This window comes from Streptomyces sp. NPDC033136, assembly GCF_055578235.1.
Genome location: NZ_JBVIPD010000028.1, coordinates 57,672 through 108,876, shown reverse-complemented (window position 1 = coordinate 108,876; position 51,205 = coordinate 57,672). Strand labels below are relative to the sequence as shown.

The following is a 51,205-nucleotide window of genomic DNA, read 5'->3' as shown; positions in this document are numbered from 1 at the left end:
AGAAAGAACAAAAAAAAACGGGGCCATCCCCCCCCCCCCCCCCCCCCCCCCCCCCCCCCTTCCCCCCCTCCCCCCCCCCCCCCCCCTCCCCCCCCCAGGACCGGCGCGTGAGGTCCGCAAGGCGCCGGTCACCGGCTCGACGGAGGGGAGCCGGTGACCGGCGCCCGGCGCCGCCGAAACGCCCTCACAGCGTGAGGTGCGGCACAACGTCACCCGGTAACACGGGGTTCACATTCGAGCAATGGCCGGGAAATCGCCTGTTGCCAGGCTGCCGGGCGACACATCGCGGCGCCTCAGTGCCGCAGCGCCGCAGCACCCGCGATACGCGCCCAGACACACCCCCGAAGGATGTGGCCCGTGACCTTCAAGGCTGAGTACATCTGGATCGACGGCACCGAGCCGACGGCCAAACTGCGTTCCAAGACCAAGATCATCGCGGGCTCCCCCGCCGGTCTCGACGCGCTGCCGATCTGGGGCTTCGACGGGTCCTCCACCAACCAGGCCGAGGGCCACTCCTCGGACTGCGTCCTCAAGCCGGTCTTCACCTGCCCGGACCCGATCCGCGGCGGCGACGACATCCTGGTGCTGTGCGAGGTCCTGAACATCGACCTCACCCCACACGCCAGCAACACCCGTGCCGCGCTGACCGAGGTCGCCGAGAAGTTCGCGGCCCAGGAGCCGGTCTTCGGCATCGAGCAGGAGTACACCTTCTTCAAGGACGGCTACCCGCTCGGCTTCCCCAAGGGCGGCTTCCCGGCCCCGCAGGGCGGCTACTACTGCGGTGTCGGCGCCGACGAGATCTTCGGCCGTGACGTCGTCGAGGCCCACCTCGACAACTGCCTGAAGGCCGGTCTGGGCCTGTCCGGCATCAACGCCGAGGTCATGCCCGGCCAGTGGGAGTTCCAGGTCGGCCCGCTGTCCCCGCTGGAGGTCTCCGACCAGCTGTGGGTGGCCCGCTGGCTGCTCTACCGCACCGCCGAGGACTTCGACGTCGCCGCCACCCTCGACCCCAAGCCGGTCAAGGGCGACTGGAACGGCGCCGGCGCGCACACCAACTTCTCCACCAAGGCGATGCGCGAGGGCTACGACGCGATCATCACCGCGTGCGAGTCCCTCGGCGAGGGCTCCAAGCCGCTCGACCACGTCAAGAACTACGGCGCCGGCATCGACGACCGCCTGACCGGTCTGCACGAGACCGCCCCGTGGAACGAGTACTCCTACGGCGTCTCCAACCGCGGCGCCTCGGTCCGTATCCCGTGGCAGGTCGAGAAGGACGGCAAGGGCTACATCGAGGACCGCCGTCCCAACGCCAACGTCGACCCGTACGTGGTGACCCGCCTGATCGTCGACACCTGCTGCACGGCGCTGGAGAAGGCCGGCCAGGTCTGACCGACGCCACACGGCTCGACGGCTTGACGGCTCGACGGCTTACAGCTCTCGAGGGGCGCCCATCCGCACGGTGGGCGCCCTTCGCGTTGCCCGGTGCTGCCTGGTGCACCGACGGCTTACCCGAGGCCCCTTCCCTCCCCTCCCCCTGCCTTTCCCTCCCCCGGCCGGTCCGTCTGCTGACAGCAGATCACCGTTCCGGCCCCTCGCCCCGCCGGGCAGAGTCTGCGGCATGAGGCTTCTGATGCTGGGCGGGACGGAGTTCGTGGGGCGGGCCGTCGTGGAGGCGGCGCTGGGGCGGGACTGGGAGGTGACCGTCTTCCACCGGGGGCGGCACGCGGCGCCGCCGGGCGTGCGGTCGCTGCTCGGCGACCGCACCGCGCCCGGGGGGCTCGCCGCCCTCGCCGGGGACGCGGGCGAGTGGGACGTCGTCGTCGACACCTGGTCGGCGGCGCCCCGCGCGGTGCGGGACGCGGCGCGGCTGCTGCGGGGCCGCGCCCGCCGGTACGTGTACGTGTCGAGCTGCTCGGTGTACGCGTGGGCGCCGCCCGCCGGGTACACCGAGGACGCGCCCCTGGTGGAGGGCGCGTCCCCCGACGCGGACGGGACCGACTACCCGCGCGACAAACGCGGCGGTGAACTGGCCGTCCTGAACGCCTTCGGCGAGGACCGGTCGGTGCTCGTGCGGTCCGGGCTGATCCTCGGCCCGTACGAGAACGTCGGCCGCCTCCCGTGGTGGCTGACCCGGATGGCGCGCGGTGGCCCGGTCCTGGCTCCGGGGCCGCGGGACCTCCCCCTGCAGTACGTCGACGTCCGGGACCTGGCCCAATGGATCCTCGGCGCGGTGGAGCAGGGGCTGAGCGGCCCGTACAACCTGATGGGTCCCCAGGGCCACGCCACGATGGGGACGTTCCTCGAGGCGTGCGCGCGGGTCACGGGCGACGTTCCCGAGCTGCGGTGGACCGAGCCCGAGGTGATCCTGGGCGCGGGTATCGAACCGTGGGTCCAGTTGCCGGTGTGGGTGCCGCCGGGCAGCGACCTGCACGACGCACTGCACAGCGCCGACGTCTCAGGGGCGCTCGCGACCGGCCTGCGCTGCCGACCCGTCGAGGAGACCGTGGCCGACACCTGGGACTGGCTGCGCGGCATCGGCGGTGTCGCACCCCAGCGGACGGACCGGACGCGGAAGGGCCTCGACCCGGAGGTGGAGGCGAAGGTGCTCGCAGCCGGCACGGACGCGTGAGTCACCGCACGCTGCCCCGGAGGTGTACCCAGCACCACCCTCCGACCGGGTGTCCCGGCCCCGTGACCGGGCACTCCCGCTCGGCGAGACTGACGCCATGACCATCGACACGCAGAACAGCGACGGGCGGACGACGGGGCGGCGCATCGGGGTCGCCGCGGTGCGGGGGCTGGCGCTGGCCCTCGTCTCCCTGCCGGGGGCGGTGCTGTGCTTCTGCCTGGCCCTGGTCTCCCTCGCGCTCATCCCGATCGGGGTCGGGCTCGTCACGACGCCGTACGTGCTGGCGGGGGTGCGGACATTCGCGAACCGGCGGCGGGTGCTCGCGGCGGAGTGGGGCGGGGTGCGGATTCCGCCGGCGTACCGGCCGCTGCCGGAGGACGCCGCCCCGTGGACGTGCACCGTCGCGATGCTGCGCGACCCGGCGACCTGGCGGGACCTGCGCTGGCTGCCGGTCGACATGACCGCCGGGTTCGTCACGGCGCTGCTCCCGGCCGTGCTGTTCCTCTATCCGCTGGAGGGGTTCGCGATCGCGGCCGGGCTGTGGCGCGTCCTCGACGGGGGAGGCGGGTACTGGTACGGGTTCGTGCGGGTCCATGACCAGGCGTCCGCGCTCGGCGCCGGAGTCCTCGCCGTCATCCTGCTGTTCTTCGCGCACTTCCTCACCCCGCGCCTGCTGGACGTCCACTTCCGGCTCACCCGGGCCGTGCTCGGCGGCAGCCAGGAGGAACTGGCCGAGCGGGTGCGGGTCCTGACCGAGACGCGGCGCGACGCGGTCGACGCCTCCGCCGCCGAACTGCGGCGCATCGAGCGGGATCTGCACGACGGGGCCCAGGCCCGGCTGGTCGCCGTCGGCATGGACCTGGGCACCATCGAGGCACTCCTCGACAAGGACCCGGCCCAGGCCAAGGAGCTGATCGCGCAGACCCGCAGGTCCTCGGTCGAGGCGCTGTCCGAACTGCGCGAGCTGGTGCGGGGCATCCACCCGCCGGTCCTCGCCGAGCGCGGACTGGGCGACGCCGTACGGGCGCTGGCGCTGCGGCTGCCGGTGACCACCGAGGTGAGCGTGGACCTGCCCGGGCGGGCGGAGGCGCCCGTGGAGTCGGCCGCCTACTTCGCGGTGAGCGAGGTGCTCACGAACGCCGTGAAGCACTCCGGCGCCGACCGGATCTGGATCGACCTGCACCACACCGACGGCTGTCTGCGGGCGACCGTCACCGACAACGGCAAGGGCGGCGCGGTGATCGGGGCCGGTTCGGGACTGGCGGGGGTCGAGCGGCGACTCGGTACATTCGACGGCGTCCTGGCCGTCAGCAGCCCCGCGGGCGGTCCCACCATGGTCACCGTGGAGATCCCTTGCGCGTAGTGCTGGCCGAAGACCTCTTCCTGCTGCGCGACGGCCTCGTCCGCCTGTTGCGGGCGCACGGCTTCGACGTCGCGGCGGCCGTCGAGTCCGGGCCCGAACTGGCCGCCGCGCTGGCCGAGCTGGACCCGGACGTCGCCGTGGTCGACGTACGCCTGCCGCCGACGCACACCGACGAGGGCCTGCAGTGCGCGCTCGACGCCCGCCGGAAGCGGCCCGGCCTGCCGGTGCTGGTGCTCTCCCAGCACGTGGAGCAGCTGTACGCGCGTGAGCTGCTCGCCGACGGCGCCGGCGGGGTCGGATATCTGCTCAAGGACCGGGTGTTCGACGCCGAGCAGTTCGTGGACGCCGTACGGCGGGTCGCCGCCGGGGGTACGGCGATGGATCCGCAGGTCATCCAGCAGCTGCTGGCGCGGCAGTCGGGCGAGGACCAACCGCTGGCGCGGCTGACGCCCCGGGAGCGGGAGGTGCTGGAGCTGATGGCGCAGGGCCGGTCCAACGGGGCGATCGCCGGGAAACTCGTCGTGACGGAACGGGCGATCGCCAAGCACACGGCGAACATCTTCGCCAAACTGGGACTCGAGGTCTCGGACGACGACAACCGGCGCGTGCTGGCGGTTCTCGCGCATCTCGACCACGGCAGGTGAAACCGGACTCGTCTCCTCACCCACCGTGGGTGATCAACAACTCCCGGTGCTCCAGGGGCTGTTGAGGACACAGAGTCCACACGAATCTCGCATCAGTTTCCGGGACCTCTGAACACCCGTGGGACGCCCTGCGTATGAAAGGGCGCCGCTTCACTCCTGTCGGGCGCCTCGATGCCCCCGAAAAAGGAAGTCAGAGGAGTTCCATGGGACGCAACACAAGAAAACGCCGTACGCCGCTGGCCACCAAGGCCGTAGCCGCATCGGCGGCCCTAGCGCTCGGTGGGGGCGGGCTGATCTGGGCAAACTTCTACGCCTCGGCGCACGAGGAGAACTCGGCGAACCAGACTAAGTCCGCGGGCGCTCAGATCGCCACGATCCAGTGCCCGGACGTCGGACAGAAGCTGTCCGACGTGCCGGACGGTGCTCGCCAGGGGGTGGACAAGGAGCTGGCGAACCTCGACAAGCAGATCACCGAGGCCTACACCCGTCTCGCCTCCACCCGTCAGGCGCAGGCCGGTGACCCGGGATTCGTCAACAACGCGATCCTCGGCCCGCTGAAGTCGAAGCGGGTCGCCGTCATCGACCGGATCGGGATCAACATCCGGCGCGTGGGCGGCCAGGCTCCGCAGGGGCTCGACCAGCTCGCCGATTGCAAGGGCATGGCCGCCGACCAGCCGGAGGTCAACGACGGCAACGGCCAGGGCGGCGACCAGAACGACGGTGGTCAGGACCAGGGCCAGAACGACGGCGGTCAGGACCAGGGCCAGGACAACGGCCAGGACCAGGGCGGCGGCCAGGTCGGCGACAACGGCAACGGGGCCGCGGGCCCGGTGGCCGCCGACTTCGTCGACATCAACCAGGTCCAGCCGAACTCCCGGGACCTGCCGAACGGGCTGGCCGCCAACGGCGACTCCGGTTCCACCGGCACCTTCACCGCGAAGTGCGGTGTCAACGAGAACAACCTGTTCAACAGCGACAACCTGATCGTCGCCCCGGGTGTCGACAACGGCGCGCACCACACGCACGACTACGTCGGCAACCAGGACAACGACGCCTTCTCCAGCGACGAGGACCTGGCCAACGCCGCCACCTCGTGCCAGAACCAGGCCGACAAGTCCACGTACTACTGGCCCGTGCTGCGTCTCCAGGACGGCACCCAGGAGTTCGACGCGGGCGACCTGGGCGGTGGCGCCGAGGGCAACGTCGGCAAGATCCTCAAGGCAAGCCAGGCGGAGCTCAAGTTCGTCGGCAACAAGAAGAGCGACGTCGTCGCGATGCCGAAGTTCCTGCGCATCATCACCGGTGACGCCAAGGCCTTCACCAACGGCCTCGCCAACGCCAACACCTCGTTCAGCTGCACCGGCTTCGAGGACCGGCAGGTGACGGACAAGTACGTGATCTGCCCCGAGGGCAGCCAGGTGGTGCGGACGTCCAACTTCCAGAGCTGCTGGGACGGACAGAACATCGACAGCGCCAACCACCGTGACCACGTGGCGTTCGTCCAGGCCGACGGCAGCTGCCCGAACGGCTTCCAGGCGATCCCGCAGCTGCAGGCCCGCCTGGTGTACGACGTGCCGGCCCCGACCATCGAGAACGGTCAGGTCCAGAACCCGTACGCCGTGGACGGCTTCCCGGAGCAGCTGCACAAGCCGATCACCGACCACAACGACTTCATCAACGTCATGGACGAGAACCTGATGAACAAGGTGGTCCAGTGCATCAACAGCGGCAAGGACTGCGAGTGACGAACCGCTAGAGAAAAGCCGGCGGTGGGTTCTCCCACCGCCGGCTTTCGCGTGTCCGCCGAAGCGACGCGGTCAGTTGTCGTGGTGACCGGAGTGCGCCGGCTCGTCGCTCTTGCCGCCGCCGGGGGCGTGACTCGCGTGGTTGAGCCCCACCTCCACGGTGCCGCCGAGCGTGCCGCGCAGCGTCCGCAGCACGTCCTCATGGCCGACGGCCACCCACTTGCGCCCGACCAGGTAGTAACCGCCGTAGTCCTTGGCCGTGTTGATCCACTCGCGCTGGCCGCGGTCGGTCGCGAAGGTGGCGAGGACGTACTTCTCCTTGCCCTTCTTGCACAGGGCCTGGCGGATGGTGTCCGCGTCGGTCTGCATGTTCGGCTCGCACTCGGCCTCGGCCGCGATGTGCTCCAGGCTGCCGGTCACCGTCTCCGGAACGGCCGCCTCGTCCTTGCCGCCGGATCCGCAGCCGGCCAGCGCCAGTATCGCCACCGCCCCGCTCAGCGCGAGCATCGGTCGGGTCACCCTCATCTGTTCCTCCGGTCCTAGTGACGGCACGGTCCCTGCCACGGCACGGTCCGGACACATGCCGCACGGAGCCCCGGCACGAGGCTCTCGCCATCGATACGGCCGCGGCGCCCGAAGCGCTCACGTTCTCCTGAAACCGTGGGCACTCCCGTGCGAGGGTGTCCCGGTGAACAAGGACTGGGAAGACCGCGTGGCCGCCCTGTGGGACCGGTACGACGACTACGCCGAAACCGGGGCGGACGAGGCCCGCTTCCGTGCCGACGTCGACGCCCTCGTCGCCGAACTGCCCGAGGGCAGCCCGCACGGACCGTTCGAGCGGGCCTGCGCCTGGGACTCCACGGGCCATTCGGACAAGGCGGTCCCGCTGTACCGGGAGGCGCTGGAACTCGGCCTCGCCGACGTCAGCCCCTACAAGGCCCGCCGCACGAAGATCCAGCTGGCCAGCTCGCTGCGGAACATCGGGCAGGCCGAGGAGGGCGTCAAGCTGCTGGAAGCCGAACTGGACGCCCCGTCCGACGAGCTGGACGACGCCGTGCGCGCCTGTCTCGCCCTGTGTCTGTCCGGCCTGGGCCGTGACCGCGAGGCACTGTCGCTGGCCCTGGGCGCCCTGGCCCCGCATCTGCCGCGCTACCAGCGGTCGATGGCGGACTACGCCCGGCTGCTCGTGGAGCCCGAGGCGCGGCCGGGGGCTTAGGGGGCAGGTGACCATCCAACGATTCGCTCGTTCTGCTGAACGTGCAGTCACAGGATGTCGCCCAGCGCCCCGCACCCCCCTCCTCCGCCGCCGGCCCGGTCGTCGACGTCGAGCAGGCCGAGGCCGCTCTCGTCGAGCACTACCCGCGGCTGGTCCGCCTGGCCTACCTGGTGCTGCCGCCGGGCCTGGGCCGCAGCAGGCGCGTCCTGACCGCACACGCCCTCACCCAGCGCGCACTCCCCCGCAACCGCACCCCGGCCCCGGTGATCCCGGCGCAGTCGACCGGCCGGGACGGTGACCCGGGCTACGCACTGATCCGTCTGCAGGTGCTGCGTACGGCGCTGGAGGCGGGGCTGCCGCTGAGGCTCAGGGCGTGGCCGAGGAGGTCCCAGCTGCCGCCGCTGCTGCCGCAGGTGTGGGGGCTGAAGCTGTTCCCGCGCTCCGGCGGCGCCGACGAGCTCGCCCTCGACCAGCGGCTGTCCACCCTGTCCGGCCCGGCCCGGGCCGCGTACGCCCTGCGCGGCCTGGAGCGGCTCACGGACGACGGCGTGTGCGAGGTGCTCGCGGCCGCGGGCGTCGCCGACCCGGAGGGTGCGCTGCTGGAGTCCGGCGGGGTGCCCGCGCAGTACGGACTGCTCGACTCCCCCGAGTTCGACCCCTGCTCGCTCCAGGCCCGCCCCACCGACCTGATGCGCCGCCGCCAGCACCTGAAGGCCGCGCTGGCCGCCGGGGCGGCCCTGCTGGTGTGCGGGGCGCTGCTCGGACTGCCCGGCGAGGGCTGGGGACCCGACGGCGCCGCCGCGCCCCCGTACGCGCGCAACCCGGCCGCCCAGGCCGCCCTGAACCCGGCGAAACTGACCAGGGTCCCTCCCCTGGCGTGGCGCGGCTCGGCCCGCACCGACTTCTCCGTGTGGCCGGCCCGCGGCGATCTCACCGGCGACAACGCCCTGCTGCGCCGCGCCCTCGCGGTCTGGGCCCGCCCCGGCGAGACGGTGCAGGTCTCCGTGACACCCGGCACCCCGTCCGGCGGCCCGGCCGGACCGCCCCAGCTGCTGTACGCGGGGACGGTCGACGCGGCCCGCGTGGTGATCCTCCACGACGGTCTGCGCATCGCCCGGTACGCCGAACCCAAGGACGGCACGCAGGGCGCCGCCCTCGACTTCGCCCGGGTCGACGGCGCCGGGCGGGCCGAGGCCGGTGCCGTGGTCCTGGGCCGGGCCGACGGCAACGTCCGCTATCTGACGGCCCCCTGGGTGGCGAGGGCGGGCGAGCGGGACCTGATGAAGCCGGGATCCGGCGCGATGGACCTCACCCTCACCGACGGGGTGACCGCGCCGCTGGCCAGCCCGGCCCTGCGGTCCGGCCCGTGCACCTCGTGGAACGTGCTGCAGCTGACCGACGGCACCCGGACCCGGCTGCTGACCGACCTCGGCGAACTCGTCCCGGCCCGGCTGACCGCCGGACGGCCCGGGTCGCCGGGCGAGGCGTCCGGGGCGGCGGCGCTGCGCACCTGGGAGCCGTTCGCCTGCTCGCTGGGCACGGTGCGCTCCGCGGGGGTGCGGACCGTCAACGCCTGGGCGTTCAACAAGCAGCCACTGCCCGACGCGAGCGGCTCCGCCGCGTGGGTGTGCACCCGGGCCGAGACCTGGCGGGGCGGCGGGGCGCGGGTGCTGGCGCAGTTCCACACGCCGGGCGGGACGTACGGAGCGGTCGCGGCGAAGGCCGAGAACGTCCCGGCGTGCGGGCCGCGCGACCCGCACGTCCTGGCCGGGGTGCTGTGGAAGTCGAAGGCGGGCGACTGGTACATGCTGGCCGCCGGCAGCCGGGAGACCGCCTCGATCCGGGCGACGGGCGGAGTCGACGGGGCCGCGCGGAGCAGCCTGCTGACCGTGCCGGCCGAGCAGGGGGCACGGGCCGAGCTGAAGGGCACGCTCAAGGACGGGCGTTCCCTCGGCGGGCTGAGCTGACCGGCTGAGCTGACGGGCGGTTCCCAAAGCCGCCCGGTGGACTCGCGTGCTCCTTGGCGATCGATCCGGCCCGTTCGAGGCTGGAATCGATCGGTAAGGTGTTCGTATGACTACCGGGGTACGCCGCAGAATGGGAGTCGAGGAGCGGCGGCAGCAGTTGATCGGCGTCGCCCTCGAACTGTTCAGCCGCCGCTCGCCCGACGAGGTCTCCATCGACGAGATAGCGTCGGCCGCGGGCATCTCACGCCCGTTGGTCTACCACTACTTTCCCGGCAAACTCAGCCTGTACGAGGCCGCGTTGAAGCGGGCCTCGGACGATCTCGCGGCCCGATTCGTGGAACCGCGCGAAGGCCCGCTGGGGACGCGGCTGCTGCGCGTGATGCACCGCTACTTCGACTTCGTGGACGAGCACGGGCCTGGTTTCTCCGCCCTCATGCGCGGCGGCCCGGCCGTCGGCTCGTCGACCACCAACGCGCTCATCGACTCCGTACGGCAGGCCGCGTATGTCCAGATCCTTTCGCACCTGGGCGTGACAGATCCGCCCGCGCGTCTCGAACTGGTCGTGCGGTCGTGGATCTCGCTCGCCGAGTCGACGGCGCTGATCTGGCTGGACGGCCGCCGCATCCCGCGTGAGGAGCTGGAGCCCCAGCTCGTCAACGACTTCGCCGCGCTCGCCGCGGTCAGCGCCGCCTACGACGAGGAGATGGCCGCGCTGCTGCGCGGCATCGTCGAGGACGAGCCGGCCGACGGCCCGTTCGCGGACCTGGCCGGCCGGCTGCTGGCCCTGGCGGGCTGAGGCCCCTCAGCTCCCGTACGTCCGGTACGAGGTCTCTCAGCTCTCGTACTTCCGGTACGAGGCGTCCAGGTCACGGACTTCGGCGGAGGCGTGCAGCGCCCGTCCCCCGGTGGGCTTCAGGTGCTGGCGCAGCAGCTCCAGCGCGGCCTCGGTGAGCCGGGCCTTGGTCTCGCCGGTGCGGCCGGCGAGCAGCGCGATGTGGATGTGCACATGGGCGTGCCCCTCGGCCTCGGCACCCACCACGATGTCCTCGGTCGGGCGGAACCGCGTCTTGCACGCCGGCGGCTTGGCGGCCGCGATCTCGACCGTCGCCTCGTGCAGCGCCTTCGCGAACCCGGGCCGGTCGAAATCGTCCGCGAGGTCGGCGGAATAGTCGACGGTGATCTGCGGCATCAGCACTCCTGTTCCAGGTCGATGGGTTCACCCTAGCCGCAGGTGGGGCGGGCCGCCGGTCGCGGTCCGCCCCACCTGATCCGGTGCGTTATCCGGCGGCCCGGGTGAAGACGGCGACCGTGCGCGCCGGAACGGCGAACGTGCCCGACTCCGCCGCGTAGGACGACGACTTGACGGTGGCGTCAGCTCCCGCCGCCTGCACCGGGTGGAGGCGGTAGCCGGTCCCGGCGAGTGCGGGGACGCGCTGCTCCTGCCGCTGGGGGGTGGCGTTGAAGACGACGACGAGGTCACCGAGCCGCATGGTGATCACTCCGGGCGTCTCGTCCGTGCCGGACAGCGGGAAGGACAGCCGGGCCTGCACCCGCTCGGCCGTGCCGAGGGAGAAGTCCCGCTCGCTCGTCCGGATCCGCAGCAGGTCGCGGTAGGCCGCCGAGGCGCCCTCGATCTGCTCGCAGCCCACCTTGACCTTGGTCAGCAGCGGCCGGGTGTACGGCCACTTGCCGGCGTTGTCGGCCGCCAGAGGCAGTCCGCGGCCGAAGCCGTTGCCGTCCTCGCACCTCCAGTGGACGGCGTTGAACCAGTCGCCGCTGTCGTAGGAGTTGCGGTCCAGGGACTTGGATCGCAGCAGGTCGGTGCCCGCCTGGGAGAGGGCCGGGCCCTGCGAGAGGGCGGCCGTCGCCATGGCCAGGACCTGCATCCGGGCCCGGTCGGACGCGCTCGTCGTGGAAGGCAGCTTGAAGGCGAGGGCGTCGAACAGGGACTCGTTGTCGTGCGCGTCGGCGTAGGCGAGGGCGTCGCCCGGGGCGTCTGCGTATCCGGCGGGGGCGCCGTTGTAGTCGACCTCGGAGCCCTTGACCTCCTTGCCGTCGGTGCCGGTGAACCGGTAGCCGGCGAGGTTGCCGGAGAGCCCGACCTTGATGAGGTCCTGGTAGTGCAGCAGACGGGCCTTCTGCTCGGCCGGGGTGCCGTTGTTCTTCGACGAGTTGGGTTCGGTGTACAGGCCGGAGGCGAAGCCCTGGACGCCGGGGTCCTCGTCGAAGGGGCCGCCGCCGCGCACGGCGTCGCGGGCCCGGTCGGAGAAGGTGGCGATGCCGGTACCGGCCATGTTCTTCTGCGTGGCCTGGACGAAGCGGGCGTCGTCGGCGACCTCGCCGAAGTTCCAGCCCTCGCCGTAGAGAATGATCTTCTTCCCGTCGACGCCGTCCTTCTCCGGTGTGAGGGCGTCGAGGGCCTTCCTGACCGCCAGGAGGTTGGCCTTGGGGTGGTGGCCCATGAGGTCGAAGCGGAAGCCGTCGACCTTGTACTCCCTGGCCCAGGTGACGACCGAGTCGACGACCAGCTTGCCCATCATGGCGTTCTCGGGGGCGGTGCCCGCGCAGCAGGTGCTGTTCGCGACCGAGCCGTCGGCGAGGAGCCGCTGGTAGTAGCCGGGCACGATCCGGTCGAGGACGCTCGTCCTGTCCTGGCCGCTCGCCGCGGTGTGGTTGTAGACGACGTCCATGACGACCCGCAGGCCGTCGTCGTTGAGGGCCTTGACCATCTTGCGGAACTCGACGGTGCGGGCCGTGCCGTCCGGGTCGGTGGCGTAGGAGCCCTCCGGGACCGTGTAGTGGTACGGGTCGTAGCCCCAGTTGTAGGCGTCCTTCGCGGCGATCTTCCCTACGCACTCCTGCTGCCGGTCCGAGTCGGGCGGGTAGGAGGCGAGGTCGCAGTCGGTCTTCGCCTGATCGGCCTCGCGCTCCGGGATGGTGGCGATGTCGAAGGCGGGCAGGAGATGGACGTACGAGGTGCCCGCCTTCGCCAGTTCGCGCAGGTGCCGGGAGCCGTCGCTCGCCTTGTCGGTGAAGGCCAGGTAGGTGCCGGGGTGCTTGGCCGTCCGGTCCTCGACGGAGAAGTCCCGGATGTGCAGCTCCTGGATCTGGGCGTCCCGCAGCGGTACGGCCTCGGGCTTGGTGTACGTCGACCAGCCGGCGGGCTTGAGCGCCTTGTCGTCCGGGTCGGCGACGAGGCTGCGCTCGGAGTCGGCGGTGAGGGCGAGGGCGTAGGGGTCGGTGACCTTGTTGACGACGACCTCGCGGACGCTGGGCGCCCAGACCTTGACGACGTACCGGTAGGGCTTGCCCTTCCAGGACTTCGGGCCGGTGACGGACCAGACGCCGGTGGTGCTGTCGCGGCGCATGGGGACGGTCCTGCCGCCGAGTTCCAGGGCGACGGACTGCGCTGTGGGCGCCCACACGGACAGGGTGGGGCGGCCCCGGGAGAACGTCGGCCCCAGGTCGGCCCGCGTGGCGTCGTACAGGTCGTCGAGGACACCGGCGATCTGGACGCCGGTGGCCGCGAGCACGGCGCCGTTCGCGGCGCGCTGCGTGGCGACGACCTGGCCGCGCAGGGCCTCGCGGACCCGGTCGCGGTCGCGTGGGTCGACGCTGAAGGCGTCGTACTCCTTCAAGTGCGGGAAGGCGGCCTTCTGGGCGTCGCTGAACTCGGTCCTCGACAGCCGCAGCCACTTCGCGTCCCCGGTCAGGGTGCCGTCCTTCACTTCGATCGAGCCGTCGCGGGAGTACAGCAACTGGGTGGAGGCGGCGGCCTCGGAGCCGTTCCAGGCGACGGTGTTCCGGTCGATCCAGACGGCCTTGGACGTGGTCAGGTCGAGGGCGGCGGCACTGACCGCGGGCTGCGGGAGCAGGTGCTTGTGCTGGCCGCTCAACAGCCACACCTCGTGGCCGTCCGCCCCGAGGTCGAGGGAGCGGTCGGTGGGCAGGTCCTTCTCGTCGCCCTTGTGGACGATGTAGCTGAGGCTGGTGGCACCCTCGGTGAGCGGCACCTCGAAAACCGCGCCATAGGAGTCAGTCTTCACCGGCTTCAGGGGGGTCGACCAGTCGGTGGGGTTCGCGGCGCCGGTCCAGACGTGAAGTCCCCAGCCGTCGTAGTTCCCTCCCCCAGAGCCGAAAGCCTGGGAGGTACCCCCAGCCCGGTGGTAGTGCAGGACGGCCTTGCTCTTGTCGGGCGCCGGATAGGCGGGGCGCTCGGTGGTGACGGTCTCCTTGCCCTGCTCGATCCAGACCTCGCCGGTCCGGGTGACGTCGATCGTGCGGTCGGTGGAGACGTCCTTGTCGCCGTCCTTGTCGACGACGAGGAAGTTGACGTTCGAGGCGCCGGGCCTGAGCTTGACGTAGGCGAAGGCTCCGTAGGCGTCCCGGCCGGTGAAGGGGTGGCTGTCGGGCCATGGTGTGGCCTCGCCCTCGGCGAGGTCGCCCCAGGCGTACAGTCCCCAGTCGGCGTAGTCCCCGTCCGTGCGCTTGTAGTGGACGATCGCGTAGTCGCGGGAGGACGCCGTGGGCGGCTCGTCGACGGGCGGGGTGCCGGTGGTGGAGGCGGCCAGGGCGCTCGCGGTGCGGCCGGCCGAGTCGACCACGACGGCCTTGTAGCGCAGGGCCGTGCCGGCCGCCACGTCCTTGCCGATGGTGTGGGTGACCTTGTACGGGGCGTGGTCGGCGGAGCCGAGGGGCTGCCACCTGCCGTTGCCGGTCCGGGCGGCGAAGACCACACGGTTGAGCTGTCCGCCGTCGACGTCCGCGGCGAGTTCGACGGTGCCGGTGGCGCCGGCGGCCGGGGCCTCCAGGGTGATCGTCGGCGCGGTGACGGGCTTGGCGAGCCTTCCGGCCGCCTTGAGGACGATCGCCGAACCGGCCGGGACGGTGACCGTGAGCTTCTTGTCCCCGTCGCTCCTCAGGGCGGCGTCGGTGCCGTAGATGCCCTTGAAGGCCATGCGGGTGGAGCCGGTCGGGAAGGTCACCGTCTTCGCCTCGGCCCCGTTGTTGAAGGCGACGACGTACTCGGTGCGCTGCTTCGCGTCCGTGCGGGAGAAGGCGTACACGCCCGGCCCGTCGGCCGCGTACCGCTGCTGCTGGACGCCGTCGGTGAGAGCGGGGTTGGCCTTGCGGAGCTCGGCGAGAGCGCTGATGTGGCGGTAGAGCGGTGCTCTCGTGTCGTAGGCGTCCTCGGCGTGGGTGCGGTCGGTGCCGATCCGGTCGTCGTCGAGGTAGTCGGGGGTACGTGAGGCGAACATGGTCTGCCGGGCGTCCTTGTCGCCGCCCGCGCCGGCGAAGCCCTGCTCGTCGCCGTAGTAGACGACGGGGTTGCCGCGGCTGAGGAACATCAGCTCGTTGGCGAGCCGGTCCTTGGCGAGGATCTGGGCGTCGGTGGCCTTGGGGTCGTCCTGCTTGAGGAAGGTCCCGATCCGGCCCATGTCGTGGTTGCCGAGGAAGGTGACCTGCTCGTACGCGTTGGCCCTGCCGGTCGTGTACTTGTAGTCGTCGCCGAAGACCTTCGCGAGCTTCTGGGCGCTGCCGCCCTGCGAGACGTACTGGCGGGCCGCCTCCTGGAAGGGGAAGTCGAGCGTGGCGTCGAGCCGGCCCTGGGTGACGTAGGGGGCGGTGACGGAGGTGTCGGCCGAGTAGACCTCGCCGAACATGAAGAAGTCGTCCCGGCCCCGCTTGGCGGCGTACGCGTCGAGGGCGGTCGCCCACTGCGTCCAGAACTCCATGTTGACGTGCTTCACGGTGTCGATCCGGAACCCGTCGATGTCGAAGTCCCGCACCCAGCGCTGGTAGATCCGCTGCATGCCGCGCACGACCTCGGGCCGCTCGGTCCACAGGTCGTCGAGCCCGGAGAAGTCGCCGTGGGCCGAGCTCTCACCGGCGAAGGTGGAGTCGCCGCGGTTGTGGTACATCGTCGGGTCGTTGAGCCACGACGGGACCTTGTTGTTCCTGGTCACGTTGGGCGTGCGCGGGAAGGAGCCGCGGTCGGCCGGGGGGAAGTCCCGGCGCCCGTCCGCGTAGTCGGCGTCGTCGAAGGGCACGCCGTCCTTCGTCAGGTACGGGAACGCCCCTTTGGAGAGGTAGGCGTAGGACTTCTCCTCGTAGTCGACGACGTCCGCCGTGTGGTTGGTGATGACGTCGAAGTAGACCTTCATGCCCTTGTCGTGAGCCTTGTCGATGAGGGTCTCGAGGTCCTTGTTGGTGCCGAAGTGCGGGTCGACCTGGGTGAAGTCGGTGATCCAGTACCCGTGGTAGCCGGCGGAGGCTCCCCCAGTGCCGAACGCCTGGGAGGTACCCCCAGCGCCGGTGCCCTGCACGGGCTGGTTCTTGAAGATCGGGGCCATCCACAGGGCGGTGGTGCCGAGGCCCCTGATGTAGTCGAGCTTTCGGGTCAGGCCCTTGAGGTCGCCGCCCTGGTAGAAGCCCTTGTCGGTGGGGTCGTAGCCGGTGGCGAGGCGGGAGCCGCTCAGGCCGCCCTCGTCGTTGCGGCGGTCGCCGTTGGCGAAACGGTCCGGCAGGACGAAGTAGAACTGCTCACGGGTGGCGTCGTGGCGGGCGGGCTCGGCGGCCAGCCTGGCGTCGGACGGGGGCGCCGGCGAGGTGGCGGCCCCGGCGGCGAGCGGCTGGACGAGTGCTGCGGCCAGCGCGGTGGCGGTGACCGCGGCGACCCGCCCGGCACGGGAGGTTCGGCGCCTGGACGGCACCGGCCATCTCGGTATCACTGACGTGAACTCCTTGCGATTGCGGCTCTCTCGGGTCCGACCCCGCGCGACCGTATCGCCGCCGAAACGCTTACAGCAAGAGTCCTGAAACCATGAGAAAGAATTTTCAACGACCCTCGGGGGACCGGGAGTCGCCCCTCGGGGTGCCCGAGGGGCGGCTGTTCGGCGCGCTCGCGTTCAGCAGGTCGACTTGCCCGCGTGCAGGGCGAGAGCCGTGTGCGCGCCGAGCGTCGCGGTGAACTGCCCGCCGGAGTCGACGGTCACCGGGGTGTTGCTCTGCACGTCGCAGTACGCCCCCGCCGGCAGCGACGTCCGGTAGGTCCGGCTCAGCGAGCCCGACTCGTGGTTGATGGCCACGAAGCCCTTGCCGCCCCGGCCGAAGGCGATGTGGTCGCCGCCGTTGTCCCACCAGTCGGTGACCGGCTGGCCCCGCGTGGCGTTGCGGAAGCCGACCATGGACTTGATCTCCGGCCAGTTGTGCTGGCACTTCCAGCCGTCCTGCCAGCAGGCGTTCACCCGGCCGCCGTTCGGCGGACCGGCGTCGTGGTCGGTGAACTCGTAGCCGGAGTTGAGGTCCGGGGCGCCGTAGGGCCAGGCCAGCATGAAGACGTTGGCCAGGGTGTAGGTGGCGCCGTCCTTGTAGCTGAGGGTGGAGCCGTTGCGCTCGGTGTCGTGGTTGTCGACGAAGACGCCGGAGACGCCGCTGCTCATGTACCCCCAGCCCTCGCCGTAGTTCTTCAGGTAGGCGAGGTTCTCGTGGGTGAAGACCCGCTTGAGGTCGTAGGCGTAGCGGAACTCCTGGACGTCGCCGTTACCGGTGTACTCGGCGGGCTGGACGGCCTCGCCGGCGCCCTGGATGACCTCCTGCTTCCAGTACACCGACGGATCGCTCAGCCGGGACTTGATGTTCGCGAGGTCGGCGGCGTCCATGTGCTTGGCCGCGTCGATGCGGAAGCCGTCGACGCCGAGGGAGAGCAGGTCGTTCATGTAGCCGGCGATGGCCCTGCGGACATGATCCTCGCCGGTGTCGAGGTCGGCGAGGCCGAGTAGTTCGCAGCGCTGGACGTTCCAGCGGTCCTGGTAGTCGCTGATCCGGGAGGAGCAGTCGTCGAAGTCGTACGACGAGTACAGGCCGGGGTAGGTGTACTTCGTGTACGACGAGCCGCCGGTGCCGGTGCCACTGCCCGCCGACATGTGGTTCACGACCGTGTCGACGACGACCTTCACACCGGCCGCGTGGCAGGTGTTCACCATGCTCCGGAAGGCCGCGCGATCACCGAGCCGGCCGGCGATCTTGTAGCTGACCGGCTGGTACGAGGTCCACCACTGCGGGCCCTGTATGTGCTCGGCGGGCGGGGAGACCTGGACGTAGCCGTATCCGGCGGGGCCGAGGGTGCTGGTGCACTCCCGGGAGACGGAGGCGAACGTCCACTCGAAGAGGACGGCGGTGACGTCCTTGGTGCCCGGTGGGGAGGCCTGGGCACTAGTCGGGTTCATGACAACCACAGCCGCGGCGAGCGCGACGGCGGCGGAGAGGTGTCTGCGTACCATGTGGGGTTCCCTTCGTCTTTGAAGGTTTTTGCTGCAAGGTTCAGAAACCTTGCGGTGACGCAGATGTTAAAGGCCCGCTGCCCGAAAGGGCAGCGGGCCGTGCGAAATTCAACGGAAAGTCAGGCGGTGACCGCGGTGGTCCACCACACCGTGGTGTCGGCCGGCACCTTGGCCTCGTCATCGACCTGGATGATCTCCCCGCTCGCGACCAGCACCCGGCCGTACGCCGGCATGGCCACGGACTCGCCGGTGGTGTTCGCGACGCACACGAACTCCCCGCGCCGGAAGGCGAGCACGCCCTCGGGCGCCCGCAGCCACTCCACGGACGCGCCGGCGCCGAGGTCGGGCTGCTCACGGCGCACGGCGAGCGCGGCCCGGTACAGCTCCAGCGTCGAGCCGGGCACACCGGTCTGCGCCTCGACGCTCAGCTCGCCCCACCCCTCCGGCTGCGGCAGCCAGCTCCCCCCGTCGCCGAAGCCGTACGACGATCCCGTCCTGGTCCACGGGATCGGCACCCGGCACCCGTCGCGGAAGCCGTCCTGGCCCGCGCCCCGGAAGTAGGCCGGGTCCTGGCGCACCTCGTCGGGCAGGCCGACGACGTCGGGCAGGCCGAGCTCCTCGCCCTGGTAGACGTAGGCCGAGCCGGGCAGCGCCAGCATCAGCAGGCTCGCGGCCCGGGCCCTGCGCAGCCCCAGTTCCCGGTCGCCGGCCAGGCGGATCTGGGTGCCGAGGCCGGGTGGGTTGGCGAACCGGGTGGCGTGCCGGGTGACGTCGTGGTTGGACAGCACCCAGGTGGCGGGGGCGCCCACCGGGCGCATGGCTTCCAGGGTGCGGTCGATGACCTCGCGCATCTCCCCGGCGTCCCAGTGGGTGCTGAGGTACTGGAAGTTGAAGGCCTGGTGCAGCTCGTCCGGGCGGACGTAGTGGGCGGTGCGCTCGATGGTCGGCGTCCACGCCTCGGCGACGAAGATCCGCCCGCCCGTCTCCCGCCACCGCCCTTCTGACGAAGGCCCTTCGGGCCCCTTCCTTTCCGCGTACTCGTCGAGGACCAGCCGCCACTGCCGGTAGATCTCGTGCACGCCCTCCTGGTCGAAGAACGGCATGACATCGTTGCCCAGCAGCTTCACCTGGTCGTGGGATCCAAGGTCGGGCAGCCCCTCCGCCTTCACCAGGCCGTGGGCGACGTCGATCCGGAAGCCGTCGACGCCGATGTCCAGCCAGAAGCGCAGGATGGAGCGGAACTCGTCGCCGACGGCCGGGTGCTCCCAGTTGAAGTCGGGCTGCTCGGGGGCGAACAGGTGCAGGTACCACGCGCCGGGCGTGCCGTCGGGTTCGGTGACCCGGGTCCAGGCCGGGCCGCCGAAGATCGACTCCCAGTCGTTGGGCGGCAGTTCGCCGTTCTCGCCCTTGCCGGGGCGGAAGTGGTAGCGGTCCCGCAGGGGGGAGCCCGGGCCCTCGGCGACGGCCCGCTTGAACCACTCGTGCTGGTCGGAGGAGTGGTTGGGCACGAGGTCGACGATGATCCGCAGGCCCAGGCCGTGGGCGTCGCGGATCAGCGCGTCGGCGTCCAGGAGGTTGCCGAACATGGGGTCGACGGCCCGGTAGTCGGCGACGTCGTAGCCGGCGTCGGCCTGCGGCGAGGCGTAGAAGGGGCTGAGCCACACGGCGTCCACGCCGAGGTCGCGCAGGTATGGCAGGCGGGTGCGGACACCTTCCAGGTCACCCATGCCGTCGCCGTTGCTGTCGGCGAAGCTGCGCGGGTACACCTGGTAGATCACCGCGTCCCGCCACCAGTCGCGCCGCTTGGCGACGGCCACTGCGGACGTGGGGGTGGAGGTGGGGGCAGGTGCAGCTGAGTGCTGGCTCATGTCGTCCTTGATGCGTCACAGGATGTCGGTCATGGGAAGCGTGGGTGGGGTTCGGGCTGCCGCGGCACAGCGGGGTCGGATGGGCGCCGCGGCCGCCCCCACGCACCCCGGCAGGGGCGCGTGGAACTGCGCGACCGGCCACGACGGCGCCGCGGCCGGCCTTCGAACAGGGTCACCCCTTGGTGCCACCGGCGGTGAGCCCGGTGACCAGGTTCTTCTGCACGAGGTAGAAGAACAGGGCAGCCGGTATCGCGATCAGCACAGCCGTCGCGGCCATCAGATTGCGCTGGGCGTCGTGCTCGCTGACGAACGTCTGCAGACCGACGGCGAAGGTGTACTTGTCGTCGCTCAGCAGGAACGTCGAGGCGAACGCGACCTCACCGAAGGCCGTGAGGAAACTGTAGAACGCCGCGACCGCGAGTCCCGGCTTGGCGAGCGGCAGGATCAGCCGCGCGAACGTGCCGAAGGGGGTCAGCCCGTCGACGCGCCCGGCCTCGTCGATCTCGAACGGGATGGTGTCGAAATAGCCCTTCATCAGCCAGGCGCAGTACGGCACGATCGTGGTGCAGTTGACAAGGATGAGACCAAGGTAGCTGTCGATGAGCTGCAGATCCGACAGAATCTGGTACATCGGCACGATGAGTACCGCGATCGGGAACATCTGGGTGACGAGCAGCACCCACATCAGCTTCCGGTAGCCCGGGAAGCGCATGCGGGAGACCGCGTAGCCGGTGGACGCGGCGACGACGACGCCGATGAGCGTCGTGCCCAGCCCCACGATCAGGGTGCTCTTCAGCCAGTGGAAGAAGTTGGTGTCCTGAAGGACGAAGGCGTAGTTGTCGAGCGCCATCTTGCCCCAGATGCGCCCGGGGTGGAGGTAGTCGTCCTTGTCCGGTCCAAGGGACAGGAAGACCAGCCAGGCGATCGGGAAGAGCGCGGTCAGGCTCGCGCCGATCAGCACGGCGTGTGCGGCGAGGGAAGCCGCGCGGCCGCGCTCGCCGCGGCGGCGGACCTTGCCGGGGGCGTGCGCGGGGCGCCGCTCGGCCGCAGGGGCGGAGGTCTCGACGGTGGTCGTACTCATTTCGGACTCCTGCCTCAGATCGCGAGCTGCTGCTCGTTGCGGTTCAGCCAGCGGCGGTAGAAGGAGGTGAAGACGATCAGGATGGACAGGAGCAGGATCCCGTAGGCGGCGGACTGGGCGTAGTCGCGCGGCTGCTGTCCGAAGCCCAGCTGGTAGGCCCAGGTCACGAGGATCTGGGCGTCCGGGGCGGTGTTGCCGAACAGCAGGAAGATGATGGCGAACTGGTTGAACGTCCAGATCACGCCGAGCAGGACGACCGTGGTGCTGACGGACCTGAGGCCGGGCAGGGTGACGTACCGGAAGCGCTGCCAGGCGCCGGCGCCGTCCATCTCGGAGGCCTCGTACAGGCTCGCGTCGATCGACTGCAGGCCGCCGAGGAGCGAGACCATCATGAACGGCACACCGCACCAGGTGTTGACCATGATCGCGGAGAAGCGCTGCCAGAAGGTGTCCTCCAGCCACAGCGGCGTCGGCAGGTGGAGGAAGTCCAGGCCGGAGTTGATGATGCCGCCGTCGGCGAGCATGAACCGCCAGCCGAACACGGTGACGAAGGTCGGCACCGCCCAGGGCAGCACCAGGATCATCCGGTAGAAGGTGCGGCCGCGCAGCTTCTCGTTGAGCAGCAGGGCGAGGCCGAGACCGATGCCGTAGTGCAGGGCGACGCAGGCCGCCGTCCAGAAGACCGTCCACAGGACGTGCGACCAGAAGCGGTCGTACGCCGTCGGGCCCCACAGGATGTCGGCGTAGTTGTCCAGGCCGATGAACTGGTACGTGGCGTCGATGTGGTTGGCGCCGATCGTGCGGGCGGTGTTGAGGCTGGTGGCGTCGGTGAGGGTGAGGTACAGGCCGTACGCCAGCGGGTACAGCACGAGGACCCCGAGGACGACCGCCACCGGGGCGATCATCGCGTAGGCGTACCAGTGCTTGTGGAGGCCGTTCTTCAGCCGCTGGACCGGTCCGGGTCGCGGTTCCCGCTCACCGCGCCGCTTGCCGGTCGCTCGGTCGATGGCGACTGTCATGGTTCGGCACCTTCTGGAGGTTCAAGGAGTTCGGATGGAGTTTCGGATGGAGCCCGAAGGGAGGTCGGAGGAGGCTGACCGGTTCCGGGCGCGGGCCGGTGGCCGCCGGATCCCCTTCCCCATGACAGGGGGATCCGGCGGCCACGCGGCGGTCACTTGCTGTAGTCCGGCACCAGCTTGGCGATGGCGGTCTCGGCGTTGCCGATGCCCTTGTCGAGGGACACCTTGCCGCCCGCGATCTTGATCAGCTCGTCGTCCAGCGGGCTCCAGAGGGAGCTGTACTCGGGCAGGGCCGGGCGCGGCTGGGCGGCGGACAGCACGCCCTGGTAGCCGGCGATGCCCGGGTCGGCCTTGACCTCGTCGGTGTAGGCGTCCTCGCGCGTGGGGAGCGTGGAGTTCTTCAGCGCGATGGTCTCCTGGGCCTTCGCCGAGGTCATGAACTTCACGAACTTCAGCGAGGCCTCCTGGTGGGCCTTGTCCGAGCCCGCGTACACGGAGAGGTTGTGCCCGCCGGTGGGGGCGCCCGCCTTGCCGGTGGAGCCGGCCGGGACGGTGGCGATGCCGAGGTTGTTCTTGTCCTTGAACGCCGTGCCCTTGTAGAAGTTCGTGATCTCCCACGGGCCCTGGACGATCGAGGCGACCTTGCCGCTGACGAACGCCTCCTGGATGTGGGCGTAGGCGTCGGCGGTGGTGTCGGCCTTGTGCAGGCCCTTGCCCTTGAACAGGCTCTGCCAGGTGCCGTAGGCCTTCTTGGCCTCGGGCGAGGCGACGGTGATCTTCTTGGCGTCGACGTCGACGGTGTCGGTGCCCTCGCCGTAGAGGAAGGACTGGGCGTAGTAGCCCTGGGTGGAGCCCCAGTAGCCGTCGACGCCGGTCTTGTCCTTGATGGTGGCGGCGGCCTTCTTCAGGTCGTCCCAGGTTTTGGGGGCCTCTACGCCGGCCTTCTCGAACAGGGCCTTGTTGTAGACGAGGGCGAGGGTGTCCGTGGTGAAGGGGACGCCGTAGGTCTTGCCCTCGTACTTCGCCTGCTCGATCAGGCTGGGCTGGAACTTGTCCTGCTCGGCGAGGGCCTCGGTGCCGTCCAGGGGCGCGAAGAAGCCCTTCTTGGCGAAGGCGGGGGTCCAGCCGACCTCGGAGCGCAGCACGTCGGGGGCGCCCTTGGAACCGGCGGCGGTGTCGAACTTGTTCTGCGCCTGGTCGAAGGGGACGTTGACGTAGTTGACCTTGACGTCCTTGTTGACGGCCTCGAACTCCTTGACCAGGGCCTGGTACGTCGGCGCCTCGTTGGTCGCGTTGGAGGTGTCCCACCAGGTGATGGTGACCGGGCCGTCGGCCTCGTCACCGCTGTCGCTTCCGCCGCACGCCGTCGCCGCCAGGGCGAGGGACGCCACCAGCGCGGTGGCCGCTATGCCACGCCGCATGAGTTCTCCTTGAGGGTGAAAGCCCGTTCCGTGCTGCCGACTACGCCGATGAGGCGCCCCGCGCCGTTGAGGCGGTGGGGGAGGCCGGGCGTCGGTGACATTAACGGCGCCGTAACGCGTCGCGAAAGACCTTGCAGCAAAAAGATGCAAGAGATGACGCAAGAGGTGTGGATGGTTATCCGGCCGTGACCTCCCTCGACCCCCTGAAGCCCGGACTTCCGGCTGTTCGACAGGGAGTCGGACAGCTGTGCAAGACTCTGCAAGCACTTGCTATCCGTTTCCGTCAGGGGAATCATCCGTTGCGGACCGGACGCCGACCACGACCTTTTTGGGGACCGCGATGACCCACCAACCCGCAGCGGGCCGCGCGACGGCGCGCACCAGGCGTCCCGTCGGTGTGCAAGCAGAATCCCGGCCGCTACAGTCCGGTCCTGTGACCACACGGCTTGCCGACATCGCCGCGCAGGCGGGGGTGAGCGAAGCGACCGTCAGCCGCGTCCTCAACGGGAAGCCGGGCGTCGCCGCCACCACCCGCCAGTCCGTGCTGGCCGCGCTCGACGTGCTCGGCTACGAACGCCCGGTGCGTCTGCGCCAGCGCAGCGAGGGCCTGGTGGGCCTGATCACCCCGGAGCTGGAGAACCCGATCTTCCCCGCCCTGGCCCAGGTCATCGGCCAGGCGCTGACGCGGCAGGGCTACACGCCGGTGCTGGCCACCCAGACGCCGGGCGGCTCGACCGAGGACGAGCTCACGGAGATGCTCGTGGACCGCGGCGTCGCCGGCATCATCTACGTCTCCGGGCTGCACGCGGACACCACCGCCGACATGCAGCGCTACGACCGGCTGCGCGCGCAGGGCGTGCCCTACGTGCTGGTGGACGGTTTCTCGCCGAAGGTGCAGGCGCCGTTCATCTCCCCCGACGACCGCGCGGCGATGAGCCTGGCGGTGACGCACCTGGTGTCCCTGGGGCACACGCGGATCGGCCTGGCCCTCGGGCCGAAGCGGTTCGTGCCGGTGCAGCGCAAGATCGAGGGGTTCGTGCGCACGATGCAGGACCAGTTGGGCCTGGGCGCCGAGACCGTGGAGGCGGAGTTGGTACAGCACTCCCTCTACACCCTGGAGGGCGGGCAGGCCGCCGCCACGGCACTGATGGAGCGCGACTGCACGGCCCTGGTGTGCGCCAGCGACATGATGGCCCTGGGCGCGATCAGGGCGGCGCGGCAACGGGGCCTGGGGGTGCCGAAGGAGATCTCCGTGGTCGGCTTCGACGACTCCCCGCTGATTGCCTTCACCGACCCGCCGCTGACCACGATCCGCAAGCCGGTCCCCGCGATGGGGCAGGCGGCCGTGCGCGCGCTGCTGGAGGAGATCGGCGGGACGCCCGCACCCCACAGCGAGTTCGTGTTCATGCCGGAGCTGGTGGTGCGCGGCTCGACCGCCTCGGCCCCCGGGGAACGCGGTCGCTCCTGAGGTCCGCGGCCTGAATCCGCCGGAGAACATGCGGCCCGGACCGGGTCGCGGGATGATCGGTGGGGAAGTCCTTTTCTGGCAAACTCTGTGCCTATGGGTGAGACGACCGTGACGACGCTGGAAGGGCGGAAAACGTCCCTTCCGCACCCCGCCACGGCCGAGACCGGGCCGGGTCCGCTGTACCGGCTGCGCACCCCGCGCCGGCCCCGGTTCTGGTTCGAGATCCTGCTGATCGCGGTGAGTTACTGGACGTACTCGCTCGTACGCAACGCCGTGCCCGAGCAGAAGGCCGAGGCGCTGCGCAACGCCGACTGGATCTGGAAGGCCGAGCACCAGCTGGGCATCGCCGTCGAGGAGACCGTCAACCACGCCGTCAACTCGGCGACTTGGCTCATCATCGGCATGAACTACTACTACGCGACGCTGCACTTCGTGGTCACGCTGGGTGTGCTGGTGTGGCTGTACCGTCGCCATCCCGGCCGCTACGCGGCCACCCGCCTGGTGCTGTTCGCGACCACCGCAGTCGCCCTGGCCGGTTACTACCTGTATCCGCTGGCACCCCCGCGGCTGATGAACGGCGGCGGCTTCATCGACACCGTCATGGTCCACCAGACCTGGGGTTCGATGGCGTCCGGCGACCTGAAACACATGTCCAACCAGTACGCCGCGATGCCGTCGATGCACATCGGCTGGTCCGTGTGGTGCGGCCTGACGATCTTCGCCCTGGCGACGATCCCCTGGGTGCGGGTGCTGGGCCTGCTGTACCCGGCGCTGACGCTGGTGGTCATCGTCGCCACGGCCAATCACTTCTGGCTGGACGCGGTCGGTGGCCTGCTGTGCCTGGCGTTCGGCTTCGCGGTGGCGCGTGTCTGGTACGGGAGGCAACCGTACGCGTTGCCGAGGGTGCCGAGCGTGGTGCCGAGCGTGGTGCCGAGGCCGGGGCGGCGGCCGGGCGGGTCCCGGGGGCCGGGCGGCGGGTCCGTGGAGCAGGACGGATCCGTGGATCCGGGCAGGCCCGTGGAGCAGGACGAATCCGTGGATCCGGGCGGGGCCGTGGATCCGGGCAGGCCCGTGGAGCCGGACGGGTCCCGGGGGCCGGGCAGGCCCGTGGAGCCGGGCAGAGCGGTGGCACGGGCCGAGGGCCGGGTCATGGACCTCGATCCCGCGCGTGCTCCAGCCGTCACCGTCACCCGCGAACCGACCGGCCGTCCCCGGCCCGGGCCGGGCGGCCCTCGCTAACGCTCGGCCGCCCCGTAGAACAGCTCCTCCACCACGCCCCGGGCCCGGCGTGCCGTGCGCCGGTATCCGTCGAGCATGTCGCCGACGTGGCCCGGGCCGTAGCCCAGATACCGTCCCACGGCGGCCAGTTCGCGCGGGTCCGAGGGGAACGTGTCGGCGGCCCGGCCGCGTACCAGCATCACCGCGTTGCGGACGCGGGTCGCGAGGACCCAGGCCTCGTCGAGGATCTCGGCGTCCTCCACGGTGATGAGCCCGGCCGTGCGCGCGGCGGCCAGGGCCTCCCGGGTGCGGGTGGTGCGCAGGCTCGGCTCCTGCGAGCCGTGGCGCAGTTGCAGCAGCTGCACGGTCCACTCGACGTCGGACAGGCCGCCCGGCCCCAGCTTGGCGTGCAGCTTGGGGTCGGCGCCGCGCGGCAGCCGCTCGGACTCCATGCGGGCCTTCAGCCGCCGGATCTCGCGGACGGCCTCGTCGCCGAGTCCGTCGGCCGGGTAGCGCAGCGGGTCGATCAGCTCGATGAAGCGGCGGCCCAGGTCCTCGTCGCCGGCTACGGGCTCGGCCCGCAGCAGCGCGTGCGACTCCCAGGTCAGGGACCACCTGCGGTAGTACGCCGCGTACGACGTGAGGGTCCGCACGAGCGGCCCGGACCTGCCCTCCGGGCGCAGGTCGGCGTCGATGAGCAGGGGCGGGTCGGCGCTGGGGATCTGGAGCAGGCGGCTCATCTCGGAGACGACCTTGCTGGCGGCCTGGGAGGCCTCCCGCTCGTCGACGCCGTCGCGCGGCTCGTGCACGAACAGCACGTCCGCGTCGGAGCCGTAGCCCAGTTCGTGGCCGCCGAAGCGGCCCATGCCGATGATCGCGAACCGGGTGGGCAGGCTGTCGCCCCATCCCTCCCGGACGACCGCCCGGAGCGTGCCGGCGAGGGTCGCGGCGGTCAGGTCCGAGACCGCGCCCCCGACCCGGTCGACCAGGGCGCCCTGGTCGGCCTCGGCGGGCTGCTCCTCGGTGCCGTAGGAGCCGACGATGTCGGCGGCGGCCGTACGGAACAGCTCGCGGCGGCGGACGCCCCGCGCGGCCGTGACGGCCTGGGCGGCGCCGTCGGCCCGCTTCACCGCGGCGAGTATCTCCTGCTCCAGGTGGGCGCGGCTCCGGGGATCCAGCCCTCCGCCGTCCCCGTCGCCGAGCAGGGCGACCGCCTCCGGGGCGCGCATGAGCAGGTCGGGCGCGAGCCGGCCGGCGGACAGCACACGGGCGAGGTTCTGCGCGGCGGCGCCCTCGTCCCTGAGCAGCCGCAGGTACCAGGGGGTCTTGCCGAGCGCGTCGGACACCTTGCGGAAGTTGAGCAGGCCCGCGTCCGGGTCGGCGGAGTCGGCGAACCAGCCGAGCAGGACGGGCAGCAGGGTGCGCTGGATGGCGGCCTTGCGGGTGACGCCGGAGGCCAGCGCCTCCAGGTGACGCAGGGCGGAGGCCGGGTCGGCGTAGCCGAGGGCGACCATGCGTTCGTGGGCCGCCTCGGTGCTCAGCCGGGCCTCGCCGGGGGCGAGCTGCGCGACCGCGTCGAGCAGTGGCCGGTAGAAAAGCTTCTCGTGCAGCCGGCGTACGGCCGTGGCGTGCCGCCGCCACTCGCGGTGCAGGTCGGCGACCGGGTCGGCGCGCAGGCCGAGGGAGCGGCCGATGCGGCGCAGCTCGGCCTCGTCCTCCGGGACGAGGTGGGTCCGCCGGAGCCGGAACAGCTGGATGCGGTGCTCCAGGGAGCGCAGGAAGCGGTACGCCTCGTCGAGCTGGGCGGCGTCGGCCCGGCCGACGTAGCCGCCGGCGGCGAGGGCCCTCAGCGCGTCCAGGGTCGTGCCGCTGCGCAGGGAGGTGTCGGTGCGGCCGTGCACCAGCTGGAGGAGCTGCACGGCGAACTCGACGTCCCTCAGGCCGCCCGGGCCCAGCTTGAGCTGGCGGTCGACCTCGGCGAGGGGGATGTTCTCCACGACCCGGCGGCGCATCTTCTGCACGTCCGGGACGAAGTTCTCGCGCTCGGCGGCCTTCCACACCAGGGGCTGGACGGCGGCGACGTACTCCTCGCCGAGGTCGAGGTCGCCGGCCACCGGGCGGGCCTTGAGCAGCGCCTGGAACTCCCAGGTCTTGGCCCAGCGCTGGTAGTAGGCGAGGTGGCTGGAGAGGGTCCGCACGAGGGGGCCGTTGCGGCCCTCGGGGCGCAGGTTGGCGTCGACGGGCCAGATGGAGCCCTCGACGGTGGTCTCCGAGCAGATCCGCACCATGTGCGAGGCGAGCCGGGTCGCGGCCCGCACGGCCTTGGTCTCGTCGGTGCCCTCGGTGGCCTCCCCCACGAAGATGACGTCCACGTCGGAGACGTAGTTCAGCTCGTGGCCGCCGCACTTGCCCATCGCGATGACGGCGAGCCGGCACAGGGCGTCGTCCTCGGGCGCGGCCGCCCTGGCCAGGCCGAGGGCGGCGCGCAGGGTGGCGGTGGCGAGGTCGGCGAGCTCGGCGGCGGACTCGGCGACGCCGGTGGTGCCGCACACGTCGCGGGCGGCGATGGACAGCAGGCAGCGCCGGTAGGCGACGCGCAGGGAGACGGGGTCGGTGGCCTCCGCGAGACCGGCCTCGAACTCCTCCACCCCCGGGTGGAGGTCCCGCGCCTCGTAGGTGACGAGCGCCTGCCAGTCGTCCGGGTGGCGGATGAGGTGGTCGGCGAGGGCCGTGGAGGCGCCGAGTACGCCGAGGAGCCGGTCGCGCAGGGGTTTGGCCGCGATCAGCGTGTCGAGCAGTTCCTGGCGAGCTCCGGGGTGCGGCTGGGCCTCCAGCAGCCGGACCAGGCCGAGCAGCGCGAGATCGGGGTCCGCGGTGGCGCCCAGCGCGTCCAGCAGGACGGGGTCGTCGCGCAGCGGGACGAGTTCCTCGCTGTCCAGGAGGCGTTCGGCGGCGGAGGCGTCGGTGAAGCCGTGCCGCAGCAGCCGTGTGAAGGTACTGCTCCTGCGCCCCGGCGCCGCCGTCATCCGGGCCTCCCTCGCACTGTTCCTCGGACTTGCATCCGACTCGCATCGGATCAAGGTCGTATGGCTTTGAGCCTAACCGGAGTGGGCCGGGCGGGCGCCGACGAGTTCGGCAGGCGGACGGCTCTGCGTCAGGGAGAGCAGAGGGTGGCTGTCCTTCCGCCCCGGCGCGGGCCACGCGGCCGATACTTGGTGGCGCCGCGCACCGTTTTCGGCTTCGGTGAGGGGGAGCCGTTCAGCCGTACGAGGTGGCGGTTCGTCATGACGCCGGACGAAGGAGTCTCGCCATGGACATCACTCTCGAGGTCATCCCGCTGCCCGTGACCGACATCGACCGGGCCCGGGACTTCTACCGGGACAAGGTCGGTTTCCACGTCGACATCGACCAGGAGGTCATGCCCGGCATGCGGATCGTCCAGCTGACGCCTCCGGGGTCCGGCTGCTCGATCGCCCTGGGCCCGTCGATCTGGGAGATGACCCCCGGCCCCACCCCGGCCCCGGGCTCCTACCAGGGTCTGCAACTGTGCGTGGCCGACATCGAGGCGGCCCACGCGGAGCTGGTCGCCCGCGGCCTCGACGTCTCGGAGCCGGTCCGGTACGCCCCCGACGACGGCGCCACCTTCATGCACTTCCAGGACCCGGACGGGAACGGCTGGGCGGTGCAGGAGTACCGCAGGCGCGCCACGGAGCCGCTGCACGAGGTGCTGGCGAATCCGAAGCGGCAGCAGGGCTGACGGCGAGGGCGGCGGCCGGGCCTCGACACCGGTCAGGATTCGAGAAGCCCGGGTCCCGGTCCGCGGCTAGGGGGCTTCTGATGGATCTCCGTGGAAGAAGGAGCGGCGTTCGGTGCGTGCTCTCGGCGTGCCGGGCGGAAGGCCTTGTAGCGGAGCTACCAGGCCTTTTGTCCGGTGCGGCGAATGGGGGTCCCCCCTGCTCGAAGAGCTTGGGGGAGCGTGCCGGGCGTCGCGACGCCGCGGAGATCCATCAGAAGCCCCCTAGCGTCACTGCCATGACTTCCATCGAGTGCGTCACCCTCGAGGTGGCCGACCCCACCGCCGCCGACCGCTTCTACTCCACCGCCTTCGACCTCGGCAGTCAGCTGCGCCTGCGGGCCTCAAAGGCCCCGACGACCGGCTTCCGTGGTTTCACGCTGTCGCTCGTGGTCTCCCAGCCGGCCGATGTCGACGCCCTCGTCGACGCGGCCGTGCGGGCCGGTGCGACGACGCTGAAGCCCGCCGCCAAGTCGCTCTGGGGCTACGGGGGCGTCGTACAGGCCCCGGACGGGACGATCTGGCAGGTCGCCTCGTCGTCGAAGAAGAACACCGGCCGGGCGACCGGGAAGGCCGACGATCTCGTGCTCCTGCTCGGCGTCGAGGACGTCAGGGCCAGCAAGCAGTTCTACGTCGAGCACGGCCTGGCCGTGGCGAAGAGCTTCGGCAGCAAGTACGTCGAGTTCGCGACCGGCCAGGGGCCCGTCAAGCTGGCGCTGTACAAGCGCCGCGGGCTGGCCAAGGTCGCCGGCGTCCCCGCCGACGGCACGGGGTCGCACCGGCTCGTGATCGGCAGCGACGCCGGGCCGTTCACCGACCCGGACGGGTTCGCGTGGACGACGGCGTCGCAGCCCGCGTCGTTGTGACCGGCGGGGCCGGGATGCGCGGGGGGGTGAGGGGAGCGGGCGCCCCCCTCACCGGCCGGCGGGCGACCGCTCCGGCCCGCGCCTACAGCACCGGCAGACTCTTCCGCAGCTCGAAGGCCGTCACCTCGCTGCGGTACTCCTCCCACTCGGACTTCTTGTTGCGCAGGAAGAAGTCGAAGACGTGCTCGCCCAGGGTCTCGGCGACGAGGTCGCTGCGTTCCATCAGGGTGAGGGCCTCGCCCAGGTTCTGCGGCAACGGCTCGATGCCCATCGCGCGGCGCTCCGCGTCGGAGAGGGCCCAGACGTCGTCCTCGGCGCCCGGCGGGAGCTCGTAGCCCTCCTCGATGCCCTTCAGGCCGGCGGCGAGGAGGACGGCGTAGGACAGGTACGGGTTCGCACCGGAGTCCAGGGAGCGGACCTCGACGCGGGCCGAGCCCGTCTTGCCGGGCTTGTACATGGGGACGCGGACCAGCGCCGAGCGGTTGTTGTGGCCCCAGCAGATGTACGAGGGGGCCTCGCCGCCCGCGCCCGCCGTGCGCTCCGCGCCGCCCCAGATGCGCTTGTAGGAGTTGACCCACTGGTTGGTGACGGCGGAGATCTCCGCGGCGTGCCGCAGCAGGCCCGCGATGAAGGAGCGGCCCACCTTGGAGAGCTGGTACTCCGAGCCCGACTCGTAGAAGGCGTTGCGGTCGCCCTCGAAGAGGGAGAGGTGGGTGTGCATGCCGCTGCCGGGGTGCTCGGAGAACGGCTTCGGCATGAACGTCGCCTGGACACCCTGCTCCAGCGCCACCTGCTTCATGACCAGGCGGAAGGTCATGACGTTGTCGGCCGTGGAGAGCGCGTCGGCGTAGCGCAGGTCGATCTCCTGCTGGCCCGGCGCGCCCTCGTGGTGGGAGAACTCGACCGAGATGCCCATCGACTCCAGCATGGTGATCGCCTGGCGGCGGAAGTCCATGCCGACGTTGGTCGGGGTGTGGTCGAAGTAGCCGGAGTTGTCGGCGGGCGTCGGGCGGCTGCCGTCCAGAGGCCGGTCCTTCAGCAGGAAGAACTCGATCTCCGGGTGGGTGTAGAAGGTGAAGCCCAGGTCGGAGGCGCGGGCCAGGGAGCGCTTGAGCACGTAGCGCGGGTCGGCGAAGGACGGGGAGCCGTCCGGCATGAGGATGTCGCAGAACATGCGGGCCGTGCCCGGGGCCTCCGCGCGCCAGGGCAGGATCTGGAAGGTCGACGGATCCGGCTTGGCGATCATGTCGGATTCGTAGACCCGGGCGAAGCCCTCGATGGCCGAGCCGTCGAACCCGATGCCCTCGTCGAAGGCCTGCTCCAGCTCGGCCGGGGCCACGGCGACGGACTTGAGGAAGCCCAGGACGTCCGTGAACCACAGGCGTACGAACCGGATGTCGCGCTCCTCCAACGTCCGGAGCACGAACTCCTGCTGCTTGTCCATCTTCCGCTTCCCCATCCTTGCTGGTCAGGCCGCCTGTCTTCCGTACCACGGGAGGCGGTCGGGCACCTGAGCATCCCACCACACCACCATTTCGTACGCGTTGCGGACCATGATCGCCCGGCCGGTACGGGTCCGAACACTTCGCACGGGGCGGGTGAACTGCTCTTCCGCCCATAGTGCCTGCTCGCCCCCGCATCCGTAACGGCCCATGTGCTGGAGTTCGGCGACGACCTTCGCCAGGGGGGTGTACGCCATGTCCATGCCGTACGCGACCTCCCGGGTCGTCGGACTCGACGCGCCCGCGACGGCGAGCCGCATCAGGACCCGCAGGGCCAGGTCGGTGGAGCGCAGCAGCCACATGCTCGCAGCGGAGATAATGGGAATGCAGGTCCACACGACCGGGCCCCGGCCGGCCCGCCGGCCCCCGCGAAGCTGTCGGGCAGCTGTCGTTGCCGTATCGATTCAGCCCAATCCGGCGGCCGCCCTACGGGGCGCCCCGTCTCCCCCATTACGCTCAGCCCACCCGACCGTCACTTATCCCACGAAGGACACCTCATGGGCTCCGCCAAGAAGAGCAGCACGGACCGCAAGGCGCGAATAGAGGAGATGCGTCGCGCCGAGCAGGCCCGTGAGCGCCGCAACCGGATCCTCACCATCGCGGCCAGCGCCGTGGTCGTCGGTGGTCTGGTCGTCGGCGGTGTCGTGCTCGTGCGGTCCCAGGACGACAAGGGCAGTGGCTCCGTGGCGAGCGACTCCTCGGGCACGGGCAAGTTCGTCACCGGCGAGGACGGCGTGAAGACCTGGGAGGGGAAGCTGGCCCGCAACCACGTCACCAAGGCCGTGAAGTACGCCTCCCAGCCGCCGGTCGGCGGTGACCACAACCCGGTCTGGATGAACTGCAACGGCGACGTCTACACCAAGGCGATCGACAACACCAACGCCGTGCACTCACTGGAGCACGGCGCGGTGTGGGTGACGTACAACGCCGCCGCGAAGAAGGCCGACGTGGACGCGCTCGCGGCGAAGGTGAAGAAGACGCCGTACACGCTGATGAGCCCGGTGGACGGCCAGAAGGACCCGATCATGCTCTCGGCGTGGGGACACCAGCGCACGGTGACGGGCGCGGAGGACCCGGACGTGGACAAGTTCTTCGAGAAGTTCGTCCAGGGCGAGCAGACCCCCGAGCCGGGCGCCGCCTGCACGAACGGGCTGTCGCAGTGAGGCACGTCGGTCTGATCGCCGGGGCCGCGGCGGCGGCGCTGGTCGCGGCCGGCGCGATCACGTACGCCGTCGCCGGCGACGACGGCGGCGGCACCACCCCCTCCGCCGAGTCCGCGGACGCCGGGTTCGCACGCGACATGGCCGTGCACCACCAGCAGGCCGTGGAGATGTCGTACATCGTGCGCGACCGCACCGAGGACGAGGAGGTACGGCGCCTCGCCTACGACATCGCGCAGACGCAGGCCAACCAGCGCGGCATGATGCTCGGCTGGCTCGACCTGTGGGGCCTGCCCAAGGTGTCCTCGGAGCCGCCGATGACGTGGATGGACATGGGCGACATGGCCTCCGGCAAGGACGGCGCGCTGATGCCGGGCATGGCGACCAACACCGAGATGAAGAAGCTCGGCGAGCTCAGCGGGAAGAAGGCGGAGATCTTCTTCCTCCAGCTGATGACGGACCACCACCAGGGCGGCGTCCACATGGCCCAGGGCTGTGTCGACCAGTGCACGGTGGGCGTGGAGAAGCGGCTCGCGCAGGGCATGGTGGACGCGCAGCGGTCGGAGATCGCGCTGATGACGGACATGCTCAAGGCCCGCGGTGCCGCACCGCCCGCGTAGGGCATAAGGGGTCCTTTGCCTCACAACGCCCGCCCTGCCCTGCGGCTCCTTGGGTCTTCCTGGCCCGGGCAGAGCGCGGCGCCGCTGACCGGGGTGGGGTGGGTGACCCACACCACCCCATTGCGTCGCTCTGACGATTACACTGACCCCGTGCCTCAACTACGTCTCGCCCTGAACCAGATCGACTCGAGCGTCGGCGATCTCGCCGGGAACTCCGAGTCGGTCGTCCGCTGGACCCGGCACTCCGCCGAGCAGGGAGCGCACCTCGTGGCGTTCCCGGAGATGGTGCTGACCGGGTATCCCGTCGAGGACCTGGCCCTCAGGTCGTCCTTCGTGGAGGCCTCGCGCGCGGCGCTGCGCTCGCTCGCCGCCCGCCTGGCCGAGGAGGGCTTCGGAGACCTGCCGGTGATCGTCGGCTACCTCGACCGCAGTGAGAGCGCCCAGCCGAAGTACGGCCAGCCGGCCGGCGCCCCGCAGAACGCGGGGGCGGTGCTGTACGGCGGCGAGGTGGCCCTGAACTTCGCCAAGCACCACCTGCCGAACTACGGCGTCTTCGACGAGTTCCGCTACTTCGTGCCCGGCGACAGCATGCCGGTCCTGCGCGTCCACGGCGTGGATGTCGCCCTGGCCATCTGCGAGGACCTCTGGCAGGACGGCGGCCGCGTCCCCGCCGCCCGTTCGGCGCGGGCGGGCCTGCTGGTCTCGATCAACGCCTCCCCCTACGAGCGCAACAAGGACGACACGCGCCTGGAGCTGGTCCGCAAGCGCGCCCAGGAGGCCGGGTGCACCACGGCGTACCTGGCCATGATCGGCGGCCAGGACGAGCTGGTGTTCGACGGCGACTCGATCGTGGTCGACAAGGACGGCGAGGTCGTGGCGCGGGCGCCGCAGTTCTCGGAGGGCTGCGTGGTGCTGGACCTGGACCTGCCGGCGGCGGCCCCGGACGCCCCGGAGGGGGTGGTCGACGACGGCCTGCGCATCGACCGCGTGGTGCTCTCGGAGGAGCCGCTGTCCCCGTACGAGCCGGACCTCACGGGCGGCTACGCGGACCGTCTGGACGACGACGAGGAGGTCTACTCGGCGCTGGTCGTGGGCCTGCGGGCGTACGTCGCGAAGAACGGCTTCACGTCGGTCCTGATCGGCCTGTCGGGCGGCATCGACTCGTCGCTGGTCGCGGCGATCGCGTGCGACGCGGTGGGCGCGCGGAACGTGTACGGCGTGTCGATGCCGTCGAAGTACTCCTCGGACCACTCGAAGGACGACGCGGCGGAAATGGCCCGCCGCACGGGCCTGAACTACCGCACGGTCGCCATCGAGCCGATGTTCGACGCGTACATGGACTCACTGGGCCTGACGGGGCTGGCGGAGGAGAACCTGCAGTCCCGCCTGCGCGGCACGCTGCTGATGTCCATCTCCAACCAGGAGGGCCACATCGTCCTGGCGCCCGGCAACAAGTCGGAGCTGGCGGTCGGCTACTCCACGCTCTACGGCGACTCGGTCGGCGCGTACGGCCCGATCAAGGACGTCTACAAGACGTCGGTCTTCCGCCTGGCCGAGTGGCGCAACCGGGCCGCCCGGGAGCGCGGCCAGACCCCGCCGATCCCGGAGAACTCCCTCACCAAGCCGCCGAGCGCGGAACTCCGCCCGGGCCAGGTCGACACGGACTCGCTGCCGGACTACCCGGTGCTGGACGCGATCCTGGAGCTGTACGTCGACCGGGACCGGGGCGCGGACGAGATCGTGGCGGCCGGGTTCGACCCGGAACTGGTCGCGAAGACCCTGCGCATGGTCGACACGGCCGAGTACAAGCGGCGGCAGTACCCGCCGGGGACCAAGATCTCGGCGAAGGGCTTCGGGAAGGACCGGCGGCTGCCGATCACGAACGGATGGCGGGAGTCGCTCTGACGAGCCCGGCGGCCTCCAGCACGGCGAGATGCCGGGAGGCCGCCCTCGGGACCCGGCGGGAGGGTTGCTGCACGTTCCACGAGCTGAACCCGGCCGCGCTCCGGCAGACCGCCGGGCGCCGGCCGGCGCCCGAGCCCTCCCGACCGGAAGAGAGCACGCCATGAAGATCCATCTGACCAGCGTCTTCGTCGAGGACCAGGCCAAGGCCCTCCGCTTCTACACCGAGGTCCTCGGCTTTGTGAAGAAGCACGACGTGCCGGTCGGCGAGAAGGACCGGTGGCTGACCGTCGTCTCACCCGAGGAGCCCGGCGGCACCGAACTCCTGCTGGAGCCCGTCGGCCACCCGATCGTCAGGACCTACCGCGACACGCTCGTCGGCGACGGCATCCCGCTCGCCCAGTTCGCCGTCGACGACGTGCGGGCGGAGTACGAACGCCTGCGCGGCCTCGGCGTCCGCTTCACCCAGGAGCCCCAGGAAATGGGCCCCGTCACCACCGCCGTCTTCGACGACACCTGCGGCAACCTGATCCAGATCGCGACCGAGCCGCAGTAGCCGACGGCCGCGCCCGGCCCGCAAACCGGCGCCGGAGGTCCACCGGCTCGCCCTGGACAGTGCCGGATGCCCGCCGGAACGGGTGCTGAGGGTGGCGGCCCACGCCTCGGACCTGCGCGGCGCACAGGCGGTCGGCATGCGGACCGCCCACGTCCGCCGGCCGGTCGGGGATCCGCCCGCGGGCTCCGACGACTTCGACGGGCGGGTCGACGAACTCGATCACCTGATCCGCACCCTGACAGACGGTCAGGAAGCGTCAGGCCTCCGTGGAGGAGGGCCTGGCCATGGCTGAGCGTGCTGTTCCGCCGCGCGCTCTGAGCGTGGAGCGGCTGGCCGCCGAGGCCGGGTTCGAGAAGGGCCGCATCCGTGAGGTGGGCGGGCTGCTCCGCACGGCCGCTGCCGCGAAGCGACAACGGCAGCCCCCGGGTCATCCCCGCGGGCTGCCGTCCGAGGCACGGCACCGGCTGTCAGTGGTGCACCGCTTCCGCCTCCCGCGGGACATGGCTCGCCACGACCCGCTCGCGCCCGGCGACCGGAGCCCGGCGCCGGTCCACCGCGGTGGCCAGGGCCGCCACGCCCAGGCCGAGCACGGCCAGGGCCGCGCCGGCGAGGGCCGGGGAGGTGACTCCGAAGCCCGCCACCAGGGCGAGACCGCCGATCCAGGCGCCGCCGGCGTTGGCCAGGTTGAAGGCGGCCTGGTTGGCCGAGGAGGCGAGGGACGGGGCCGAGGATGCCTTCTCCATGACCATCAGCTGCAGCGGGGAGCCGGTCGTGAAGGCGGCCATGCCGAGCAGGGCCACGGCGACGGCGGCGGTGAGTTCCGTGCGCATCAGGAGCGGGAACAGGGCCAGCACCGCCACCAGCGAGATCAGACCGCCGAACAGCGTGCCCCGCAGGGAGTGGTCGGCCAGGCGGCCGCCGAGCAGGTTGCCGGCGGTGGCGCCGACGCCGAACAGCGCCAGGAGCAGGGTGACGCTGGCGCCGGCGTAGCCTGCGGCGTCCGTGAGCATCGGCGTGATGTAGCTGTAGGCCGCGAAGAGGGCCCCGAAGCCCGCGACGGTGGTGCCGAGCGACAGCCAGACCGGGACGGAGCGCAGGGCGGCGAGTTCGCCGCGCAGACCCTGGGCGGTGGCGTGCTGGTGGTCGTGCGGGATGAGGAACGCGAGCGCGGCGATCGCCGCCAGGCCGATGGCGCTGACACCGAGGAAGGTCGCCCGCCAGCCGAGGTGCTGACCCATGAGGGTCGCGACCGGCACGCCCGCGACGTTCGCGACCGTCAGGCCGAGGAACATCAGCGACACCGAGCGTGCCTTGCGTTCGGGGGCGACCATGCCGGTCGCCACGACGGCGCCCACGCCGAAGAAGGCGCCGTGCGGCAGTCCGCTCAGGAAGCGGGCGGCCAGCAGCCAGCCGTTGTCGGGCGCGAGGGCCGACAGGGCGTTGCCCACCACGAACAGCCCCATCAGGCCGATCAGGACCGTCCGGCGGGACATCTTGGCGGTGACCGCGGCCAGCAGTGGGGCGCCGATGACGACGCCCAGCGCGTACGCCGACACCAGGTGGCCGGCGCTGGGTATCGAGATGTTCAGGTCGTCCGCGACATCGGGCAGCAGCCCCATCATCACGAACTCGGTGGTGCCGATGCCGAAGGCACCCACGGCGAGGGCGAGCAGGGCCAGGGGCATGAAGAACCTTTCGAGACTTGCTTGGAGATCCGTACGTCTTATGTTCAAGTACGGAACAAAGTCTCGCAGGCGCACTATTCCGCGAAGTGAAGCCCCGGCTGCCGGTCTCAGCCGAGAACGCCCTGACCTGCGGTTCTCAAGACGCAGTTGTGGTGACCTTCACACGGGCCGCGATCGGCAGATGGTCGCTTCCGGTCTGCGGGAGCGTCCACGAGCTCTCCGGCTCCAGGCCCCGGACCATGATCTGGTCGATGCGCGCCATGGGGAACGCGGCCGGCCAGCTGAAGCCGAAGCCGCTTCCGGCCGCGCCCTGCGTGGAGCGCATCTGGGAGGTGACGGCGTTGAGCGCGCGGTCGTTCATGGTGCCGTTCAGGTCGCCGAGCAGCACCACGTTCCGCAGCGGTTCGCGGGCGATGGCCTCGCCCAGGTAGTCGGCGCTCCGGTCGCGCTGCCGGGCCGTGAACCCGGCCTCCATCTTCACGCGCACCGAGGGCAGGTGGGCGACGTAGACCGCGACCTGACCGGCCGGGGCGGTCACGGTGGCGCGCATCGCCCGCGTCCAGCCCAGGTCGATGTCGACGTCCCGCACGCCGGTCAGCGGGTACTTGCTCCACACCCCGACCGTGCCCTGCACCGAGTGGTAGCGGTACGTCGACGCCAGCGCCCTCTCGTACGTCGGGACCGCGGCCGGTGTCAGCTCCTCCAGGGCCACCACGTCCGCGCCGGAGGCGGCCACGTCACGGGCGGTGCCGGACGGGTCCGGGTTGTCGGCGTTGACGTTGTGGGTGACCACGGTGAGGTCCCCGCCGGTGGCGGTCTTGTCGCTGAGCTGGCCGCCGAAGAGGTTCAGCCAGGCGACGGACGGCAGCACCACCGCGATCAGCGCGGTCGCGGACTTGCGGACAGCGGCGACCAGGAGCAGTACCGGGATGAGCAGTCCCAGCCAGGGCAGGAACGTCTCGACGAGGCTGCCCAGGTTGCCGACGGCGTTCGGGATCTGCGCGTGCAGCAGCATGACCACGGCCAACAGCACCGCGCACGCGGCCACGATGAGCCCGCGCCGCCAGATCCGTGGGTCGCCCCGCCAGGGGCCCACCAGCCGGTCCAGCAGGCGCCGAAGCCGGGTTCCCCGCCGCTCGGGCCCCGAGCCGCTGTTTTCCGTCTCCGTCATGTACGCCTGCTGCGCCATACCGTCGCCTCACTGCCCGCCGTGCACACCATCGCCCCCGTGCCGTTACGACCCTAGGGGATGATCCGTTCCGTTCCAGCCGTCCCTCGACGGCCGTACGGGGGCGAGGACGTTCGAGCCCCCGCGGCGAGTTCCGGTCACGCCCGCCGAAAGCGCGCTCTGTGACGAAACGCGCACACTGGGGCCTGCGGGAAACCGAACTGACAGCTCCTGCGCAGTACTCACTTACGGGCCCCCGGGGGGAACTCACAGGGGCTCCCCTAGCCCTCGATGACACGAGGTGCCACCATGGACGTGGTCCGGGGACGCCGTCAGGGCGCCTCGAGATGACGTGTTAGGAGCCGTGCCATGACGCAGCTTCCTGCTGCCCAGACCGCTCAGACGAAGTCCGCCGACGGCGGCAAGGCGCTGTACGGCGGCAAGAGCACCCGCCGCATCACCGTGCGCGACATCGCCGCCGCCAAGGAGCGCGGCGAGAAGTGGCCGATGCTCACCGCGTACGACGCGATGACCGCCTCCGTCTTCGACGAGGCCGGGATCCCGGTGATGCTCGTCGGCGACTCGGCGGCCAACTGCCACCTCGGGTACGAGACGACCGTGCCCGTCACCCTCGACGAGATGACCATGCTGTCGGCGGCGGTCGTGCGGGGCACCTCGCGCGCCCTGATCGTCGGCGACCTGCCCTTCGGCTCCTACCAGGAGGGCCCGGTGCAGGCGCTGCGCTCGGCGACCCGGCTGGTGAAGGAGGCGGGCGTGCAGGCCGTGAAGCTGGAGGGGGGCGAGCGGTCGCACGAGCAGATCCGGCTGCTCGTCGAATCCGGCATCCCGGTCATGGCGCACATCGGCCTGACCCCGCAGTCCGTCAACGCGATGGGCTACCGCGTGCAGGGACGGGGCGAGGAGGCGGCCCATCAGCTGCTGCGGGACGCCAAGGCCGTGCAGGACGCCGGCGCGTTCGCGGTCGTCCTGGAACTCGTCCCGGCGGAGCTGGCGGCCGAGGTGACGCGGGTACTGCACATCCCGACGGTGGGGATCGGGGCGGGCCCCGAGACCGACGCGCAGGTGCTGGTGTGGACCGACATGCTCGGGCTGACCGGCGGGCGGATGCCGAAGTTCGTGAAGCAGTACGCGAACCTGCGCGAGGTCATGGGGAACGCGGTCAAGGCGTTCGCCGAGGAGGTCGTCGGCGGAACGTTCCCGCAGGAGGAGCACTCCGTCCACTAGAAGCCACTGCGGTACCACGGCCGGCCCGCCGATCTTCCCCCGTCGGCGGGCCGGCCCCTTTGTGCGCCTGGAGCGGCGCCGCTTTCGCGGACGTGGCGCTCGCCGTCGTGGGTCCTCAGGCGGTGGTCGCGGTGCTCATCGGCGGGATGCCGGTGGCTGTCGGTGGCTTTGTCGGCGGCCTGTCGGTGGCTGTCGGTTGCTTGTCGGTGGTTTGTCGGCGGGCCCTGGAACCGTCTCCCCCATGACGCGAATCGACACACGAACCGGCAGCGCCGCTGTGACCGTGCGGGGGCTGGTGAAGCACTACGGCGAGACCAGGGCACTGGACGGGGTCGACCTGGAGGTGCGGGAGGGCACCGTCATGGGGGTGCTCGGGCCCAACGGGGCCGGGAAGACGACCCTCGTGCGGATCCTGTCCACGCTGCTCGCTCCCGACACGGGTCAGGCCACCGTCGCCGGATACGACGTCGTACGGCAGCCCCGGCAGCTGCGGCGGGTGATCGGTCTCACGGGGCAGTACGCCTCCGTGGACGAGAAGCTCTCGGGCTGGGAGAACCTGTACATGATCGGGCGGCTGCTCGACCTGCCCCGCAAGGACGCCCGCGGCCGGGCCGACGGGCTGCTGGAGCGCTTCTCCCTGACCGAGGCGGCCAAGCGGCCGGCGGCGACCTACTCCGGGGGGATGCGGCGGCGGCTGGACCTGGCCGCGTCCATGATCGGGCGACCGGCCGTGCTCTTCCTGGACGAGCCGACCACGGGGCTCGACCCGCGCACCCGCAACGAGGTGTGGGAAGAGGTGAAGCGCATGGTCGGCGACGGGGTCACCGTGCTGCTCACCACCCAGTACATGGAGGAGGCCGAGCAGCTCGCCTCCGAACTGACGGTCGTCGACCGCGGCCAGGTCATCGCGGGCGGCGCCATCGAGGAGCTGAAGGCGAAGGTCGGCGGCCGGGCGCTGCGGATCCGCCCGGCCGAACCGGCGCACCTGCGGGCCCTCGCCGCCGCGCTGGACGAGCTGGGGATCACCGGGCTCGCCACCACGACCGTGGACACCGACCGGGGTGATGTCCTGGTGCCGGTCCTCAGCGACGAGCAGCTGACCGCCGTGGTCGGCGCGGTCACCTCGCGCGGCATCACGCTCTCCTCCATCACCACCGAACTGCCCAGTCTGGACGAGGTGTTCCTGTCCCTCACCGGCCACCGCGCCAGTGCCCCGCAGGACACCGTGCCCGCCGAAGACCTTCAGGAGGCCGCCGTATGAGCGCCGTGACCGTCAACGACGCCGAGGCGGACGCCCGCATCTCGCCGCGCGGCCACCTGCGTCACACCGGAGCCCTGATCCGACGCAACCTGCTGTGGATCCGCAAGGACCCGGAGTCGATGGCCGACGCGCTGCTGATGCCGGTCATCTTCACCCTGCTGTTCGTGTTCGTCTTCGGCGGCTCGATCGGGCAGGCGCTGGGCGGCGGGCAGGACCGGTACGTGCAGTACGTGATCCCCGGCATGATCGCGATGATGAGCATGACGCTGTCCCAGGGCGTCGGCACCGGCTTCAGCCAGGACTTCAACTCCGGTGTCATGGACCGCTTCCGGTCCCTGCCGATCGGGCGCGGCTCGGTGCTGTTCGCGAAGATCTCGGTGGAGCTGCTGCGGATGCTGTTCGCGACCGCCGTGCTGATGATCGTGGCCGTCTCGGTCGGGTTCGAGATCACGAACTGGCCGGGGCTGTTCGCGACCGTGGCCCTGTCCACGGCGTTCGCCTCGTCGGTCATGTGGGTGTTCCTCACCCTGGGCGTGATCCTGAAGAACGCGCAGTCCGTGCAGGCGATGGGCTTCCTGGTGCTGTTCCCGCTCCAGTTCGGCTCGTCGATCTTCGCGCCGACGACGTCGATGCCGGGCTGGCTGCAGGCGTTCACCGACTACAACCCGCTGTCGACGCTGGCGGACGCCGCGCGCGGTCTGATGGTGGGCGGGCCGGTCGCCCACGACCTGTGGATGACGCTCGGCTGGTCGGCGGTGATCACGGCGGTGATGGCGCCCGTCGCGATCCACAAGTTCCGCACGAAGAACTGACGGTCGGCACGGGTCCGCGTCAGAGCAGGGCGGTGGCCTCCTCCAGGGAGAGGCCGCCGCCCTCCGCGTACGCGGCCTCGTAGGCCGGGCCGCCGAGCAGCGCCCGGGCCTGCCGCTCCGTCCGCTCGCGGGTCTCGCGCTCCTGCCGCTGGGCGACGTGGCCGGACGGCAGCAGGGCGTCGAAGGCGCCCAGGCAGCGGGCCGCGTCGACGGCGCGCCGCCCGCCGTCGAGAGCGGCCAGGGCCCAAGCGCCGATGATCAGGTACCCGGAGCGCGTATGGGGCGCGATGGCCTCGGACAGCGGGTCGGCGGCCCGTTGCAGGCCCTCGCGGAGCCGGCCCAGGCACTCCTCGTACCGGCCCTCCGTGGCGTCCAGCCATGCCTCCGCGCCGAGGATGAACGCGTCGAAGACGATGAAGTGGGCGATACGGAAGTCCTGGCGCAGCCGCCGCAGGTGCTCGCGGGCCTCGGGGACGCGGCCCGTCATTCCGAGCCAGCCGGCCAGGAAGAGGCGGGCGGCGGGCATGGCCTCGCTGTGCGACTCCTCGTGCTGGGCGATGACCTCGCGCAGCAGCCGCTCCCCGCGCTCCCCCTCGCCCGCCTCCAGCAGGGCGTTGCCCAGCCGGGCACTGAGCACGGCCGCCTGGGCGCGGGCACCGAGGTGCTCGGCGTGGCCGATGGCCGCCTCGTAGTCGGCGGCGGCCAGGGCGCAGGCGCCCTGGCGTTCGTGGGCCTCGGCGCGGGCGGAGAGCGCCTCCGCGGTGCCCCAGGAGTCGCCGAGACGCCGGTAGATCTCCAGTGACTCGTCGGCGTCGCGGGCGGCGTCACCGGCCCAGTCGGTGCGGTTGGCGAGGAAGTTGGCCCGCATCTGCAGACCGACGGCGAGTTCCCATTCGAAGCCGGGGGTCTGCCGGCAGGTGCGGATGGAGGCGTCGATGATGATCCGCAGCCGGTCCATGTCGCCGGTCAGCATCACGGCGAAGAACCACAGCAGGCCGGGGAGCCGGCAGTTCTGCGGCAGGCCCGGCTCGTAGGTCCGGGCGATCGTGCGCAGCTTCTGCTGGGAGCGGGGGTTCTGCCAGGCGTCCAGTTCGGTGTCCATGCAGGCGAGATGGGACAGGTGGACGCCGCGCCGGGCCTCCTGGAGGACCTCGCCGGTCATCGGGGGCGGGGCGTCGGTGCAGCGCTGCCACACCGGGGCGGCGGGACGGACGGGTTCGGTGAAGGGGTCGGGGCCGAGGGCCATGACCTCGCGGCACCAGTTGCGGGCCTCGATGCGCAGGTCGCGCATCTGCCAGTACCAGACCAGGGACAGCGTCAGGCACAGTGCCTCCTGCTCGTCGCGCAGGGCGACGGCGTGGCGCAGGGCGGTACGCAGGTTCTCGTACTCCCGCTCCAGCCGGTGGATGGCCGTGAGCTGACCGGAGCCGCGCAGCAACGGGTCGGTGACGCGGGCGAGTTCGCGGAAGTACGTCAGATGGGCGCGCTCGGCCTCGGCGCGCCGCCCGGACTCCTCCAGCCGCTCGGAGGCGTACTCGGCGACGGTCTCCAGCAGCCGGTAACGCATGTCGCCGTCGGCCGCATCGCCGGGCGGCGCGGCCACGACCAGGGAGCGGTCGACGAGCGAGCCGAGCGCCTCCAGGGCGACCGGCCCGCACACCGCCTCGGCGGCGGTCAGGTCGCAGCCGCCCGCGAACACCGACAGCCGCCGCAGGACGTCCCTTTCGTCCTCGTCGAGCAGGTCCCAGGACCAGTCGACGACGGCCCTGAGGGTCTGCTGGCGGGGCAGGACGGTGCGGCTGCCCGAGGTGAGGAGACGGAAGCGGTCGTCGAGCCGGTCGGCGATCTGGCGGGGCGTGAGCATCCGCAGCCGGGCGGCGGCGAGTTCGATGGCCAGGGGCAGGCCGTCGAGGCGGCGGCAGATCTCGGCGCACGCCTCGGCGTCGTCCTCGACCCGGAAGCCGGGGCGGGCCGCCGCGCCCCGGTCGGCGAACAGCCGCAGCGCGACCGGCTCGGGCAGCGGCTCCACGGGCCGCAGCAACTCCCCCGGGACGCCGAGCGGTTCACGGCTGGTGGCGAGGACGGTGAGGTTCGGGCAGCGGGCCAGCAGCTCCTCGGTGAGCCGGGCGGCGGCGTCGGCGACGTGCTCGCAGTTGTCGAGGATCAGCAGCATGCGCGACCGGGAGCAGTGCTCCGCGAGCCGCTCGACGGGGTCGTCCGGCCGTTCGGCGACGGCGGCCCGGATGCCCTCGGCACCGGCGCCGTACAGCACGGTCTCGCGGGCCCCTACGGCGGTGAGCACGGCCTCCGGCACGGCCTCGGGGTCGTCGACCGGCGCGAGTTCGGCCAGCCACACCCCGCCGGGCATGGCCTGCCGTAAGGCCTCGGCGGCCTCCTGCGACAGCCGTGTCTTGCCGGCGCCCCCGGGGCCGAGCAGGGTGACCAGCCGGGCCGTCGCGAGATCGCCCCGGAGGGTCTCGATGTCGGTTTCGCGGCCGATGAAGGAGGTGAGACGGGCGCGGAGGTTACCGACGGACCTGCCAGGCTCCCCGGCGGCCCGCGCGGCTGCGGGACCGTCCGACGGGCTCAGCAATTCCCCGTGCAGGGAGCGCAGTTCGGGGCCCGGATCGGTGCCCAGACGGTCGGCGAGCAGCCGCCGTACGTCCTCGTACGCGTCCAGCGCCTCCGCCGTGCGGCCCGCATCCCGCAGGGCGCGCAGGCGCAGGGCCTGGAGGAGCTCGTCCAGCGGGTGGCTGTCGCACAGGGCGGTCAGTTCCGGGAGGGACTGCTCGGCGTGGCCGAGGTCGAGGGCGGCGGTGTGACGTGCGCGCAGCACGTCCAGGCGGCGGGTGTCCCAGCGGGCCGCCTCGGCGGTGCGGTCGGGCAGGTCGGTGAGGGCCGGGCCGCGCCACAGGGCGAGGGCGTCGTCGAGAACCACGGCGGCCTTGGCGGGGTCGCCGTCGGCCAGGGCCCGCAGCCCCTCACCGGACAGTCGCTCGAAGCGGTGCAGGTCGATCTCGTCGGCCGCGGCCGTGAGCCGGTACCCGCCCTCGGCGGAGGCGACCGCGTCCGCCCCGAGCGCCCGCCGCAACCGCCCGACCAGCGCCTGCAGCGCCCCTGACGCGTCGGCGGGCGGGTCCGCGCCCCACACCTCGTCGACGAGCATCCCCACGGGCACGGTACGGCCCGCCCGCAGGGCGAGCACGGTCAGCAGCGCACGAAGCCGCGCCCCGCCGACCGGGACGACCGTGCCGTCGGTGCGGAGCGCTTGCGTGGTGCCGAGGATGCGGTAATGCACGGGGTCCATTGTCTCCGGTGGTACGAGGGCGGGTCACGACGGTTCGACGGCGCGGCGGATCAGGGCGGTGTGCGGTGCGGCGGACTTCAACAGGCCGGTGTGCGGTGCGGCGGACCGCACCAGGCCGGTGCGGTGCCGTGAGCCGGTATGCAGGGGCGCCGCACCCCACACACCGGTTGGCGCCACGACCGCGTGCGGGGCGCCGGACCCACACACCGGTTGGTGCCGGGTGGGTGCGCCCGGCTCATCGCCGGTACCGGGCCCGGGCCCGACTCCGTCGCGGAACCGCTACCGTGCTCAGCGTCTCCAGCAAGTCCGCCAGGTCCGACACCGAAAGCCCCTGCGTCTCCGCGCCGGGCTCCGCGTCCTGGTGCGGGATGCCCCGGGCCGCACGGACGGCGTGGGAGAGCCAGGAGTCCGTGCCCGGCACGTCCAGGGCCACCACCACCCCCGGTTCGCGCGACCGGCGTGCCCGTCCGTCGGCACCCCGCTCCCCCTCGGTCTCGGCGAACCACTTCGGGCACCGGTCCACCGCCCGCAGCCCGCGCTCCCCGCGCACCGGCTCCCAGGAGCGCGATCCCGGCGCGCTCTCGGCGTAGACCTGGGACAGCACCTGCACCGCACGTACCCGCCCCTGGGCCTGCGGCCACACCGCCCCGTGCCGCTCGACGGACAGCAGGCCCACCGACCGGGTCCGGTCCCCCGGCTTCGGCCGCCGGTCGTCCTCGGCGTCGGGGTGCGCGGCCAGGGCCGCCGTGAGGCCCGTCTCCTCCCGCACGATCCGGACGCCGGCCACGTCCTCCACCGGCCCGGCGACCTTGGTGAGCTGGTCGTGCCAGCCACCGCCCAGGAGGTCGTCCGGGTCGAGGAGCATCAGCGGCCAGCTCACCTCGTCCCCCACCGAGAACGGCGTACCGCAGCACTCCATCTGCCAGTCCGCGTAGAACACGTGCCACAGCCCCATGCGCCCACCCTCCCCGGAACCGGCCGCCCGCGCGAGACGTTTTCACCCGCGCCCGGTACGGTCGGGCCGTCCCACCCCGTGTCCGACAGTGCAGGGAGCCCCATGACCACCGCCACCACCCGCCACAGCGAACGGCGGATCAGTCCCGTGTTCATCGGGATCCTGTCTGTGACGGCGGTCACGGGATGGGCGACCTGGACCGGCTTCGCGGAGCAGCCCGGCGTCGCCGTGTTCCTGTTCGTGACGGCGGCGTGGATCGTCTCGCTGTGCCTGCACGAGTACGCGCACGCCCGCACCGCCCTGCACAGCGGCGACATCTCGGTCGGCGCGAAGGGCTACCTGACCCTGAACCCGCTGAAGTACACGCACGCGCTGCTCAGCATCGTGCTGCCGGTGATCTTCGTGATCATGGGCGGGATCGGGCTGCCCGGCGGCGCGGTCTTCATCGAGCACGGGCGGATCCGGGGGCGCTGGAAGCACAGCCTGATCTCGGCCGCCGGCCCGCTGACGAACGTACTGTTCGCCATCGTCTGCACCGCCCCGTTCTGGCTGGACGCGCTGGACGGCGTGCCGAGCGACTTCCGGTTCGCGCTGGCCTTCCTCGCGCTGCTCCAGGTGACGGCCGCGCTGCTGAACTCCCTGCCGGTGCCGGGCCTGGACGGCTACGGCGTGATCGAGCCGTGGCTGTCGTACGGCATCCGGCGCCAGGTGGAGCCGTTCGCGCCGTTCGGCCTGCTGTTCGTGTTCGCGCTGCTGTGGCTGCCGGCGGTGAACGGCGTGTTCTTCGACGTGGTCGACTCGATCCTGAAGTCGCTCGGGATCAGTGACTTCGAAACGTACTGCGGTCAGGAGCTGTACCGCTTCTGGCAGGGCTCGAACGAGTTCTGCTCGGCCGCCCCCTGACGGATCAGCCCGTGACGGACTTCTGCTGCCTGGCGCGCCTGGCGTAGTACCAGCACATGTTGGACGACAGGCCCGCCAGCAGCACCCACACGATCCCCAGGAAGCTGCCCCGCGTGAAGGAGACGACGGCCGCGGCCACGGAGAGGACGCAGACGATCAGGGCGTAGAGGGCGAGTCGCCGGGCCGGGTCGGGCGGGAGCAAGAGGGGCATGGGGTCGACTCCTGTCGGGGGACACTGCGGCACTGCTGCTGCCGTCCAGTGTCCCCCATGGGCCTCACCGGCTCACACGTCGGTCACGCGGAGCCCGGCGTGCGCCTTGTACCGGCGGTTGACGGAGATCAGGTTCGCCACCAGCGACTCCACCTGGTGGGCGTTGCGCAGCCGGCCGGCGAAGATGCCGCGCATACCGGGGATGCGTCCGGCGAGGGCCTGCACGATCTCGACGTCGGCGCGGACCTCTCCGAGCACCATCACGTCGGTGTCGATCTCGTCGATCTCCGGGTCCTGCAGCAGCACGGCCGACAGGTGGTGGAAGGCGGCCGTGACGCGGGAGTCCGGCAGCAGGGCGGCGGCCTGCTCGGCGGCGCTGCCCTCCTCGGGCAGAAGCGCGTAGGCGCCCTTCTTGTCGAAGCCGAGCGGGTTGACGCAGTCGACGACGAGCTTGCCGGCCAGTTCCTCGCGCAGGGACTCCAGGGTCTTGCCGTGGCCGTCCCACGGGACGGCCACGATCACGATGTCGCTGCGGCGCGCGGTCTCGGCGTTGTCGGCGCCCTCGACGCCGAGGCCGAGTTCGTCGGCGGCGGCCCGGGCGCGGTCGGCCGCCCGAGACCCGATGATCACCTTCTGGCCGGCCTGGGCGAGCCGGTAGGCCAGGCCCTTGCCCTGCGGCCCGGTCCCGCCGAGGACTCCGACGACGAGTCCGGAGACGTCGGGCAGGTCCCAGGGGTCCTTGGCGGGGGCCTTTTGGACGTTGTCGGTGGCAGCACTGTCGGTAGAGGTCATGGCCCCGACTCTACGACCGCGGCGCCTCCCCGATCGGCTCAGGTCGGCCCAGGTCGGCTCAGGTCGGCCAGGTCGGCCCAGGTCGGCTCCGTCACGGGCACCCGCCGGAAGGTGATCGTCTCGCAGGCGCCGAAGTCGCCGGTCTCGTACAGTCGCCGGTCTCGTACAGCAGCCCCACGGTGTCCGCGTCGACGCGGACGAGATCCGGGTACGTGTCGGGGGTTCCTCCGTTCGACGACGGTACGGATGACCGGTCCGCCTACCCAGGCCGGGCGAATGCGGGGTGAACTCCGCGTGACGGGTGACCGGTCCGGGCAGGATGCGGCCCCATGGATGCGGTACGGGTAGCGCTGCTGCGGGAAGTGCTCGCCGGGACGGAATGGCTGGGGGCCACGCGCCGGTTCGGCGGGGCCCTGCGCGGGTCGGTGGTGTCGCACGGGGGCGGGCTGCTGCTCGTCGGCACGCCGGAGTACGAGCCGTGGCATCTCGCCGCGCACCTGGTGGACGAGGCGGCGTGGTCCGGCACGCCGGAACTGGCTCCGACGCTGGTACGGCACGACGCGCGCCCCTCTGATCCGGCGCACCTGGCGGTGGGCCTGGGGCGGCTGGAGGCGGCCCGGCGCGGCGAGACCCTCCTGGTGGTCGCCCCCGAGGCCCCGGCGGCCCCCCTCCTGGAACGCGTCTCGGACGCCCGCCGCGCCGGGGCGACCCTGCTGGCCCTGGGGCCGGGGCGGGGCGAACTGGCCTCCATGTCCCACGAGGCGCTGGCCGTCCCCGCCGGTGCGGAGCTCGACCTCGACACGGTGCAGCACCTGGTCAGCGCGGCGGCCGGCGAGAACGCCCTGCCGACACCCCGGGGCCGGCGCCGCTTCCGGGACCGGGTGTCCAGGCTGGTGGAGCACCTGACGGCGCCCCCGCCGGCCCGCTGGTGACGCCGGGGCGTGCGCCCGGGCGTGAGGAACGCCCGGGGCGGCGTCGGCCCCGGGCGTCCAGGTGCGTCAGTTCTCCTCGCGGCCGCCCGCCGGGGCGTCGTGCCACTTCGGGTCGTTCTCCCACTGGAGGTTGCGTTCGCGGGCCGTCTCCATCGCGTGTTCGGCCTCGGTGCGGCTCGCGTACGGGCCGAAGCGGTCCTTGCCGGGGCACTCCGGCCCCTCCTCGACCTTCTTGTGGTCCAGGCAGTAGTACCACTCGCCCGGCTTGCCGACCGTCCGCTTCTTGAACAGGGCCATGACCAGCTCCTCTCGCCATCGTCATGTTCCCCCCTGGCCGCTGGTTAGACTCGCTGGCATGTCTGGCCAGTCGCTGCTCGTCCCTGGGGAGCTGTCCCCCATCCGTTCCGTGCCCGGAAACATCCGCCGCCCCGAGTACGTCGGCAAGTCGGCGCCGACGCCGTACACCGGATCGGAGGTGCAGACGCCCGAGACGATCGAGGCGATGCGCCTGGCCGGCCGGATCGCCGCCCGGGCGATGGCGGAGGCCGCGAAGCTGATCGCGCCCGGGGTGACCACGGACGAGCTGGACAGGGTGGCGCACGAGTACATGTGCGACCACGGCGCCTACCCCTCGACGCTCGGCTACCGCGGGTTCCCGAAGTCGCTGTGCAGCAGCGTCAACGAGGTCATCTGCCACGGCATCCCGGACTCCACCGTTCTGCGCGACGGCGACATCGTCAACCTGGACGTGACGGCTTACATCGGCGGTGTGCACGGCGACAACAACGCCACCTACCTGGTGGGGGATGTCGACGAGGAGTCGCGCCTGCTGGTGGAGCGGACCCGGGAGTCCCTGGACCGGGCGATCAGGGCGGTCAAGCCGGGCCGGCAGATCAACATCATCGGCCGGGTCATCGAGTCGTACGCCAAGCGCTTCGGCTACGGGGTGGTCCGCGACTTCACGGGACACGGCATCAACTCGTCCTTCCACTCCGGGCTGATCATCCCGCACTACGACAGCCCGCACGCGACGACGGTCATCCAGCCCGGGATGACGTTCACGATCGAGCCGATGCTGACGCTCGGGACGCACGAGTACGACATGTGGGACGACGGCTGGACGGTCGTGACGAAGGACCGCAGGCGGACGGCCCAGTTCGAGCACACGCTGGTCGTGACGGACACCGGCGCGGAGATCCTCACGCTGCCGTAGCGCCAACCGCACCGGCCGGCGGCCTCTCCTCGGAGGGCGGGCCTTTCTCGTGCCCGACGGGCTGTTGCGCGGGCTCCTGCACGGGTTTTTACCGACACCGCGTCGGGAAGGTTACCGACAGCCGGTCGGCAAGACGTGGACTTAGGTAAACCTAACCATAGAAGGTGTGCCCATGGATTCCTTCTCGACCCTCATCCGGACCGCTTCCCGCGAGCAGCACGAGGAGGTCAGGGGCTCGACCTTCCTGAGTGACCTGCTGGGGCACAAACTGGGGGTCGACGCGTTCGCGCGCTACACGGAGCAGCTGTGGTTCGTGTACGGGGCGCTGGAGTCCGCCGCCGAGCGGCTTGCCGGGGACCCGGTGGCCGGTCCCTTCGTCCGCCCGGAGCTGTTCCGCACGC

The 51,205-nt window shown here is 71.4% G+C and carries 40 protein-coding genes and 3 pseudogenes (1 of these 43 running past the window's edge); 24 read left to right on the top strand and 19 right to left on the bottom strand.

Annotation, left to right across the window (positions count from 1 at the left end):
* Positions 1–357: 357 nt before the first annotated feature.
* From glnII to ACZ5TL_RS34930, 5 genes are all read left to right on the top strand, one after another.
* Entirely contained in the window at positions 358–1,389 is a 1,032-nt protein-coding gene (glnII, locus tag ACZ5TL_RS34950; protein WP_468594807.1) for a glutamine synthetase, read from the top strand.
* Positions 1,390–1,618: 229 nt separating this feature from the next.
* Positions 1,619–2,629 carry an NAD-dependent epimerase/dehydratase family protein gene (locus ACZ5TL_RS34945; protein WP_468594806.1) on the top strand — a complete coding sequence of 337 codons (1,011 nt, stop codon included), beginning with the start codon at positions 1,619–1,621 and terminating at the stop codon, positions 2,627–2,629.
* Positions 2,630–2,726: 97 nt separating this feature from the next.
* Entirely contained in the window at positions 2,727–3,992 is a 1,266-nt protein-coding gene (locus ACZ5TL_RS34940; RefSeq protein ID WP_468594805.1) for a sensor histidine kinase, read from the top strand.
* The gene (locus ACZ5TL_RS34935; RefSeq protein WP_468594804.1) at positions 3,983–4,636 is read left to right on the top strand and encodes a response regulator; all 654 of its coding nucleotides are present in this window, start codon (positions 3,983–3,985) and stop codon (positions 4,634–4,636) included. The genes ACZ5TL_RS34940 and ACZ5TL_RS34935 overlap by 10 nt, the downstream gene beginning before the upstream one ends.
* Before the next feature lie 203 nt (positions 4,637–4,839).
* Positions 4,840–6,381 (top strand): DUF1996 domain-containing protein, encoded by a 1,542-nt coding sequence (locus ACZ5TL_RS34930; protein ID WP_468594803.1) that lies wholly within the window; start codon positions 4,840–4,842, stop codon positions 6,379–6,381.
* A 72-nt stretch (positions 6,382–6,453) separates the two neighbouring features.
* On the opposite strand, the gene ACZ5TL_RS34925 is transcribed toward ACZ5TL_RS34930, so the two are convergent.
* On the bottom strand, positions 6,454–6,906 hold the full coding sequence (locus ACZ5TL_RS34925; protein ID WP_468594802.1) for a hypothetical protein: 453 nt from the start codon (positions 6,904–6,906) through the stop codon (positions 6,454–6,456).
* Positions 6,907–7,069: 163 nt separating this feature from the next.
* Here ACZ5TL_RS34925 and ACZ5TL_RS34920 point away from each other — a divergent pair, with 163 nt between their 5' ends.
* The 3 genes from ACZ5TL_RS34920 to ACZ5TL_RS34910 all read left to right on the top strand — a co-directional run bounded on the left by ACZ5TL_RS34920 (position 7,070) and on the right by ACZ5TL_RS34910 (position 10,360).
* Positions 7,070–7,597 (top strand): tetratricopeptide repeat protein, encoded by a 528-nt coding sequence (locus tag ACZ5TL_RS34920; protein WP_468594801.1) that lies wholly within the window; start codon positions 7,070–7,072, stop codon positions 7,595–7,597.
* A gap of 41 nt (positions 7,598–7,638) precedes the next feature.
* Complete coding sequence (locus tag ACZ5TL_RS34915; RefSeq protein ID WP_468594800.1) at positions 7,639–9,564, top strand: hypothetical protein; 1,926 nt, start codon at positions 7,639–7,641, stop codon at positions 9,562–9,564.
* Between the two features lie 106 nt (positions 9,565–9,670).
* Entirely contained in the window at positions 9,671–10,360 is a 690-nt protein-coding gene (locus ACZ5TL_RS34910) for a TetR/AcrR family transcriptional regulator (protein ID WP_468594799.1), read from the top strand.
* A 36-nt stretch (positions 10,361–10,396) separates the two neighbouring features.
* On the opposite strand, the gene ACZ5TL_RS34905 is transcribed toward ACZ5TL_RS34910, so the two are convergent.
* From ACZ5TL_RS34905 to ACZ5TL_RS34875, 7 genes are all read right to left on the bottom strand, one after another.
* Entirely contained in the window at positions 10,397–10,753 is a 357-nt protein-coding gene (locus tag ACZ5TL_RS34905; RefSeq protein WP_468594798.1) for a 5-carboxymethyl-2-hydroxymuconate Delta-isomerase, read from the bottom strand.
* Between the two features lie 88 nt (positions 10,754–10,841).
* A complete protein-coding gene (pulA, locus tag ACZ5TL_RS34900; RefSeq protein ID WP_468594797.1) occupies positions 10,842–16,295 on the bottom strand; it encodes a pullulanase-type alpha-1,6-glucosidase in 5,454 nt (1,817 codons plus the stop codon).
* 177 nt (positions 16,296–16,472) lie between these two features.
* The gene (locus ACZ5TL_RS34895; protein ID WP_468594796.1) at positions 16,473–17,846 is read right to left on the bottom strand and encodes an alpha-amylase; all 1,374 of its coding nucleotides are present in this window, start codon (positions 17,844–17,846) and stop codon (positions 16,473–16,475) included.
* Between the two features lie 119 nt (positions 17,847–17,965).
* Positions 17,966–19,714: a glycoside hydrolase family 13 protein gene (locus ACZ5TL_RS34890; protein WP_468594795.1), complete on the bottom strand. Its 1,749-nt coding sequence runs from the start codon at positions 19,712–19,714 to the stop codon at positions 17,966–17,968.
* Between the two features lie 172 nt (positions 19,715–19,886).
* Positions 19,887–20,795: a sugar ABC transporter permease gene (locus ACZ5TL_RS34885; RefSeq protein ID WP_468594794.1), complete on the bottom strand. Its 909-nt coding sequence runs from the start codon at positions 20,793–20,795 to the stop codon at positions 19,887–19,889.
* A 14-nt stretch (positions 20,796–20,809) separates the two neighbouring features.
* Positions 20,810–21,814 (bottom strand): carbohydrate ABC transporter permease, encoded by a 1,005-nt coding sequence (locus ACZ5TL_RS34880; RefSeq protein ID WP_468594793.1) that lies wholly within the window; start codon positions 21,812–21,814, stop codon positions 20,810–20,812.
* Positions 21,815–21,966: 152 nt separating this feature from the next.
* Positions 21,967–23,235, bottom strand: a complete 1,269-nt coding sequence (locus tag ACZ5TL_RS34875) for an extracellular solute-binding protein (RefSeq protein WP_468594792.1) — start codon at positions 23,233–23,235, stop codon at positions 21,967–21,969.
* A 433-nt stretch (positions 23,236–23,668) separates the two neighbouring features.
* Between ACZ5TL_RS34875 and ACZ5TL_RS34870 the strand changes: the two genes are divergently transcribed.
* Positions 23,669–24,703, top strand: a complete 1,035-nt coding sequence (locus tag ACZ5TL_RS34870) for a LacI family DNA-binding transcriptional regulator (protein WP_468594791.1) — start codon at positions 23,669–23,671, stop codon at positions 24,701–24,703.
* A 93-nt stretch (positions 24,704–24,796) separates the two neighbouring features.
* Positions 24,797–25,942: a phosphatase PAP2 family protein gene (locus tag ACZ5TL_RS34865; RefSeq protein ID WP_468594790.1), complete on the top strand. Its 1,146-nt coding sequence runs from the start codon at positions 24,797–24,799 to the stop codon at positions 25,940–25,942.
* Here ACZ5TL_RS34865 and ACZ5TL_RS34860 read toward each other — a convergent pair.
* On the bottom strand, positions 25,939–28,947 hold the full coding sequence (locus ACZ5TL_RS34860) for a bifunctional [glutamine synthetase] adenylyltransferase/[glutamine synthetase]-adenylyl-L-tyrosine phosphorylase (RefSeq protein ID WP_468594789.1): 3,009 nt from the start codon (positions 28,945–28,947) through the stop codon (positions 25,939–25,941). The two genes, ACZ5TL_RS34865 and ACZ5TL_RS34860, sit on opposite strands and share 4 nt — an antisense overlap.
* A 284-nt stretch (positions 28,948–29,231) precedes the next feature.
* On the opposite strand from ACZ5TL_RS34860, the gene ACZ5TL_RS34855 reads away from it, so the two are divergent.
* Both ACZ5TL_RS34855 and ACZ5TL_RS34850 read left to right on the top strand, forming a co-directional pair.
* Positions 29,232–29,678 carry a VOC family protein gene (locus ACZ5TL_RS34855; protein ID WP_468594788.1) on the top strand — a complete coding sequence of 149 codons (447 nt, stop codon included), beginning with the start codon at positions 29,232–29,234 and terminating at the stop codon, positions 29,676–29,678.
* 275 nt (positions 29,679–29,953) lie between these two features.
* Entirely contained in the window at positions 29,954–30,580 is a 627-nt protein-coding gene (locus ACZ5TL_RS34850; RefSeq protein ID WP_468594787.1) for a glyoxalase, read from the top strand.
* Between the two features lie 82 nt (positions 30,581–30,662).
* On the opposite strand, the gene glnA is transcribed toward ACZ5TL_RS34850, so the two are convergent.
* Positions 30,663–32,024, bottom strand: coding sequence for a type I glutamate--ammonia ligase (glnA, locus tag ACZ5TL_RS34845; protein ID WP_086560677.1), 1,362 nt, complete (start codon positions 32,022–32,024; stop codon positions 30,663–30,665).
* Between the two features lie 174 nt (positions 32,025–32,198).
* Positions 32,199–32,384, bottom strand: a pseudogene (locus ACZ5TL_RS34840) (transcriptional regulator); the annotation flags it as partial.
* A gap of 195 nt (positions 32,385–32,579) precedes the next feature.
* Between ACZ5TL_RS34840 and ACZ5TL_RS34835 the strand changes: the two are divergent.
* From ACZ5TL_RS34835 to ACZ5TL_RS34815, 5 genes and pseudogenes are all read left to right on the top strand, one after another.
* On the top strand, positions 32,580–33,245 hold the full coding sequence (locus tag ACZ5TL_RS34835; RefSeq protein ID WP_468594786.1) for a DUF3105 domain-containing protein: 666 nt from the start codon (positions 32,580–32,582) through the stop codon (positions 33,243–33,245).
* Positions 33,242–33,862, top strand: a complete 621-nt coding sequence (locus ACZ5TL_RS34830) for a DUF305 domain-containing protein (RefSeq protein ID WP_468594785.1) — start codon at positions 33,242–33,244, stop codon at positions 33,860–33,862. Before ACZ5TL_RS34835 ends, ACZ5TL_RS34830 begins: the two co-directional genes overlap by 4 nt.
* Positions 33,863–34,012: 150 nt before the next feature.
* The gene (locus ACZ5TL_RS34825; protein WP_468594784.1) at positions 34,013–35,767 is read left to right on the top strand and encodes an NAD+ synthase; all 1,755 of its coding nucleotides are present in this window, start codon (positions 34,013–34,015) and stop codon (positions 35,765–35,767) included.
* Positions 35,768–35,927: 160 nt separating this feature from the next.
* Entirely contained in the window at positions 35,928–36,320 is a 393-nt protein-coding gene (locus ACZ5TL_RS34820) for a VOC family protein (RefSeq protein ID WP_468594783.1), read from the top strand.
* Between the two features lie 16 nt (positions 36,321–36,336).
* Positions 36,337–36,612 (top strand): annotated as a pseudogene (locus tag ACZ5TL_RS34815) (HAD hydrolase-like protein); the annotation flags it as partial.
* Positions 36,613–36,787: 175 nt separating this feature from the next.
* Here the strand turns inward: ACZ5TL_RS34815 and ACZ5TL_RS34810 are convergent.
* Both ACZ5TL_RS34810 and ACZ5TL_RS34805 read right to left on the bottom strand, forming a co-directional pair.
* Positions 36,788–38,005: an MFS transporter gene (locus tag ACZ5TL_RS34810; protein WP_468594782.1), complete on the bottom strand. Its 1,218-nt coding sequence runs from the start codon at positions 38,003–38,005 to the stop codon at positions 36,788–36,790.
* A 136-nt stretch (positions 38,006–38,141) separates the two neighbouring features.
* Positions 38,142–39,194, bottom strand: a complete 1,053-nt coding sequence (locus tag ACZ5TL_RS34805) for an endonuclease/exonuclease/phosphatase family protein (protein ID WP_468594781.1) — start codon at positions 39,192–39,194, stop codon at positions 38,142–38,144.
* A 348-nt stretch (positions 39,195–39,542) separates the two neighbouring features.
* On the opposite strand from ACZ5TL_RS34805, the gene panB reads away from it, so the two are divergent.
* From panB to ACZ5TL_RS34790, 3 genes are all read left to right on the top strand, one after another.
* On the top strand, positions 39,543–40,418 hold the full coding sequence (gene panB, locus ACZ5TL_RS34800) for a 3-methyl-2-oxobutanoate hydroxymethyltransferase (RefSeq protein ID WP_468594780.1): 876 nt from the start codon (positions 39,543–39,545) through the stop codon (positions 40,416–40,418).
* Between the two features lie 241 nt (positions 40,419–40,659).
* The gene (locus ACZ5TL_RS34795; protein WP_468594779.1) at positions 40,660–41,679 is read left to right on the top strand and encodes an ATP-binding cassette domain-containing protein; all 1,020 of its coding nucleotides are present in this window, start codon (positions 40,660–40,662) and stop codon (positions 41,677–41,679) included.
* On the top strand, positions 41,676–42,491 hold the full coding sequence (locus ACZ5TL_RS34790; protein ID WP_468594778.1) for an ABC transporter permease: 816 nt from the start codon (positions 41,676–41,678) through the stop codon (positions 42,489–42,491). The genes ACZ5TL_RS34795 and ACZ5TL_RS34790 overlap by 4 nt, the downstream gene beginning before the upstream one ends.
* Before the next feature lie 19 nt (positions 42,492–42,510).
* Here the strand turns inward: ACZ5TL_RS34790 and ACZ5TL_RS34785 are convergent, their stop codons facing one another.
* Together ACZ5TL_RS34785 and ACZ5TL_RS34780 are read right to left on the bottom strand one after the other, a co-directional pair.
* Positions 42,511–45,798: an AfsR/SARP family transcriptional regulator gene (locus ACZ5TL_RS34785; protein ID WP_468594777.1), complete on the bottom strand. Its 3,288-nt coding sequence runs from the start codon at positions 45,796–45,798 to the stop codon at positions 42,511–42,513.
* Between the two features lie 235 nt (positions 45,799–46,033).
* On the bottom strand, positions 46,034–46,753 hold the full coding sequence (locus ACZ5TL_RS34780; protein ID WP_468594776.1) for a DUF6578 domain-containing protein: 720 nt from the start codon (positions 46,751–46,753) through the stop codon (positions 46,034–46,036).
* 102 nt (positions 46,754–46,855) lie between these two features.
* Between ACZ5TL_RS34780 and ACZ5TL_RS34775 the strand changes: the two genes are divergently transcribed.
* Positions 46,856–47,656 (top strand): site-2 protease family protein, encoded by an 801-nt coding sequence (locus ACZ5TL_RS34775; RefSeq protein WP_468594775.1) that lies wholly within the window; start codon positions 46,856–46,858, stop codon positions 47,654–47,656.
* A 4-nt stretch (positions 47,657–47,660) separates the two neighbouring features.
* Here ACZ5TL_RS34775 and ACZ5TL_RS34770 read toward each other — a convergent pair whose 3' ends face one another.
* From ACZ5TL_RS34770 to ACZ5TL_RS34760, 3 genes and pseudogenes are all read right to left on the bottom strand, one after another.
* On the bottom strand, positions 47,661–47,867 hold the full coding sequence (locus tag ACZ5TL_RS34770; protein WP_468594774.1) for a hypothetical protein: 207 nt from the start codon (positions 47,865–47,867) through the stop codon (positions 47,661–47,663).
* Positions 47,868–47,939: 72 nt separating this feature from the next.
* Positions 47,940–48,659, bottom strand: coding sequence for an NADPH-dependent F420 reductase (gene npdG, locus ACZ5TL_RS34765; RefSeq protein WP_468594773.1), 720 nt, complete (start codon positions 48,657–48,659; stop codon positions 47,940–47,942).
* 38 nt (positions 48,660–48,697) lie between these two features.
* Positions 48,698–48,885: pseudogene (locus tag ACZ5TL_RS34760) on the bottom strand (hypothetical protein); the annotation flags it as partial.
* Between the two features lie 103 nt (positions 48,886–48,988).
* Here ACZ5TL_RS34760 and ACZ5TL_RS34755 point away from each other — a divergent pair.
* On the top strand, positions 48,989–49,591 hold the full coding sequence (locus ACZ5TL_RS34755) for a hypothetical protein (RefSeq protein WP_468594772.1): 603 nt from the start codon (positions 48,989–48,991) through the stop codon (positions 49,589–49,591).
* Positions 49,592–49,657: 66 nt separating this feature from the next.
* On the opposite strand, the gene ACZ5TL_RS34750 is transcribed toward ACZ5TL_RS34755, so the two are convergent.
* Positions 49,658–49,888 (bottom strand): hypothetical protein, encoded by a 231-nt coding sequence (locus ACZ5TL_RS34750; protein ID WP_468594771.1) that lies wholly within the window; start codon positions 49,886–49,888, stop codon positions 49,658–49,660.
* A gap of 58 nt (positions 49,889–49,946) precedes the next feature.
* On the opposite strand from ACZ5TL_RS34750, the gene map reads away from it, so the two are divergent.
* Together map and ACZ5TL_RS34740 are read left to right on the top strand one after the other, a co-directional pair.
* The gene (gene map, locus ACZ5TL_RS34745) at positions 49,947–50,804 is read left to right on the top strand and encodes a type I methionyl aminopeptidase (RefSeq protein ID WP_468594770.1); all 858 of its coding nucleotides are present in this window, start codon (positions 49,947–49,949) and stop codon (positions 50,802–50,804) included.
* 172 nt (positions 50,805–50,976) lie between these two features.
* Positions 50,977–51,205, top strand: partial view of a biliverdin-producing heme oxygenase gene (locus ACZ5TL_RS34740; RefSeq protein WP_468594769.1) — the beginning only. The gene runs 419 nt beyond the window's last position; only the first 229 of its 648 coding nucleotides appear in the window; it begins with the start codon at positions 50,977–50,979; its stop codon lies beyond the right edge, outside the window.

What these genes read in the sequence shown, in the direction of transcription:
- ACZ5TL_RS34780 (WP_468594776.1), bottom strand. Translation starts at nt 46,753, where the DNA reads ATGGGGCTGTGGCACGTGTTCTACGCGGACTGGCAGATGGAGTGCTGC.
- ACZ5TL_RS34910 (WP_468594799.1), top strand. Translation starts at nt 9,671, where the DNA reads ATGACTACCGGGGTACGCCGCAGAATGGGAGTCGAGGAGCGGCGGCAG.
- map (WP_468594770.1), top strand. Translation starts at nt 49,947, where the DNA reads ATGTCTGGCCAGTCGCTGCTCGTCCCTGGGGAGCTGTCCCCCATCCGT.
- ACZ5TL_RS34925 (WP_468594802.1), bottom strand. Translation starts at nt 6,906, where the DNA reads ATGAGGGTGACCCGACCGATGCTCGCGCTGAGCGGGGCGGTGGCGATA.
- ACZ5TL_RS34865 (WP_468594790.1), top strand. Translation starts at nt 24,797, where the DNA reads ATGGGTGAGACGACCGTGACGACGCTGGAAGGGCGGAAAACGTCCCTT.
- ACZ5TL_RS34820 (WP_468594783.1), top strand. Translation starts at nt 35,928, where the DNA reads ATGAAGATCCATCTGACCAGCGTCTTCGTCGAGGACCAGGCCAAGGCC.
- ACZ5TL_RS34930 (WP_468594803.1), top strand. Translation starts at nt 4,840, where the DNA reads ATGGGACGCAACACAAGAAAACGCCGTACGCCGCTGGCCACCAAGGCC.
- ACZ5TL_RS34895 (WP_468594796.1), bottom strand. Translation starts at nt 17,846, where the DNA reads ATGGTACGCAGACACCTCTCCGCCGCCGTCGCGCTCGCCGCGGCTGTG.
- ACZ5TL_RS34810 (WP_468594782.1), bottom strand. Translation starts at nt 38,005, where the DNA reads ATGCCCCTGGCCCTGCTCGCCCTCGCCGTGGGTGCCTTCGGCATCGGC.
- ACZ5TL_RS34795 (WP_468594779.1), top strand. Translation starts at nt 40,660, where the DNA reads ATGACGCGAATCGACACACGAACCGGCAGCGCCGCTGTGACCGTGCGG.
- ACZ5TL_RS34860 (WP_468594789.1), bottom strand. Translation starts at nt 28,947, where the DNA reads ATGACGGCGGCGCCGGGGCGCAGGAGCAGTACCTTCACACGGCTGCTG.
- ACZ5TL_RS34835 (WP_468594786.1), top strand. Translation starts at nt 32,580, where the DNA reads ATGGGCTCCGCCAAGAAGAGCAGCACGGACCGCAAGGCGCGAATAGAG.
- ACZ5TL_RS34775 (WP_468594775.1), top strand. Translation starts at nt 46,856, where the DNA reads ATGACCACCGCCACCACCCGCCACAGCGAACGGCGGATCAGTCCCGTG.
- ACZ5TL_RS34885 (WP_468594794.1), bottom strand. Translation starts at nt 20,795, where the DNA reads ATGAGTACGACCACCGTCGAGACCTCCGCCCCTGCGGCCGAGCGGCGC.
- ACZ5TL_RS34790 (WP_468594778.1), top strand. Translation starts at nt 41,676, where the DNA reads ATGAGCGCCGTGACCGTCAACGACGCCGAGGCGGACGCCCGCATCTCG.
- ACZ5TL_RS34940 (WP_468594805.1), top strand. Translation starts at nt 2,727, where the DNA reads ATGACCATCGACACGCAGAACAGCGACGGGCGGACGACGGGGCGGCGC.
- ACZ5TL_RS34890 (WP_468594795.1), bottom strand. Translation starts at nt 19,714, where the DNA reads ATGAGCCAGCACTCAGCTGCACCTGCCCCCACCTCCACCCCCACGTCC.
- glnA (WP_086560677.1), bottom strand. Translation starts at nt 32,024, where the DNA reads ATGGACAAGCAGCAGGAGTTCGTGCTCCGGACGTTGGAGGAGCGCGAC.
- ACZ5TL_RS34905 (WP_468594798.1), bottom strand. Translation starts at nt 10,753, where the DNA reads ATGCCGCAGATCACCGTCGACTATTCCGCCGACCTCGCGGACGATTTC.
- ACZ5TL_RS34875 (WP_468594792.1), bottom strand. Translation starts at nt 23,235, where the DNA reads ATGCGGCGTGGCATAGCGGCCACCGCGCTGGTGGCGTCCCTCGCCCTG.
- ACZ5TL_RS34770 (WP_468594774.1), bottom strand. Translation starts at nt 47,867, where the DNA reads ATGCCCCTCTTGCTCCCGCCCGACCCGGCCCGGCGACTCGCCCTCTAC.
- npdG (WP_468594773.1), bottom strand. Translation starts at nt 48,659, where the DNA reads ATGACCTCTACCGACAGTGCTGCCACCGACAACGTCCAAAAGGCCCCC.
- panB (WP_468594780.1), top strand. Translation starts at nt 39,543, where the DNA reads ATGACGCAGCTTCCTGCTGCCCAGACCGCTCAGACGAAGTCCGCCGAC.
- ACZ5TL_RS34880 (WP_468594793.1), bottom strand. Translation starts at nt 21,814, where the DNA reads ATGACAGTCGCCATCGACCGAGCGACCGGCAAGCGGCGCGGTGAGCGG.
- ACZ5TL_RS34750 (WP_468594771.1), bottom strand. Translation starts at nt 49,888, where the DNA reads ATGGCCCTGTTCAAGAAGCGGACGGTCGGCAAGCCGGGCGAGTGGTAC.
- ACZ5TL_RS34945 (WP_468594806.1), top strand. Translation starts at nt 1,619, where the DNA reads ATGAGGCTTCTGATGCTGGGCGGGACGGAGTTCGTGGGGCGGGCCGTC.
- ACZ5TL_RS34850 (WP_468594787.1), top strand. Translation starts at nt 29,954, where the DNA reads ATGACTTCCATCGAGTGCGTCACCCTCGAGGTGGCCGACCCCACCGCC.
- ACZ5TL_RS34855 (WP_468594788.1), top strand. Translation starts at nt 29,232, where the DNA reads ATGGACATCACTCTCGAGGTCATCCCGCTGCCCGTGACCGACATCGAC.
- ACZ5TL_RS34785 (WP_468594777.1), bottom strand. Translation starts at nt 45,798, where the DNA reads ATGGACCCCGTGCATTACCGCATCCTCGGCACCACGCAAGCGCTCCGC.
- ACZ5TL_RS34805 (WP_468594781.1), bottom strand. Translation starts at nt 39,194, where the DNA reads ATGGCGCAGCAGGCGTACATGACGGAGACGGAAAACAGCGGCTCGGGG.
- ACZ5TL_RS34755 (WP_468594772.1), top strand. Translation starts at nt 48,989, where the DNA reads ATGGATGCGGTACGGGTAGCGCTGCTGCGGGAAGTGCTCGCCGGGACG.